Source organism: Microcoleus sp. B4-C1 (assembly GCF_036705285.1).
In the GTDB taxonomy this organism is placed as follows: Bacteria; Cyanobacteriota; Cyanobacteriia; order Cyanobacteriales; family Microcoleaceae; genus Microcoleus.
In genome coordinates, this window is the sequence record NZ_JAUBUC010000027.1 from 1 (window position 1) to 57,671 (window position 57,671).

The following is a 57,671-nucleotide window of genomic DNA, read 5'->3' on the forward strand; positions in this document are numbered from 1 at the left end:
TCTATCCTTGCTCTTCGCTGTGCTTATCTCAACGGTCAACTTTCAATTTGATGTATTTGCCAAACTGAGATGCACCCAAATTCAACCATCTTTGTTTCTGAACATCTGTTAATTTTAGTTTTCGTCTGCTTAATACCTCCTGATACTCTGCTAAAATTTCTTCTGAAACTACCCATTCATAATCAGGTTGATTGATAACCCAGCTAATAACAGAAGCTGGTTTTCTTCCAGCGATCGCCGCAGATACTAAAATATTAGTATCTATAACAACTCTCATTCTCCACTCCGATAAGCTGCAATTTCTTCGGCAATTTCTTCATCAGTTAAAGGACGATCGGCGTGTAAAGCCTGGGTTTCTTCACATAAGTTGTTAAAATCTTCAGCTAAAGCTTGTCTGTACGGATCGGGCTGATAACTCTTCTTAAGTTCCCGGCTCATTTTAATTTTTTCTGCGAGTAACTCTTGTGCAGGTTTTCCTGAAAGAATCGTTACTACTTGCCGAGGTAGATTAAGATGCTGTTTTTCTGACAAAGCTTTTAAAGCATCAGTAATTACCTGATCGGGGGTTGTATATTTCCCTGTCTCTAACTGTTGTTGCAGTAACTTTTCTTGTTCTGAGTTCAGAATTATTTGGATCATAAAGTTACCTCTCTAAATAATCTCCAGCCGTTTGATATCTGTAGGGCTCAAGCATTTGGGCGACAATTTATGTTGAAAACCTGTAATTTTATCCCCAAATGCTTCACCCTCCAACCTTGATTGCGCGATCGCACTCCGACAGGATATTTTATTTTTTGGAGATTTCTAATGAGTCCCCATCAATTTTGAATGGGCAATACTGGATTTGAACCAGTGACCCCTTCCGTGTGAAGGAAGTGCGCTACCACTGTGCTAATTGCCCGCAGATAATTACCATACCATACCAAGTCCTAATTTGCAACTAAATTTTTCCTAAAAATTCAGCCGCTGGTTTCCGAGTTAAACTCGACACAATGCCAAGAATACAGGCATTTGTCGAGTCTGGCATCAGTTAACCTGCCACCAACCCGCCGACGGGCCGACAAACCGCACTACAATCCACCAAACAACCAAAAGACTAATCCCCATCCAGCTTCCGCGACTTGTCCACTTCACAAAATCTTCGCTTTGGGTTTTCGTGATTGGCAGCCAGGGAAGGATGCGCTCTTCTTTACCGTATTCGTCGCCGATCGACTCTTTGCGACGCTTAGCTTCACCCATAATCTTTGTCTACTAAATTAGATTTCAACTGGATACCTAACCAAATTATACGCCAACAGGTCATCTCAAGCCTGCGTCAGCCAAGTCGTATCCAAATAATCAATCCTCGCAAAAGGACTCAAAGCCGCTAAAACCTGCTGTCCATAACTGCGGTGAATCACCCTGCTGTCGAAAATCGCCACAACCCCTTGACGTTCTCGCACAGGCGCGATCGCCCGTTGCAACTCATTCAGCGCCGCCGGCAGCAAATACAACCGAAACCAATCCTTGCGCCGTTCCTTATAATAAGCCACACGCGCCGTCACCAAAGGATTCTCCAAAGAAGGTAGCGGCAAAGTTGCCATCGCCAGCAAGTGAGGCGCGCTCAATTCCCCCTGATGTTCCCGCCAAAACTCCCACCCTGTCACCAAAATCGCATTCTCGCCCACATCAGTCTTTTCTACCTGCACCCTAGAACCGAACTCAGAAGCCAAAATTGCCGCCAGCCGAGCCTTCAGCGGTACATCACCAACAATCAGCACAGTTAAACCCGCCACCGACGCGCTCATCAACAGCAAAGTCCGAATTTCTTCCATTAAAACACCCTGAAATTCCGGCGTATTTGGCAGCGGCAGCCAGTTGGGAATGTACAGTTGAATTAATTCGCTTTGTCGATCGGGCGAAAACTTCACGCTGGTCAATTCTGGCAGTCCCAGCATTTGCCGGAAGATCGGAGCCTTCGGTTCCACATCCACCGCCCCCCCAATCAACACCACAGGCTGACAATCCCAAATTTTGCTCAAAACCTCAGCCACCTGAATCGGCGCGCAGAACAGAGAAAATGACCCAGCCTCCCGATTAATTTCCGCCCACCGCAGTTTTCCGTTTGTTTCCCACCGCTGCCAAAAATTGCTCCAAGCAGCCGGAATTAGGGGGTTTGGCTCGATTTTTTCAAACAGCCCCTGCAAAATATTTTGCTCTGCCGTTTCCAGCAAATAGCACTCCTCTGGTTTCGCCGGATGTTTAAAGAAAGCCCGCGTTAGCATTACCCGCCCTTCGAGGATGGCATCGGCTTCCAAAGGCTGAGATTGCATTAAATCATTCCAATCAGCCGGTTGCAAACCCGCCGTCAATTGCTGGCGCGTCCAAACTTCCAAGTCATCCACACCGTCGATAATTGTCGGAATATTGCTCGGAAGTGGCGAATTCGCCGCCAAGCGAGCCGCCAGCCAAGACTGCGGATCTGCTAGCATCAATCCTTGTCCAGTGGCATTATCGGAATAAATCTCGATCGACTTATCAGTTTGCAGCCACTCTTGCAAACGCGGAATTTCCACTGCTCTCAAATGCTCGATCACCCGTGTAGGCGCGACTAATATCACAGGCTCTGGCCACATCAAAATCGGCATCAAATAGCTGACTCGATACCGCTGTCGGTAAGCTCCAGCGGGAAGCCCTGTTTGGATCAGAGCGCTGCGCCCCAAGCGCAAAGCCCGCGCCACGAGCCGCGCCATTGTTAAATGGTGGGGCCAGTGCGGCTCGGAGTTCGATCGCAGGAAGCGGAGCAATGAGTTGTGGACTTCTACCTCAATCAATCGGTTTTAAAATTGACATTTCTCACTCAAGATAATCAAAACTGGCCAGAAAATCAACTACTTTTTGACCGAGAGGCAAACAGAATTTACTCGGCTGATGACTTGCACCTCCCTTCCCAAAATTCCCGTGAGAATTCACCATCAAACTCTCCTGTCCCGAACTAATTAAAATAGTTTGGGTAGGTGACTCAAAAAACTTTGTTGGCTGACTCACATGTGATATATTAGAGACCAAATTCATCAACTCATTTAATTTATTTGTAGCTGTACTCAATGCTTTACGCAACTGCAATATTCGTTTCTCATCCAAATTTTGACTTTCAATGTTTTTGCCGATAACCATAATATTTCTCTGAGTTTGTAGAGCATCCTTAAAAGGAAGAATCGCTAAAAAAGCTGCTGGCAATAAATGCTCATCGCTCTCAAATCTAAAAGTTAGAGTTGTGCGACGGTAGCCGACTTCAATATTAGGAGGAAAAATCATTGCCCGGTAATGCCGAGCTATTTCGCTGTAAGCTGTTGCTAAAGTGCTGTTTGCTGAGTAGTCTAAAAGTGCGTCAACCACAATTTGCACTAACCCAGGCGTGTGATTTAAAAATTTTATCGATTCTGACGGCGAATTAAATTGTTGAATCAGAGTGCGATCGCCTGCGGGGCTGAGGTCAACCCACTGGCAAGTAATATCATCTACGATGATGCCACACCGAGGAACCAAATACAGTTTTGCTCCTGTTAAAGTTGCTCCCCTCAAATCAGCGCCCACCCAATCTGCATTAATCAAATTTGTTTCTGTCAAATCAGCGTGAACGAAACTAGCACTTCCTAAATTAGTATTTCTTAAATCTGCTCCGTTAAGGTTAGCTCCGCTCAATTTAGCAAAGCTCAGATCGGCGCCGCTGAGGTTAGCTCCCGTCAAATCAGCCCATTTAAGGTTAGCTCCGCTCAAATTGGCACTGCTGAGATTCACCTGTTGCAAAGAAGCTTGTCTCATATCGGCATTGCTCAAATTGACGCCGCTAAGTTCTGCTTTCGTCAAATCTGCGCCATGCAAGTTAGCTTCTTGAAAGTTAGCTGAAGCAGCCGAAGCACCTCTGAGATTTGCACCGGAAAGATTAGCACCGCACAGGTTAGCTTCCGTCAGTTTTACCTCTCTTAAATCTGCTTCAGTCATGTTAGCACCGCTGAAGTTAGTTTTGCTGAGTTCGCAGCGGACTAATTCGCTTCTAATCAGGGATGCTCGGATTAATTGAGCTGCACTTAAATCGGCTCTGACTAAGTTTGCTACGTTGAGAGTCGCCCCGTTTAAGATTGCCCGCGACAGGTTGGTACTGCTGAGTCTAGCCACATTCAGGTTAGCTTCGCTCAAGTTAGCGTCGCTCAAATTAGCGCCGCTGAGGTTGGTGACAAATAAGCTAGCCCGCCTTAAAATTGATTGGCTGAGGTTGATGCGGCTGAGATTAGCTTCATTCAGGTTCATTCCTGTGAAATCTCTGTCACCTTCTGTGTATCTTTTGACGATTGCAAATCGTTTGAGCAGTTCTTCAGCTTCCATTTTTTTTACCTGAATGAAATGGCAATCGGCTCACTTTTTTATGGCATAAGCTGTGGAGCATTTAAACCAGTAACGAGGCTAGTAGGGTGCGTCAGCTAGAACCCTTACGCTGAAACGGAAAACCTTAGATGCTGACGCACCTTACGCAAGTCCTTTAAATGCCGAACAGCATAAATAGAAATAATATCAAATTCATTTATAGTATTTACTCACCGAGCTGATAAAAGCTTTTGACAAACTCAATGACAGTATTTAGCGGCGGGGTGGTAAATCTTTGGGCTTTAATTGCAGGACTGATAGAGGTTTTGTTGACTCCAGGCAAATTGGTCAAGTTTCTGCCAAAGTCTGGGTGATAGTGAATCATCAAACTTTCGGCGCTGGAGTTAGCCAGTACAGTTTGGGTAGGCGATTGGAAAAAACTTGACATCGGTTCGCGATCGAGGCGAATCGGCTGAATTTTCATTTCCCCTATTTTTCTCATTGTTTGGGTCAGGGCAACGTTTAATTGCACTACCATATTTGAGACTCTGACACCCAAGTTATTACCACTTTGGGGTTGAATCATCTTGATCAGAGTCATCAAATTTTTCTGAGTAAATGCTGCATCACTAAAGGGAGTAATCGCCACGAAAGCTGTGGGAAATAGTTGCTCGTCCTGTTCTATTCTAAATGATATGATTGTGCGTCGAGAATTAACTTCGATACTGGGAGGATGGTTCAAAGCAGGGTATTGACGGGCAATTTGGCGGTAGGTAGCTGCAAGGACAAAGTTAGCATCCGGGTCGAGGGGTCGATCGACAATAATTTGAACTGTCGGCGGTGTAGCATTGAAAAACCTTTGAGATTCTTCTGGGGTAAAGCGCTGAATGTGGCTGCGATCGCCGTTAGGACTGAGGTCAACCCAATCGCAGGTAATGTCATCTGCTTTCACATCAAACCTCGACACCGCGTAAATTTTTGCCCCCGTCAGGGCCGCCCCCGTCAAATCGGCGCCCACCCAATCAGCGTGAATCAAATTCGCTTGAGTCAAATCCGCGTGTACCAGAGTAGCGTTCAAGAGATTGACATTGCTCAAATTTGCCCCGTACAAGTTGGCCCCGCTCAATCTCGCTTCATCGAGGTCAGCACCGGTCAGGTTCGCCCCGCTGAGGTCAGCCCACCGGAGATTAGCGCCTCGCAAGTCAGCGCCGCTGAGGTTGGCCTGAGACAGATTAGCTTGTCTGAGTTCGGCATTGCAGAGGTTGACTCCTCGCAAGTCTGCCCTGCTGAGGTCGGCTCTGTGCAAGTTGGCCCGTTCCAAGTTGGCCGCTGTTAGAAAAGCGCCTCTAAGGTGAGCCCCGCTGAGGTCGGCTTGCTCTAGATTGGCTTCTCTGAGGGTTGCTTCTCTCAAATCTGCTTCGCTGAGATTTGCGCCGCTCAAGTTTGCACTGCTGAGGTTGGCTCGAATCAGTTCGGATCTGATCAGTGTAGCTTCGACGAGTTGGGCTTCGCTGAGGTCGGCTCGAATCAAGTTTGCCACGTTGAGGATAGCGCCGCTGAGGTTGGCTTTGTGGAGATTGGCACCGCTGAGTCTGGCAACATTGAGTTTGGCTTTTCTCATGTTGGCGTTTGACAAATTGGTGCCACTCATGTTGGTGAGGCTTAAGATTGCCTCACTGAAATTAGCCCCGCTGAGATCGATCCTGCTGAGATTTGCCTCGCAAAGGAGGATGGCAGTAAAGTCTCTTTCTCCTGCTGCATATTTTGTGATGAGTTCTTCGGCATCCATGCTTTTGAATTTCCCTGATGTGTTAGCTAGAACAAAGCTTTGTTGTGCCAACCTTTAAACTAGAATAAGCATTTTCTGTAACTTGATGCAATATGCTTAAACATCTATATTGTGGAAGCCTTTTATAAAATCCAAAATGCTACTGATATTAGTTTGAGCCAATTTTGCGATCTCGGCTAACTTGCCAGAGGTTGAGTTACTTGGGTCGTATTTTTTAATCAGGCGCTTGCCGAAGGCTGGGTGGTGATATACGCTGAGTCTTTGGTCGCGGGAATTAATTAAGATCATTTGTGTGGGAATTTGAAAGAAATTGATGCTTTCGCCGATTTTTGGAAAAGAACTGGAAATTTTTATTTGGTCTACTTTGCTGATAGCTTGGTTGAGAGCTTTGCTACATAACTGAACGTGTTTAGATTCTTTGACGTTAAGTTTGCCTGCATCGTGGGATTGAATCATTTTCATCAAAGCTATTAGGTTTTTTTGAGTTATGGCAGCGTCGTTAAAAGGAATGATGGCAACGTAAGCGGTGGCAAATAATTTATCGTCGCTGTCCATTTTAAAGGCGAGTACGGTGCGTCTGGAGCTGACTTCGATCGTGGGAGGCTGACTTAAACTCGGGTATTGTTGGGCAATTTGGTAATAAGTTGCAGCTAGTGCAAAATGAGCGCCTTGGTCTAAGGGCGAGTCAATTACAATCCGAACTGTGGGCAAGGTTTCGTGAAAAAATTCGTGGGTTCCTCCTGAGTTCAACCAGTAAATTTGGCTGTGGTCGCCGTTGGGGCTCAGATCGACCCACTTGCAGGTCATGCCTTCGGTTTTGATGCCCAGTCGCGAAACTGCGTGGAGTTTGGCTCCGGTTAAGGTGGCTCCGGTTAAGTCGGCTCCAATCCAGTCGGCGCGGATCAGATAGGCATTTGTCAGGTCGGCGTGCACTAAGCTGGCATTCAGCAAGTTGGCGTGGCAGAGGTCGGCTCGGCTGAGGTCGGCGCCGCTCAATTTGGCTTCGCTGAGGTCGGCCCAGCGGAGATTGCAACCGCTGAGTATTGCCCAGCGCAAATTGACGCCGCTGAGGTCGGCGCCGCTGAGTACGGCTTGAGTTAGGTTGGCTTGTCTCAGTTCTGTGCCTCGCAAGTCGGCGCCGCTGAGGTCGGCTCGGCTGAGGTCGGCTCCTTGCAGGTTGGCTTGTTCGAGGTTGGCTTCTGTCAAGCACGCGCCGCTGAGGTGAGCGCCTCGAAGGTTGGCTTGAGCGAGGTTGGCTCCTCGAAGGGTGGCTTCGGTGAGGGTGGCGCCGCTGAGGTTTGCGCCGCTGAGGTTTGCGCCGCTGAGTTCGGCTCGAATGAGCTCGGCTCTGATCAGTTTGGCTCCTATGAGTATGGCTTTTTTGAGGTCAACTCGCACTAGGTAAGCGACGTTGAGGTCGGCGTCGGTGAGGTCGGCGCCGCCTAGATGGGCGCCACTGAGTCTGGCAATGTTGAGTTTTGCACCTGTGAGGTTGGTTTTGCTGAGGTTGGCTCCGCTCAGGTTTGCTACACTCAGATTCGCACCCTTGAGGTTGGCTCCGCTCAAGTTGACGCCGCTGAGGTTGGCCTCAGTCAGGTTGATTCCGGCAAAGTTTCTTTCTCCGGCGGCATATTTCTTCAGGAGTTCCTCGACTGTCATGGGGGCGGCACCGTATCAAATATCCCCATTTTATTGCTATGAATATCGGTATTGTCGGACTGGGTTTAATTGGTGGCTCGATCGGGCTGGATTTACGATCGCGCGGGTTTAATGTTTTGGGGGTTTCGAGTCGGCAGCAGACTTGCGATCGGGCGCAAGCTCGCGGTGTTGTCAATGAAGCCAGCATAAACCTGTCTCTGATGGCAGCAGCCGATGTGGTTTTTATTTGCACGCCACTGGGGTCGATCGAGCCGATCGTCCGAGACTTAGTTCCGTATCTTTCCCCTGATACCATTGTAACCGATGTCGGTTCCGTAAAAACACCCATAGTGCAGGCTGTGTCTTCTCTGTGGCCGAATTTTGTAGGGGGACACCCGATGGCGGGGACTGCTGAAAGCGGGATTGAGGCGGCGATACCGGATTTGTTTGTGGGCCGGCCTTATGTGGTGACGCCGACTGCCCAAACGCCGGCGCTTGCAGTGGATAAGGTTGAGGAAATTGCCCGGTTGCTGGGTGCTAAAGTTTACCGATGTGAACCGGAAGAGCACGATCGAGCTGTGGCTTGGATTTCTCATTTGCCACTCATGGCGAGCGCGACGCTGGTTGCTGCCTGCGATCTTGAGGCCGATCGGGATATTGTTAATTTAGCCCAACATTTGGCGAGTTCCGGTTTTCGGGATACGAGCCGGGTGGGGGGTGGCAATCCCGATCTGGGAGTGATGGTGGCAAAGTACAATCGAGAGGAATTATTGCGATCGCTCTCTATTTACCGCGACAGTCTCGACGAGTTCATCAGCGATATCGAAGCGGAAAATTGGCAAAGTCTCGAACACAAGCTGAAGCTGACTCAACAAGCGAGACAGAATTACAACTTGTGATCCAAAATTTACAACCCAATTCAACCAGTAATTCACGTTCAGATTGAGGCGCAAATAGTTGGTGTAGTCGCTAAAATGAAGCGAGTGTTAACGTTTAAAGCCTAGGAACCGGGCTTTTGAGAATTAACAATTAAACACAGGTAAGGTGCGCGCCGAACTCCCTACTAATTTCTAATTCTCAGCCCTATTTTCCATGCCCCATGTCTTATGAATGATTCTCAAGCATCACCAAATCCATCAAAACCTGTGCATCCCCTAAAGCGGCTGCTGAAGTACGGGCGTCGCTACCGCCTAAAAGCTTGGCTGGCAAGTATCTGTTCGCTGCTGAATAAATTCTTTGATTTAGCGCCGCCAGCATTAATCGGTATTGCCGTTGACGTGGTGGTGAAACAGCAAGATTCTATCCTCGCTGAGTGGGGCATAAAAGATGTCTTTTGGCAACTGGCAATTATTACTTTTGTGAGTTTGATTGTTTGGACGTTGGAATCTGTTTTTGAATATGCCTATGATTATTTGTGGCGCAATTTGGCTCAGGATATTGAACACGATTTGCGTCTGGAAGCTTACAGCCATTTGCAGGAATTAGAATTAGCTTATTTTGAAGAACGTAGCACGGGCGGTTTGATTTCTATTCTCAACGATGATATCAATCAACTCGAACGTTTTTTGGACGACGGCGCTAATGAGGTAATTCAGGTAATTACAACGGTTGTTGTGATTGGTGCGGCTTTTTTTGCTGCTTCTCCTACTGTTGCTGGGCTGTCAATGCTGCCCATACCTTTTATTATTTGGGGTTCGATCGCCTTTCAAAATCGCCTCGCTCCTTTCTATGCTGATGTGCGGGAAAAGGTGAGTTTTCTGAACGGGCAACTATCTAATAATTTGATGGGAATTACGACTATTAAAAGTTTTACTTCCGAAGATTATGAAATTCAGCGCATCGAAACACAAAGCCAAGCTTACCGCCAAAGCAACCGACGGGCGATCGTACTTTCGGCAGCTTTTATTCCGCTGATTCGGGTTGTGATTTTCTTGGGGTTTATTGCAACACTATTTCTGGGCGGTTTGGAGGTGGTGGCGGGCCGATTGTCTGTGGGAGCTTACAGCGTTTTGGTATTTTTGACCCAGCGGTTGTTGTGGCCGCTGACTCGCCTGGGAAATACTCTGGATCAATACCAGCGCGCTATGGCTTCGACTAATCGGGTGATGAATTTGTTGGATACTCCGATCGCAATTCGCACGGGTGATATTCGGCGACCGGTTAGTTCGATTAAGGGTGAGTTGGAATTTAAAAATGTTACGTTTTCTTATAATCAAAGAAAACCGATTTTGCAGTATTTTTCTTTGAATCTGCCGGCGGGGAAAACTACTGCGATTGTTGGGGCTACTGGTTCCGGCAAAAGTACGCTGGTGAAACTCATATTGAGGCTGTACGAGGTACAGCATGGTAATATTTATCTCGACGGTATAGAATTAAATAGCCTGAATTTAAAAGATTTGCGGAGAGCGATCGGATTGGTGAGTCAAGATGTGTTTTTGTTTCACGGTACGGTGGCAGAAAATATTGCTTACGGCAGTTTTGAGGCAACCAATCGAGAGATAGTAAATGCTGCTAAAATTGCCGAAGCGCACGAGTTTATCGCGCAATTGCCGGACGGTTACAACACTATTGTAGGGGAACGCGGTCAAAAATTGTCGGGGGGGCAACGGCAGCGAATTGCAATTGCGAGGGCTGTTTTGAAGAATCCGCCGATTTTGATCCTTGACGAAGCTACTTCAGCGGTGGATAACGAGACTGAGGCGGCAATTCAGCGATCGCTCGAACGAATTACCAAGAATCGCACTACAATTGCGATCGCCCACCGTCTTTCTACTGTCCGCAATGCCGATTGCATTTTTGTGATGGATGAGGGGATAGTGATAGAATCGGGGCAGCACGAACAACTTGTCGAACAGGACGGAGTTTATGCGTCGCTCTGGCGCGTGCAATCTGGTATTGTAAAACTTCGTTGAGTTTATAAGCAATTATAAACAATAATGGTATCATATCGCTATGAGTGTTGAACAAGAAATACGCACAGCCCAAAGAACGGAAGTCTCAAATGCAGCTAACAGAGAGGCACATCATTAAATCAACGGAACATCGTTTCGTCCAGATTGACGAATTAGCTTTCAAGTCCAAAAACCTCTACAATGCCACCAATTACGTCATTCGTCAGAGTTTTATTTATGGGTGGGGCTATGTCAATTACAACGAAATGAACCGATTGATGAAGTCTCACGAAGCATATAAGGCTTTGCCTGCTAAAGTAAGTCAGCAAATCTTAATGGTGCTAGACAAGAATTGGAAATCGTTTTTTGAAGCCGTTAAAGCTTACAAAGCTGACTCTTCAAGATTCACGGGTCGCCCAAAATTGCCAAAGTACAAAGATAAGACTAAAGGGCGAAACCTTCTCGTTTACACGATTCAAGCAATTAGTAGCAAACAGTTAAAGAAAGGAATTATCAAACTTTCCGGCACTGAGCTTTCAATTAAAACCCAACTCAATCCCACCCAGATTTGTCAAGTTAGACTGGTTCCGCAATGTGATTCCTATGTAATTGAGGTGATTTATGATGAGCCGGAGCCCACCGTCAACAACGCTAATTCTATAGCTAGTATTGATTTAGGACTGGACAATTTAGTAGCGTTAACTTCAAATCAGCCGGGATTTATCCCTTTGTTGATTAACGGGCGACCATTAAAATCGATTAACCAGTTCTACAACAAACGCAAATCCCGATTACAATCCCAATTGAAAGGGAATCGCAAAACTTCACCCCGGATTCAGCGATTAACTCGCTGTCGTAATCAGAAAGTTGATAATTACTTGCATCATGCTAGTCGTGTGATTGTTGACCATTTGGTAGTGAACCAAATGGGAACGCTGGTAATCGGCAAAAATGCACAGTGGAAAACCGATATCAATCTAGGTAAACAAACCAACCAAAATTTTGTCAGTATTCCTCACTCTCGATTAATTGAGATGTTAGAATACAAAGCTCGGCTGGTAGGAATCACAGTAATTGTACAGGAAGAATCCTACACATCCCGATCCAGTTTTTTAGGTTTAGACCCAATTCCTGTTTATGGAAAAACCGAAAAAGAGCCTGTGTTCACTGGTAAACGGATCAAGCGAGGTTTGTACAAAACATCGACGGGTCAGTTAATTAATTCCGATGTGAATGCTTCGTACAACATTCTCAGAAAAGCAATCCCAAATGCGTTTAGCAATGGGATAGGGAGCTGCGTAGTTGGGCCAATGCGGGTCGATCCGCTCAAAGTAAAAGTGAAAGGGGAGGGGCTTAGCGCCTCCCATGTCATGCAATAAATGACTATACTTTTACCAGCTATAAGATAGAAACGCAGCGGTTTTGGGTAATTGGGAATTGGTAATTGGGAATTGGTAATATCATGTCTGGTAGCATCATAAGTATATGGGCGGGGCGGGTTTATGAGATAATTAGTTTGACGGGTAGATTGTTGGTAAAACCCGCCCCTACGGGATCGAAAATTATCCGATCGCGAATCAACCAGGCATGATATAGTTAGTAATTTGAATGCTAACTAATGACAACTGCCAACTGACTGCTGACTGCTGACTGCAAAATATTAGTTTCTACAAACAAGAAGAGAAAATGTTTCTATTTGATAGCCCTCAGTCCAAACCCAACGAAAATAGCTGGAGCCGCAAGTTAGATAAATTTGTGAAAGCTAATCAAAATGAATTGGCTGCTTTGGCTTGGGGGCTATTTCTGGAAAGGGGAGAGGAAAGCGAGGAGATTTTGGCAATTGATATTGCAGAAACTGCGCGTTTTGTGTATTGTAAGAAAGAGGCGGTTGAGGAGTTGAACCGTCAAGTGAGAAGTCATATTCAGGAAGTTGTAGGTGTGTTGAACGCTCACAAGCCTGAGAAGGAAGTGGCGATTTTGGCGATCGGCGAAGGTCAAATCAAGTTAATTCTTTTTGAACCTAAGCCTGAACCTCCTGTTTGTTTTGAGGAAGCTGCAACCGATGTTGATACATTGTTGGCTAAGCTGGAACAGCAGATGGTTGAATGTATGAAATAGCAGTTATATCAAATCCGGTGGCATGAGAATTGATATTACCTACAGTCAGGAGACGACGCTGTGCGGTTTCCCGAAAATAAATCGGGCGATGGTTATATCTCTTATCGAGGAAGATTGATTATGTTGGCGTAGGGAAACGGCAATGTTGTGTCGTCAGTTGCCCTATTGTCGATGGTTATATTCGATCGCACTTAGGAATGAGAATTAAATAACTTCCACAATAACAATTAAAATTGTAAGTTATTTAATTCGCGATCCTTAGAGGGCAATTTTATCCCCCAGTCTGTTTCAATCCCTGGGTGATCTCAACATTGTATCAGCAACAGGCTTTCCGGCCTGTTCCACAAAGAGTAAACCCGGACTTACTATAAATATCAGAATAACCAGCAATCAAAATAACCAGCGGGCGGCGAATCGTCATGCAAAATTTGAGCTTTGTCTAAAGTAGGTACAGCCTCCGCCAATTCTCTACCTACTTTTACCTCAAGCGCCCTGTCTGTTAATGGAAAGGAAAATTGATGGCTATCTTGCAAATATTTTGCCTTAGCAACAATCTCATCTTTCTCCAAAATCTGGCTGTTGCTACCAATCAAAATGCTATTACTTTCCTGGCAAACACACACGCACACCTGAGAAAACACACTTTGAAAAGTCTTGATTTTTTCCGCATAAAACTGATCTCTTTGCAGCATATTTGCTACCACAACTCCCTCGCTTGACAAGTGTTTTTCGCAGATTTGATAAAATTCTTTGGTGGATAGGCGGTGGGGAAAGTAGCCGTTGCCAAAAGCTACGTCTATCATGATGATATCGTATTGAGTATCGGATTTTTGCTGCTCTAAATACTCTCTGCCGTCTTGAATTGTTACAGTTAGCCGATCGTCCAATTTTACCCCAAAGCACTTTGTAGCTGCTTCGATCGCGATCGGGTCTACATCCGCACATTCTATAATAGTTTCCGGCAAATAGTGGTGCAAAACTAAGGGAATTCTGCCGCCGCCAAATCCAGCCATATAGATTCTTTGAGGTTGGCTTTGCCACACTAAACCCAACATCATCGCCTGAGTATATTCAGACACTAGATGTAAAGGATTGTTGAAATCGAAAATAGATTGCAGTAAATCTGTTTGCCGATTTACTTTTTCTACTAAAGATAGCTTAATGTGCGATCGATCTTTTGTGACTGCAACATAGTGAACACCCGACTCTTTGCAAAAAATGATTCCATCCGGCTGTTGTTGCAGCCAAGTAAGCCGCTGCTGAATGGCGGCTAAATTCATAGGTTGCCAATTTTGGGGGCGATCCATCATCTGATTTTAAATTTTATTAGGACTAAGGTAAGCTTGTCAAAATTAGTAAGGTGCGTCAGTTCAAAACTCTCAATTATCACTTGATAACGCAAGTCTGACGCACCCTACAAGTCTTACAGCACATTCCACGTTTATGAATTACAGCCGCTTCTTGCTATCTCCTTACTTCATAAACCTGGAATACGCTGTATTTTTTAATTTCGCGCAGGCGGACGAAACTTGGTGTAGACGCGATTTAAATCGCCGAGTCTTCCAAGATATAACAATAGAAATTAAGTTTATTCAAGCCGCTTGTACGCCACCAATTCCAAACCTGAAATCGAAAGTTCCATTTTTTCCCAATCTTGCTTGTCACCTTCCAACTTTTCAAAGGCTGCTGAGGTAAGCAAAATCTCTCCGCGTTCCGCCAAATCCTCTCCCAGCTTGGATGCCAGATTAAATTCCGATCCGTACATATCCTCTCCTTCCAGCATCAAAACATCCCCACAGCCAATACCAATGCAGAGGTAAATGTCCATCTCCGGCGGCAGTGTCGTGTTGACAGCCGCCGTTTGTTTCAAAGAGTCGATCGCAGCTTCCACCGCTGATTTGACATCGGAAAAAACTGCAAAAATATTGTCTGCTTCCTCCTTAACTACAGTGCCACCGTATTCGGAAATTATCGGTTTGACAATTCCGTGCATCCGGTGAATCATTGCCAAAAAATGAATGATTCCGTAGCGGACTGTCGTGCGCGAAAATCCCGACATATCCATTACTAAAATTGCGTAATTTTTGCGGAAAGTTGAATTTATTTTTTCATCAATTTCCGTCATTCTTTCGGGATGTTCGTTTCTTTCTTGCAGCAGCTTTTCTAAGTTAGCGCGGTTATTTGTTTTCATTTTTGTTTAATTAAATTCCCAATCGCGACACTGTTCTGGAGGGCGACCAGCAGGATGAATCGCACAATTGATGCCATCCTTACCGTAATAATAATCGCAGACTTTGCAAGGTTTAGTTTGCTCTAATTTTTTCATCAAAGTTGCCCGGATTGTCTGGACTCGGTTGCGATACTTGTTTGCATTCGAGTGACTCGGTTCAATTGCCAAAGCTTGCTCGAAAGCTGCTAAGCTGGAATCGTACAATTTAATAATTTGGGAACTGTATTTTGTCCAAGCATCGGCATGGCTTTGATAGAGTTCGACTGTACTTAAGTTTAAAATTCCGTATTCTGTCCAAGCGTCGGCTGAAGCTCGATCGAACTTAATATTGGCATTGAGCAAAACTTTTTTGATCGTTGCCAAAAGTTCCCTAGGCTGCCAAGGTTTGCTAACATAAGCCTCGGCGCGATCGCCCTGGAACCTCGCAAATAAAGCTAACTGCTGTCCCTTCCCTGTTAAAAATACCACCGGTATGTTCCTCGTTTCGGGATTAGCTTTAATTAAACGACAAACCCCGTAGCCGTCCAGACGGGGCATTATGACATCTAATAATACTAAATCGGGGCAATTTTTCTCAATTTTATCCAGCGCTTCCACACCGTCAGATGCCTGAATTACATTCAATCCGCTGCATCTCAACTGATGTGAAATGCACTCGCGCTGGCTGCGGGAATCTTCCACCACTAAAACTGTACTCATCACTCCCCACTTGGTTTTTGAGGTAAACTTGTTCGCTGCTTCGAGTTGTCCTTGCTGAAATCAGTTTACCCGCATTGGATGAATTTGCTATCACTGGCTATCTAAATTTACTCAAATTGCAACAAATCTTAAAATCGGGAGCCAAGGTGATACTTATCAGAAAATGCTAGTTGCTAATACGCGGATAATTGTTGAAAGTTTGGGCGGCAAATATTCGGCTTTTAAGCCTTAATAACGGCAAATCGTACTGATGTCGGACGAAAACCTTGTTGAATTGCAACAGATAATCGGCTATTGTATACGTTAAAGTTCTTAAGGACGACAAATGAATCGATTGCTCCTCACTTTACTTGTAAGTCCGACGCTGTTTGGATCTGTGATGTCTTTGAGCGCGATCGCCAATCCCGCTCTAATTGGCGAAATACCAGCCCAATCGGCTGATTCGCCTCAATGCGTGCGATCGCCCCACACTCAGCGCCTGAGTTGCGTGCGGCTTTCTGGCAAGTCTGCTGCTGCTAATTCTAAAGTAAGAATCAGTTGGCAGCGCCCGGGTGAAGAACGGGTGGCGATGCTGGATTTTTCGGAAGCAGAAAGCGATGAGGCGGTGGCGCTGTTTGGCTGCGACTGTCAGATGTGTATCAACTCGCTGCGACAGTTGCGCGGTTTGCCACCTCTGGATCTAGCTTCTTGATGGCGATCCGACAGCATTGGGAGTCAGGCTCAAAAACCAGGTTTCCGATCGCTGCGGGCTTTGGAATGCCTTTAGCTTTCTCACTTTTAGAGAAACCAAAGCCAGCAAATTTATCGATCGCCCCAAAAAACATCCTAACAGCAAAGCAGCCAAAATATAAGGTGCAGCAACCTGCAAATCCGACCAACCGCGACCGTTCAAACTACCGATTAACCAATTCAAAGCAGCTTGCAAGCGGCTGTCTTCAGCTAACAGCAACAGTGTAGTTTGTATTGCCCCAAAAAGAGAACTCACAGCCACACCAGCTAAAACCAAACGTTCCACAGAAATTCCCGTTTTAGTTTTTCCTAAAAAGTATACCAGCATCGAAGTTAAAATAGCACCTATCCAAGCCGCCAAAGGCACCCAACTTTGAAATATTCCCAAAGTCAGCATGGTAATCGCAACCAACCCTGCACCCGCCGAAATTCCTAATACAAAAGGATCTGCTAAACCGTTGCGGAGTAACCCTTGCAGCAAAGCCCCCGACATTCCTAAAGCCGCACCAACCGTCAGCGCTGCCGCAACTCTGGGCAAACGCAATTCCCATAAAATAGTTTGATGGACAGCATCACCTCGGTGCAGAAATGCTTGCCACAATTGATCGGCACTCATGGGTACCGCACCAAAAGAAAGCGAAAGGGCGAGGGTTAATAGCAAACCCAATCCTAAGAATACAACTGCCTAAAAACTCGATATTTTAGCCAGATTTTTTTCACAATATATTATACCGCTTTGCTTTTAGATAAATAACATTTTTACATAGTTATTTCTGCGCGATCGCCCAAACTCCTAAGAAACAATCCGGCTAGTTACTAAATACCATCTATTCTCCTGTTTGTGGATAGATCGCGCTCGTTAACTACAGTAACCTCTTCAGATTAACGCTCGATCGGAGATATTGCACCGATCTGTAATTGTAGAGCTTGCGCGCCAACCGCATTTTCACGTATAATGAGAATGATTATCAAATAAAATGCGCGCGATCGGCTCGATCGCCCGTATCTTAGCAGAGGCGATCGCACCGGGCTGTCAGCGATGAGGTGCGATCGGCTTTGCAAATTAACAGCAAGGTCTCTACAATTAACCAACGAATAACAATGACTAATCTCACCGTACAAACCCCAGATTTAATTGCCGATCTTCCCAAAAGAGGGATGCCAGTAACTATAATTACCGGATTTCTCGGCAGTGGAAAAACCACTTTGCTCAATCAAATACTCAAAAATCGCCAAGACTTAAAAGTTGCGGTTTTAGTTAACGAATTTGGCGATATAAACATCGATTCGCAGCTTCTACTTTCTACAGACGATGACATGGTAGAACTTAGCAACGGTTGCATATGTTGCACTATTAACGAAGGCTTAGTCGATGCAGTTTACCGAGTTTTAGAAAGAGAAGAACGCATCGACTGCATGGTGATTGAAACCACCGGAGTGGCCGACCCGCTGCCGATTATCCTGACATTTGTCGGCACCGAATTGCGGGATTTAACTAATCTAGATTCTGTACTTACCGTAGTCGATAGCGAAACCTTCACTCCCGATCATTTTGACAGCGAAGCAGCTTTTAAACAAGTGGCATTTGCAGATATTGTGCTGCTAAACAAAACCGATCTCGCTCCTCCAGAAAAAGTAGAAGAGTTAGAATCTTACATTCGCACAGTTAAGGAAGGAGCGAGAATTTTACACTCTCGATATGGTGAAGTTCCTCTACCCTTAATTTTGGGTGTGGGTTTAACGCAAGCAGATATTTTCAACAGTCTTGAAATTGAGGAAAAACACGAACACCATCACGAACACCATCACGAACACCACCATCACGGACATCAATCTCATCACTTAGATAACGACGGATTTATTTCACTATCATTTGAGAGCGATCGACCTTTTGATGTCCGCAAATTTCAAGAATTTCTCACGGAAAAAATGCCCTTCGATGTATTTCGGGCAAAAGGAATTCTCTGGTTTAACGACAGTCCGATGAGACACATATTTCAACTCAGCGGCCCCAGATACGAACTAGATGCTTCGGAATGGTTTACCGCACCTAAGAATCAACTCGTAGTCATCGGCCGCAACTTAGATATCGCTCAAATTCGAGAACACCTGAACAGTTGTTTAGTTTAAGATCGTGTCTTAAAAACCCATGAGGACACGGCATTGCCGTGTCCCTACTATCTCATGCGTAAGTCCTAATCTCAAATCTAAAATCTCAAATCGATCGCCCTTCCTGCTACAATCGAAGGTATAATATTAACGAAGTAAACCGCTACGAGTGAATCATGTCTGCAAACACCGCGCTACCTGCTGCTTTAGCTAAAATCGTTCAGCGCTTTCAGCGACATTCCGATCCGAAACAACGCTACGAACAACTGCTGTGGTATGCCAAGCGACTCCCAGCATTTCCCGAAAGCGATAAACTGCCGGAAAACAAAGTTTCTGGCTGCGTGTCGCAAGTTTATATTACCGCAAATTTGGCAGACGGAAAAGTTCTGTATCAAGGCGATTCAGACGCTCAGTTAGTCAAAGGATTAGTTGGCTTGCTGGTGGAAGGTTTGAGCGGATTAACGCCTGCTGAAATTGTCACCATTACCCCAGATTTTATTCAAGACACGGGATTGAATGTGAGTCTGACACCTTCCCGCGCTAACGGATTTTACAACATTTTTCAAATGATGAAAAATAAGGCACTTGCTTGTGAATTAAGCAAGCAAGCCGAAGCAAATTAAAAGAATAAACAGCCATGACTCAAACTACAAATTTAACAAAATCAAATTCTGGCAACTATTCCGCCGCAGTTCAAGAATATCTCTGGAATTGGAAAGAAACGCAAATCAAAGTTATTTACGAAACCAGAGGGCAGGGAAATCCTGTATTGTTGCTGCCGGCTTTCAGTACGGTTTCGACGCGAGAAGAAATGCGTCCTTTAGCAGAATTGTTAGCTTCTAACTTTCAAGTTATGAGTTTAGATTGGCCGGGCTTTGGCGAATCTGATCGCCCGCGAACCGACTATCAACCGCAATTATATCATCAATTTCTCAAGGATTTTGTTGAGTCAATTTTTAATAGTCCTGTGGCTGTAGTTGCGGCAGGTCACGCTGCGGGTTATGTGATGCAATTAGCGCAATCACAGCCCAATGTTTGGTCAAAGATTGTCTTAGCAGCGCCGACTTGGCGCGGGCCTTTGCCGACGATGAGCAAACAGCAAAGCGGGTGGCATGGAATCGTGAGAGAATTAGTACGATCGCCCTTACTGGGACAATTCCTATACAAACTCAACACTGCGCCGTCATTCCTGAGTTTTATGTACCGCCGCCACGTCTACGCCGATGCAGCTAAAGTCACGCCGGATTTCATCCAAAGCAAATGGCAAGTGACGCAAAAACCCGGTGCTCGATACGGTTCCGCTGCCTTTGTGACTGGTGGTTTAGATCCGGCTAAAGTGCGATCGGAATTTACAGATAAATTTCAACACTTAGCAGTGCCGGTGATGATTGTAATTGCTGAAAATGCGCCGCCCAAATCCAAGGCTGAAATGGAAGCATTAACGGAATTACCGGGTGTTGAATCGCGAGTTATTCCCGGTTCTTTGGGTATGCACGAAGAGAATGCTGAAGCTTTGGCAAATGTGGTTAAATCTTTTATTTGAGAGGATTAAGAGGGGATGAACCGCAGAGGGCGCAGAGAACGCAGAGGGGAGGAATGCAAGCTGTTTTTTTAACGTTTGTTTGGATGGTTTGCTATTGGTTTTGTCTGCCAGTTTATGCTGTCGCAGATCCGCCGATAATCAATTTGCCACAGAGTACGATCGAAAGTGCGATCGACTTTCACATTCATTCTTCTCCTGATGTGATTCCCCGCAGGTTGGATGATTTTGAAGTAGCGAAATTAGCTGCTAGGGCGAAGATGAAAGCTGTGGTATTGAAAAATCATTATGCCAGCACAGCAGCGCGGGCAGTTCTGGTTAATAAAATAGTACCAGAAATCCAAGTTTTCGGAGGAATTGTTCTCAATCATTCGGTAGGCGGCATTAATCCCGACGCTGTTGACGCAATGCACCGCATCGGTGGCAAATACGGTAAAGTAGTGTGGCTGCCAACGGTTGATGCTGAGCATCACTTGCAGGTTTTTCACAAGCCGGGAATGGGGATTAAAGTTGCGGAAAATGGCAAGGTTTTACCGGAAACAGCAGCGGTGTTGAAGATTGTAGCTAAAGAGAATTTGGTATTGGAAACTGGTCATATTTCCTCAGAAGAAGTGATGGCAGTTGTAGCTGAAGCCAACCTGCTCAATATTAAAAACATCCTGATTACCCACGCAATGGCGGATGTACCCGGTTTGTCCCTAAAAAATCTGCAAACAGCCGCCGCAGCCGGAGCTTTCTTAGAACTCGCATTTGTGAACGATTTGATGGGAGAAAATGCCGCTGATGAGGGTCACAAAAACTGGCATCAAGTTTCTATTAGTAAAATGGCAGCAGCGATTAAACTAATCGGAGCCGAGCATTTTGTTATGAGTACAGATTTGGGAAGAAAACCCGATCCTTTACCTGCTGAAGGCTACAAGTTATTTGTGAAAAAATTGATTGCTGAAGGCATTTCTCAGCCTGAAATTAATTTAATGATGAAGGAAAACCCCGCTCGATTGTTAGGAATTTAGGAGTAAATATGATGTCCGATTGCTGAGGGCTTCTGTCCTATCTTTGATTTATACTCAAGTAGGCTCTACTTCCGGTTCTGGAGATTCTGGCTCGTCCGCTGGGGAGTTGGTTTGCAATTCTGATAGCTGCGAATTTAGCTGCAAACGTTCTTGATAGACGGTTTCTAAATGATTTTCTAATGCCCCTACTTGAGATTGCAGTTGATTTTGAGCCTGATTAGCTGTAGCGATTTGACTTTGAAATTCCGAGAGTTGAGAGTAAAGATACGATCGCTCTCTGTTAGCTGTCTCTAACTGGGATTGCAGTTGCGATCGCTCTGCTTCGACTAATTGCAGTTGATCTTGCAAACCAGATAGTTGAGACTGAAGTTGCTCGCGCTCTTGAATCGAGCGATCGAACTTAATTTGAGTTTCCGACAACTGGTACTGTACCTGCAATCTGCTTTGGCTAGCCGTTTCCAACTGACTCTCAAATTCCGACAGCAGAGCATGAAATTGAGAACGTTCTGCATCAACCGCCTCTAACTCTGCTTGCATTTCCAGCAATTGAGCGTTAAGTTGCGATCGCTCCTGATCCGCAACTTCTAACTGCTCTTGAAGTTCTGCCACTTCTGCTAACTGGGACTCAGCTTGTTGAGCATTTTCTAGCTGAAACTGCAAATCAGCAATCAGAGTATCAATTTGCGATCGATCCTGGGCAATTCCTGCCAAAAATTCTTCCATTTCCGACACTTGATTATTTAACACTTCTTGCTCGCGAGTCACAGTTTCCAACCGACTTTGCAACTGAGACAATTCAGCATTTAGCTGATTTTCATTCTGCACCTTTTGCCGCAATTCCGAAGTTCGGGCATCCAACTGAGCAGCCAAATTCGATATCGCCTCCTGCGAACCCTGCATCCGTACCAAATTGCGTGAATTTCGCTTATTCAAAACTAGCCAGCAGACTAATGCCCCGCCTCCAAATCCTATGAATAAAAGTAATGCTTCCATTTGTGGTATCTAACTGATATAAATTGAGGGATTTTGATTATGACCAAAAAAGGGACATCCACAAATCGCGATCTTACTCAAAGCTATCACAACTTGCCAGCCTGTGTTGACTTTGCTCAACAATTTATATTTCTTTACAAATCCCTTTTGTTTACAGGTAAGGTGCAGCCCACCCTGCAAGTCCGATTAATGCAGCAAATCCACAATATGAGGAATAATTTCGATATGCTGAGTCAACAAATAATCCAACCTATCCGCCAATAAACTAAAAATTAAATCGTTATAACTCATCCCGTATTCCGCCAAACCTAAAGCTACCAAACTCGTCACATTTTCCCCTGGATGTTTCAGATCCGGTTTGGGATTTGCTTCCAAAACATAAAGCGTTCCATCAGCATCACTGCGGACATCAATCCGCACCAAACTGTTCAAACTAAACTCCCAATAAATTTTTCGAGCTAACTCAATTAACTCTCGTTTGAGTTCAGGTTCCTCACCGCCCATCAACCGTCCTCGATCTGCCGTAATCGCTTTTTTGTCCATAGAAGTAAAGATAAGTTCGTCAGGCTCAAGCACGCGCTCCACCGTCGAAAAAGCAAAAGGTTTTGTATCTTTACCAAAACCGCCTTTAGCATATTTAACATAGCCACAAACCGCCACACAAAATTCTCGTCCCGGCAAATACTTTTCAATTAAAGCAGTATTGTGAGTAGCTCGGTGAACTTCCGAAACCGCCTCAGACAAACCCTCAATTTTGTCTACAAAATGAACGTGCAGCGAAGCGCGACCGGATACTGGTTTAACAACAAAAGGCCCTTGATAGTCACCAAAAGCAATGGCAAAACGCTGATGCAAATTAGGCTGCAAAATCCCTTGAGAAGGATGCCACGTCATAAAAGGAGCGGTTTTAATTCCGACTGATTGCAGTTCCCGTTTAAAAGCGTGTTTGTTATCTAAAGTTGAACTATTTAAAGGATTGTGACCGACATAAGGCATTCCCAACATTTCCAACAATGCGGGAGTGTGACAAACAGGATTGTATCCCTGGACTCCGCCAGTATTCAGCCACACTAAATGGATATTTTTTTGTTTTAGTTGTTCCGGTAAGTTCATGTCGTCAGGCAGGACAAAGACTTGCTGAAAGCCAATTTCTGCTAATGCTGTAGCAATCTCGCGAGCGACGACTTCGTAACTCTTCCAAGCGCGGGGATTGTGAGTTTTGTAAATCACTGATCCGGGGCGATCGCAGTCCCCGCCGAACACCACAGCAATCCGCAATTTAGCAAACAGCACCTCCAAATATTGAGGCAGCAAACTAAAGTCATAATGCCAGCGATTCAGGCTAATTGATGTTGCAACCATTTAAGTTTATTTCCTGTGTGTTTTATTTTTTATCTGCCGAACTGCTAGATTTTGCCAAATATATTCCCGCCAAAACTACGGAGAATGCAAACCAATTAAACAAGCTCAAACTTTCCGCAAACAGCACCCCGGCAATAATCGCAGTAATCACGGGTTCTAGCAGCAGAAAAAGAGCGACAAATCCCGACGACAAACGACCGAGACTGTGGATGAGCAGTCCCTGGCCGAAAGCTTGACAAATCACCGCCAAACCAATTACAGCCAGCCATCCCTGCCAAGAATAAGGGAAAACTCGATCGCCCGCCAGCAGAACCAGTGGCAAAACCAAGAGACTACCAATAAAACAGCGCCACATCAATATAGTTGTCGCCGGAAACTTCGTTCGCAAATGTTCTGAAAGTAGCAGATTTCCTCCATAAAACATCGCCGATAAAAGAGCAGCAATGTCGCCGACTAGATTGTCTCCCGCCGTTTGCAAATCGTCCATTCCGATCGCAATTGCGCCAGACAAAGCCACCGCCAGTCCCAACAAAAACCTGTTGTCAAAGCGCCGCCCCAACAGCAGCCATCCCCCCAAAGTAGTAAATAAAGGAGTTAAGTTTCGCAGTACAGTAGAATTAGCGACATTAGTCTGAGTCAGTGACCAGGCCCAGAAACCCAAAGAAGCAGAAGAAACCACGCCTACGGCTGTTAACAGCATCACATCCTGCAGAGTGTAGCTCGATCGCTCTTCAACTTTGGCCCCAGATATTCGGCGGCGTGCAGCATCAGCACCATTCCATACTCCAAATACCACAGTTGCTATCCACAAACGGTTAAAAACAGTAGCATTCGGGCTGATTTCCCGTTCGCTAAACCTAATAAAAATCGCCGCCAGCGACACCGCTAGCAGCGCCGCAGACAGCGAAACGATCGCCCAAATTTTGCCTTGACTGTCAGCTAATTCACCGTTTTTTAAACTGTCTGGCTTTCCCGAAACTAGAGTTTTGTCTTCAGTTGTTAAGGCAGAGTTTAACTCGGTTTTTTCCAAAATATTGCGCTGAAGTTCAATATTTGGTTCTGGCAATTCCAGTTTTTTTGACATTATTAAAAGTTCCAATGAAGGCAAAAAACAGAAAGCAGAAGGTATAATTATAAATTATACAAATCCTCAAAACTCATGCAACAGTATCGCTCCGGGTGCGTCGCCACCCTTAAATATTAAATAATATCCACAATCTTTGAGCGACGCACCGGTGCATACAGTCTTTCAGTAAACAAACCCACACTCATCATTGTTGCTTTCTGGAGGCGAGAATTGATAGTTAACAGCAGCTTAGGTTGAAGGTTTAACAGAAAGCCTTGTCAAAGCCTCCTTTAGCGCCGGCGGCAATTGCCGGATAATCTTGTTCTTGTCGCGATCGACACCCACCAAAGTTACCTGTGCTGTCACATATAACTCCTGAGTCTCAGCCGATCGAATTTGGTAATCCCAAAGCAGCCGCACACCCTCGCTAGCAGCCATCCGCGTTCTGACAGCCACAGATTGACCCATTTGTACAGCCCGGTGGTAGCGCAGCGAAAGTTCCACCACAGGCAATTCCAAACCCTGCGCCACCCAGTCTGCATACTCGATGCCAAGAGAGCGCAAACTTTCCACCCTAGCTTCCTCCATCCAAGCCAGATAAGTCCCGTGCCAAACCACACCGCTGTAGTCAGTATGGTGAGGGTACACTCGCACCAAATATTCAAACCAGCCCTCAGAGTCCATCCCGCGGCGATTTTGAATAGCACCAGCCGGTGCGAGTTCTGGTTGAGTTCGATCGTTCTTTAACACGTTACAAATCGTTCCAAAACGCTACATTTCTACAAATCATAAGACAAACTTCAGGCCTATGCTTAACATTAATGAACTAGAGTACCAACGGCCTAGTTTAACGTCGCACAAGAAAACTCAACTGTTTTAACCGCCAAAACCATGATAGAAAAAATTTTAGTAGCCGTCGCCGGTCGCGGCTTGTGCGAAGAGATGTTTAATATGTTGATGGACATCCCTTCCTTGCAACAAACCTCTGTCACCGTCTTGCACGTCGTGCCCCCGCAAGTAACCTCCGATGGCATGGCCGAGAAATTGGAAGAAGGAGGCAAGATTTTAGCACAAGCAGTCCAGTCTTTGAAAATAGATCCCAGCAAAGTCAACCCCCGGCTCAAACAGGGAGATCCGAAAACCACAGTTTGCCAAGTCGCAGAAGAAGAACAATCCGACTTAGTAATTATGGGTTCCCGCGGACTCGGACGGCTGCAATCGATTTTGGAAAACTCAGTCAGCCAGTACGTTTTCCAGCTAACATCCAGACCGATGTTGTTAGTAAAAGACGACATCTACGTCAAAAAAATTAAGCGCGTCATGGTGGCGGTAGACAAATCAGAAGCTGCCAAACAGTCATTAGAGCTGGCGCTATCTTTGGTCAAAGAAGTCAGTGGCGGAGAGATAATTTTAGTACACGTCACCAAAGATTTGACGGGAAAATCCAGCACAGATTTAACAACAAGTGCTGAAAAAGACGCTGTATTGGCCCCAGCAGTAGCACTAACCAAACAAATGGGAGTTAGCTACCGCTGCGTGAGTGCTACAGGCAAGCCAGGGGAAGAAATTTGTCGGATTGCAGACGAAATGAATGCCGACTTGTTGGTAATCGGTTCCCCGGATCGGCGACCCAGCGTTGCCAAAAACTTTGTGGATATCGATCGACTCCTAGGAAATTCGCTATCAGACTACGTGCGAGTTTATGCCAACTGTCCCGTCTTGCTAGCCCGCACAGTCGGCTAGAATCTCATCGTTAACACTTAGGATCGCGAATTAAATAATTTACACTCTTGAAAGTGCGGAGTAGGGGTTGGGCTTATAGCCCGCCCTTTCTGGACGGGCGGGACGCCCATCTCACAAAAACCATCACGCATTGTAAGTTATTTAATTCTCATTCCTTAGCAGCTAACACTCAACAGTTAATAAAAAAAGCGCCTCAGCAAAAAGCTGTTGGCGCTTTTTTTTTGCAAGCAGCTTGCGCCTGACAGAAATAACAGCAGTTGCTAATCTTTTCTACCTTGACGGCTAGCTGTTTGAATGTACAGAATGATTAGAAAAACACTGGGAACCAATACAAACAGAATGGTTGCCACAAACCCTAAATCGTTAACTTCCATGAAGACGCTCGCCTCTATCGGAAAATAGAAAAACACACACAACTAGGATATCACTCAAAGGCAAAAGGCAAACTCGAAGACAGAAGAAGAGCTGACGGACAAGCGTCGAAACCCGCTTTCTGCCTGGATGCCTCCCTACCCAATCTCTTATTTGTCCTAGAAACCAAGTTTCTTTTCCTAGGCGAGCAAAAGGCGTGATTATACAGTGAAATAGGAAAAAAAACACAATTTTTGCATTCTGCATTTTTCTTTCTGTTAATCAACCTTCTGCCTTCTGAGAGTCACGGTTTAGTCTTGACGCTCACCGGGCCATTGACCATAGCTTGACAAGCCAACCGATAGTTTTCGGGCTTTTTCTTGAGCTTGCGGTTCTCAAAGTCAGTGCGGGGCGACAGATTTTCACTGCCCTCGACAATTTCCACAATGCAGGTGCCGCATTGACCGTAGCCCCCGCAATTCATCATCTTTCCCGAAAATGTGTACAAATCGATGCGGTTTTCTAGAGCTTTGAGCCTCAAATTGGCTCCGTCTGCTGCGATGACTTCCTGATTTTCCTTCACAAACTTGATATTGGCCATTGCCGATTCCTTAACGCAGTTGACATGGAACTCTATTACAAAATATTAACTAATGTGTCGGACGTTTAATACCCCGATGTCTAATTGTTCTGGTAATTAAAGCTCGCCCCAACTCAATCTCAAGGAGCATCCGAGAGGTTATTAGTCGGAAGATTGCTCACAGCCCGCTGGAGAGACGAAAGCCCCAGGTTGTAGGTGACAATTGCCGACAATCGGTTTCTCTCAGCCCTAGTCAAATCAGTTTCCGCCTGAATCACATCCGTCTGAGTACCTACACCAGCTTGAAACCGCAGTCTCGCCAGACGCAGAGCTTCCCTTGACTGCAAAACCCCCGCCTCAGAAGTTTCGATATTCTCAAAACTCGACTCTAAGCCAAAATAAGCTTGTTCTACTTCCCGGCGCACCTGATTGCGGAGTTGGTCAAATCGACTTTCGGCGATCGCAATATCAGCATCCCGCTGTTTCACCCTCGCGTTCGCGGCGCCCCCATCGAAGATACTCCAAGTCAGATTCGCCCGGATCGAATAACCATCGGCCCAGCCGCGAGAAGTATACGGATCGGGGTTATCAGGGTCTAGTCCCAGCACGTTGTAACCACCCCCAACACTCAGTTGAGGCAAACGCCCCGCCTGAATCGATCGCCTCTGCTGCTTGCTGATATCCCTCTGCACCAACTGCTGTTCCAACTCGGGGCGATTCTTAAAAGCCTGCACAATACTCTCTTCCAAAGACAGCCTCCAAGAGCCCGCTTGCTCTACCGGATCTGCCGCCGTCAAGTTCGCCGACTGGCTGACATTCAAAATCTCAGCCAGACGCCGCTGGGCAACTCGCTGATCGCGACGGGCAACTGACAGTTGTTGCACTTCGTTAGCCAAATTTGCTTGAGCCTGCAACACAGCAAACCGGGTTCCCACCCCTGCCCGTTCCAGGGCTTCGGCATCCCGCAAACTTTGCTGGGCATTTCTCACCGAAGCTTGGCGGATGGCAACTTGTCCGTCCGCGTTTTGCAAGGTGTAGTAAGCCTCAGCAGTGTCGAAGCGGAGTTCCTCGGCTTGGCGTTCCACATCCAGTTCCCGAAGGCGCAACTGTTCCTCGGCCGCGCGGATGTTAGCCCGCCGTCTTCCGAACAAATCGATGTCATAGCTCAACTGCAAAGTGCTGTTGAGACTGTTGCTGCCGAAATTTGTGCCGGCTTGCTCGGCGGGTTGCCCGGTTCGGTTAGCCAGAGCGTTGAGGCGGCGTTGCCCAGCCCGGATTCCGAGTTCTCCGCCGGCAGTCACAGAGCGGCTGGCGTCCATTTGAAAATTCAGGTCTGGATAAAGAGCAGCTTGCTGTTCGCGCAAAGCTGCTCTGCTTTGTTCCACTTGCTGTCCGGCGATTTGCAAAACTTGGCTGTTGCGGCGCGCGAGGTCGATCGCCTGCTGCAAGGTAATTGACTCAGTTTGCTCGATCCTGACATCCTCCGGGTTTGTCGGAAACTGCAGGGGATTCGGGTTGGGTTCCAGGGAAGCCGGAGGCTTGGTGTCTAAAATACCCCTCGGAGGGACAGGGGGGAAACTTTCGTTCGGAGTGCCCCGGAGGATGGGTACCGGGGAACTGGGCACAGGAACATTGTTGGGAGGGTTCGGGGAAGGCTGCTGAGTCTGTGTCGGTTCCAAGCCTCTAAGAGGCGTTGCACCGGCCTGAGACAGAGTTGATGGGGAAGCCGGAGCAGCCTGTTGAGGCTTTGATGCTTGCTCGGTTCCAGTTTGAGGGTTAAGGGCGATCGACTGTTCGGCCTGTGACGCTGATTCTGCAGCTGTGTTCGAGGTCGATCGAACCTTCTGCCCTAATTCGAGCTGATTGAAGCGGGCCAAACTGTCCTGAGATTGAGTCGGAGACTGTGCTGAAGCACTCTGTGGGGCGTTGCCCAAAGTAATTGCAGCGCCCACTCCGACTACGATGATTTGACGAAAAACACGCATAATTTTTTAATTACTCTGCAATCCTAGAGACAATTTTAGAGCAAGATTGAGGTCTCAAATTTCTAGTCTGTAGCCTGAACTCGCCAGTTACAAGTCAGAATTACCCTACTCATCTTAACTTTTGAATGTTCGATTCAAAATTTACAATTCAACCTCAGCAGTTGCCAGACCGATCGCCGCCGAGATTAGTTCCTCTACTCCGCTCACCGGCAAAATCCGGGTTTTCAGCGAGCTGGCGAGCTCTTCTACGGTCATGTCGTCTAGAAAACGCGGTTCCCCCTGTTTTAGCATCACCGACGGCAGCAGGATGCCATCTCCCAAGTCTCGCCCCTGCAAAGCTTCGAGCAAATCTTGCCCGGTGAGCAAACCCGTAACGGTGATACTTTGTCCCCAGTAGTTGCTGCACAGTGCGGCCATGTTGACGGACAAGCCGGGAATTTGGTTTAGTTGTTGTACGATCGGCTCAAAAGCTTTTTCTACAGCATTCCCCACCACCCAAACTAACTTGCGCGCAGGCTCGACTGGCATCGGTTGCAGCTTTTCAAAAGCCGTTTCAAACTGCTGGATAAACTGGCGAATCGAACCCACACCATTACCAATTTGCGGATAATCTTCGTAATCAGCAGCCGACGGCAAATCTAAACCAGCGATTAAAAACCACTCGTCAGCCAGCCAAATACAGCGCGATTTTGCATTCTGCTTTTTCGCTTTTCCGCCGCCTTTTCCTGTACTCAAAAGCCCTTGAATTTTCTGCACTTGCTCGATTACTTCTCGCGCTTTTTGGGCAGTTACTGCGATTAGTTCATCTTCGGCAGGGCGAAAGCGAGTTAAACCCACCGGCACTACAGCCACCGATGCTACAGCGGGAATACTTCCAGTATGAAACTTTGCCAAATCTAACAAGGTGCGTTCTAAATGTTCGCCATCATTAATACCAGGACAAACAACTACTTGAGCGTGAATTTGCAAGCGGCGTTCTTGAAACCATTTGATTTGTTCGAGAATCTGACCGGCGCGGAGATTTTTCAACAGTCTAATTCGCACTTCCGGTTCCGTAGCGTGCACGGAAACATAAAGAGGAGAAAGCCGCATTTGTTCAATTCTGTCCCACTCTTTTTGAGTCAGATTTGTGAGAGTGAGATAGCTACCGTAAAGGAAACTAAGGCGGTAGTCATCATCTTTGAGATACAAAGTTTCCCGCTTTCCCGGAGGCTGTTGGTCAATAAAGCAAAAAGGGCAGCGATTATTGCACTGAATTAGTCCATCGAAGAGGGCGCTTTCAAACTCCAATCCCAAATCTTCATCATACTCTTTTTCTATTTCTAATTTGTGGGTTTTGCCTTTAGTGTCTAATACTTCTAATTCGAGAAATTCATCCGCGCACAGGAATTGATAGTCAATCAAGTCGCGGGGTTTTTGACCGTTGACGGCGACGATTGAGTCTCCGGGTTCAAATCCCATTTCGGCGCAGATGCTGTCGGGGATAACTTTGGTGATTAGGGCGGGCCGGATTGATAAGTCGCTCATAAGTTCGCGATGATTTTTTTAGATTGAATAAATTATTCTTTTTGACATTTTTTGTATATTAGATGTAAATCTAATTCTCATAAGAGCGGCTATTTTTCAACTTTTTTTCGCAGCATCTAGCGCAGTGATTTGTCAAAATTTATATTTTTTTAGCGTCTTTTTTTGATTGTCTTTTGATTGTCACTGTACCACTGTCTACAGATCGATCGCCACAATTTGACCTTTGTTACTTGGATCAACTTGCGATCGCACAGTACGATCGCATATCTCATCGCTCAGTCGTGCCAACTCTTGCTTACTATAACGGGGTTTCAGAGTAGTCATCGCAGTTGCTTGTGGAACTAGACCTAATTATACACTTTTAACTTGCAATAAGGATGGTGATCGGGAGTTGGGAGCGATCGCACCTACTCTAATTCTGTCCTTGTTTGCTGCTAGCTTATAGGACAGGAGCGATTTGAGTCACTCCTACCCAGTTTATTCCACCTATTAAATATTTTGCACTGCCCCCCCTGCGATCGCCGTTAAAATGGCCACGCCAAAAGCTAGCCGATACAACACAAATATCCACGTCTTTTGAGTTTGCAGGAACTTCATTAGCCACGCGATCGACAAATAAGAAAACACAAATGATGAAATCGTTCCCACTATCAAAGCTGCAACTCCCGCATCGCTGATTCCTTGTCCCAAATCACCCCTTAATTCCACTAATCCAGCCAGAGTAATTGCCGGAATTCCCAATAAAAAAGAAAACCGCGCGGCGGCGGGTCTTTCCAATCCCATGAACAATCCTGCTGTTAGAGTGGAACCCGATCGCGAACACCCCGGAATCAAGGCGATTGCTTGAGCTAATCCCATCAAAATACCGTCTAAGACAGTTAACTTTTCATAAGTGCGATTGCGCTTGCCAATTTTTTCTGCTATTGCTAACAGTAGCGACATGACGATCGAAGCAATGGCGATACTGGCCAAACTTCTAAGTGGCGAGTTGTCAAAATCTGGAACCAATGCCTTGATTAGCAGCCCAAAAAAGACTATAGGTATTGTTCCCAAAACCAGTGCTACCGCCATTTGAAACTCATGGGATTTGTAGTTGCGCTGCACCAGGGCTTCGACTGCACCAACAGCTATATTTGTCAAGTCTTTCCAGAAATACCAAAGCACTGCAACAATGCTGCCCAACTGAATAACAGCAGTATAAGCAACTCCGGGATCGCCCCATCCCAGGGCGATCGGCACTACCTTCAAATGAGCGCTGCTGCTGATAGGCAAAAACTCTGTTAATCCTTGTACAATTCCTAAAACAAGGGCCTGCGCCAGATTGATTTGAGCCGGCCCGGAAACATCAGCAGCCGGCGTTTGGGCGAGGAGTGCGTCAAGCAAAGTTATCATTAGTTGTAAATTCCCAGTTTTCAGTTTCTAGTTATCACTTGGATTTAACATCTTGCATTATTTTCAGAAGCTACAAGCCCATGCCACCACAAATAAATTTTATTGTGGCGCGGACACTTCCAGCCCGCCCCTAAAAAGCCGATCGCAAATAGTGATCTTGGGCCTGTAGAATCGCCTTGTCGATCGCCACTATCAGCAATTTACGATCGTCGAGCCGAAACTACTTTAACCTACTCAACAACATTTGCCTACATTTTGCTGATAAACTTAGGAAAGTTTTTGCATCTGATTTCGGTTTCCTTACAGCAACTGCCCACAACCTATGATATTTCCTGAGAAAAAAAAATCACTTGTTACTGCTGCTTCTGGCATCCGCTGGCTGAGGCGAATCTTGTCAGCCAGTCTTGTAACAGTGGCGATCGCACTTAGCTTCATACTGCTAAGTGGCACGGCCCCAGCCTTGGCAACTCTTACGGACGATCGCTTTGACGGTACAATATTTGCCCTCTACGCCGGCAACGGTTCCCTAGTTCCTCCTAAAGTCAAGATTGCAGATTCTTTTAAACGCCATAAACCCGTATTGTTAGTGTTTTACACAGACGACAGCAGCGACTCCAAGCAATATGCGATCGTCGTCTCTCAACTCCAGGAATTTTACGGCCGCGAAGCCGATTTTATGCCCATAAGCATTGACTCTTTGCCTCCGCAACCGTCACCGGAACTCACAGAACCTAGCCATTATTACGAAGGTTTCGTACCACAAACTCTCATCCTCGACCAATCGGGAAAAGTAGTTTTTAATGAGAAAGGACAAATACCATTTGAACAAGTAGATGATGCTTTTCGGAAAGTATTTGATTTGCTGCCCCGTGAAAAATCCCTCCCGCTCAAACGCCGCGTTGTGAACGAACTTAACATCGAATTATCGAAGTAACAGCCAATGCCTAATTGCTCGTGGTTATAGCGATTTTAAAGGATTCGTTAACGAAAGTTTATCGGTCTGATCTTGGGTAAAGTGCGCTGCGGCGCACCTTACATTTATCGTGATACTAATTGGATTGAAAAAGTCACAGGCAGAAGATAGAAGGTAGAATTAAAAATTAAGCTACGGGTAAAGACACGGCATTGCCGTGTCCCTACCAGTATCAAGGCAAAATAGATGTGAACAGTTTAAACTTTAAACAATGAGTAGAACCTTAATTCCTGTGATTCTGGCCGGCGGTAAAGGCGAACGTTTCTGGCCACTGAGTCGCAAGCAGCGGCCCAAGCAGTTTTTGAGTCTCGACGGTAGCGGCAAGAGTTTGCTGCAAGCGACTGCGGAAAGACTTTTGGAATTAGGTAACGGTTGGGACGATTTGTGGGTGGTAACGTCGGAAATGTTGGCGGAGGGGGTTCGCGAACAGTTGCCGCTGTTACCGCCGGAGAATTTACTGGCGGAACCAGAGGGCCGAGATACTGCGCCGGCTGTGGCCTGGACTGCTATAGAAACTGCGAAGCGTTACGGTGAGGATGCGGTTGTTGGTTTTTTCCCGGCGGATCACTGGATTGGGGAACCACAGGAGTTTATCAAGACTTTGGAGGCGGCGGCCGAGTTGGCGAGAAATCAGGATGCGATCGCCACTTTGGGAGTAAAACCGAGTTATGCTTCCACCGGCTACGGCTACATCGAACAAGGCGAGGAAATTGGCAGTTTTGGGGGTTTTCCGGCTTATCGAGTGGCGAGATTTACCGAAAAGCCCGATCGCACAACTGCGGAAGAATTTGTAGCCAGCGGCAAGTTTAGTTGGAACGGCGGAATTTTTGTATTTCGAGTCGGAACTGTCTTGACAGAATTGCGAAATCATGTACCAGAAATGATGGCAGCTTTGGAAGCAAAAGGCGCGCAGGCTTACTCGGAATTACCCAAAATTAGCATCGATTACGCGCTGATGGAGAAGACGCAAAAAGCCTGTGTTCTGCCCGTAGGCTTTAGTTGGGACGATTTGGGAGATTGGAATGCGATCGGTCGTTTGCTGCAAGGAGACAAACCGAATGTGGAGTTAGCAAAACACGTCGGAATTGATACGAAAGGTGGCATTTTTTATGCAGCCGATGACAAAGAGGTGATTGTCACCATTGGTTTAGAAGATGTCGTAGTTGTCAGAGATGGTAATGTGACTTTGATTGTGAAAAAGGACAGGACGCAGGAGATAAAACAGGTAATTAAGGTGTTGGGAGAAGATGATAAATTGAAAGATTTGCTGTGAGGGTGAAATGAGGCAGCACGACACGGATTCTGAAGGCGAATACACCAACTATTCATCACTGTTTATCCAGGCATTCGTTTTTGAATCTGTGTTGGGCCTTACTATTTACTTTATTTACATAATTTCTTCTAAATTCAACACAAAACCAGGCAGTACATCTTCCCCTGATAGAGTGGCAGGATTTTCGATAATTTCAACATCTTGACCGGGGCGATAAATTTCTACCCGCCGATTTTGCCTGTCAATTAACCAACCCAATTTAGCACCGTTCTCTATATATTCTTGCATTTTCTCTTGAAGTTTCTTCAAGGAATCAGTCCGAGAACGCAACTCAACAACAAAATCAGGACACAAAGGAGCAAAACTGTCTTTTTGTTCGGGTGTTAAAGCATCCCAGCGTTCTTTTTTGACCCAAGAGGCATCAGGAGAGCGATCGGCACCATTGGGGAGCCTAAAGCCTCCAGAAGAGTCGAAGGCAACTCCTAGATTATTTTGGCGGCTCCAGGCTCGAAGTTGATACGATAGATCCATATTGCGCTTGCTAGTTTCACTGCCTGTCGGTGGCATAATAATTAATTCCCCGGATTCTGTACGTTCAAATTGATAATCGCGGTTGTTCTGACAAAGCTGAAAAAATTGCTCGTCAGTTAAGTTGATGGATAATTCGATCGAGGTCTGAGGAAATTGGATTGCAATCATGTCTCTTATACGGTATTAAACACATTGAGAATCTGGTTTGTAATAACTTACTCATTCAATTATTTGACACATCTTTTCCAGTCAATAAATTTAATTATAAAAATATCAGGTCTGCTTTAACTGTATATTACTATGAGGAGCAATGCCACGGCCAAAGACCGATCGCCCCCACCCCCCAAAACTCTCACGCGCATTCCCACCACCCCCAATTTATTCCCCAAGACACTGGTCAGCTTGGTCAACAGCGCTATCCTAGTAGTTATATAGCCCTTAAACCCGATCGACCCGGAGGCCCCTTGTTTAGCCTAGTTCAAAACAATTCTCGCAAAGGAGAAATTCTAGAGGTCGTCTTCCGCAACGGTTGGGACTACATGAAAAGCCTCCTAACCGGCCGCAAAACCGACGCACCCAGTCTCCCAACTCCAGCAGTTCTCCGCAATATCCTCGTCCAATTAGGCCCAGTTTTTGTCAAATTAGGACAATTGCTGAGCACCCGTCCCGACCTTTTACCGGCCAGCTATATCGAAACTCTCTCCACGCTACAAGCGGAAGTGCCGCCCGTACCGTGGTCGCAAGTAGAAGCAATCGTCCGCCAGGAACTCACAGAATCTCTCGAAAATACCTTCGCCAAATTTAACACTCAAGCCATCGCCGCAGGTTCGATCGCCCAAACCCACAAAGCTACTTTAAAAGACGGCCGCGAAGTCGCCCTCAAAGTTCAGCGCCCCGGTATTGATATTGTCATCGAACAAGACATCGCCGTGCTCCGAGGTTTGGCAGAACTTGTCATGCTCACAGACTTCGGTCAACAATACGATATTGTCGCCCTAGCTGAAGAATTTGCGATCGCCCTGCGTGCAGAACTAGACTTCATTCAAGAAGCCAGCTACACAGACGAACTGCGCCGCAATTTATCTAAAAGTAAATGGTTTGACCCCACACAAGTTGTCTTACCAGAAATTAACTGGGAGTTAACTACAAAAAAACTCTTAGTAATGGAGTGGCTGAACGGAGTCCCGATTTTGTTAGGCGATTTGCAAGGAATTCGCCACAAAGGAGATATAAATGCCGAACGCGAAGAAATTACAACGCTACTTTGCCGCGTTTTCTTCCAGCAGTTGTATATCGACGGATTCTTTCACGCCGACCCGCATCCCGGCAATTTATTTTATCTAACAGACAGCCGGATAGCTTTGCTGGACTGCGGCATGGTCGGCAGATTAGACCCGCGAACTCAGCAGAATTTGACAGAAATGTTGCTGGCAATTGTCGATTTAGACGCTCAGCGCTGCGCTCAATTAACTTTAGAAATGGCCGAATTTGCTCAGCCGACAAGTTTAGTTAATCTAGAGAACGATTTGGCTCGAATGCTGCGTAAGTATTACAATGTGAGCTTGTCGCAAATGAACTTGTCGGAAATTTTTTATGAGGTGCTGGAAATCACCCGCAAAAATAAAATTCGACTGCCCAGCAATCTCGGTTTGTATGCAAAAACTCTAGCGAATTTGGAAGGACTGGCGCGCTCTTTTAATCCCCGATTTAATATTGTAGAGCAGGTCAAACCGCTGATGACCGATATGTTTCGGCGTCAGTTATTAGGAGATGATCCTATCCAAGCTTTGTTGAGAACTGCCCTGGATCTGAAAAGCTTATCATTGCAATCTCCGCGACAGGTGGAAGTGCTTTTAGACCGAGTTACTTCGGAAACTTTGAAGTGGAACTTGACCCTAAAAGAACTCGATCCGCTACGCCGCACTCTGGGGGATTCTGCGAACCGACTTTCTTTTAGTATTGTCGTGGGTTCGCTGATTGTGGGGGCGGCAATTATTTCTTCTAACGCACAAAGTTCTCAGCTATCTTTTCTGAGCACGGGTTTGTTTGGGGCGGCAAGTTTTTTGGGTTTTTGGTTGATTATTAGCATTCTCAGGTCAGGGCGTTTGCGAAGTTGATTGAAAAGGGGAAATAGGGAAAATAATGAGATATAGCAATCCTTTCGGGAAACGCGCAACTGGCTTTTTTGTGAAGGAACGGCGAAGACTCTCTTGACGCGAATGCTGAGAAGAGAAGAGAAAGATTTCACAATTGATGCTAGGAGTGCTATAGCATCCTCAACTATTAAGCAACATCTCTGACTTAAGATAGGCGATCGCCCGCAGCCGCTGAGTCTAAGCTAGAAATTATAGTTAGCTCGAGTTTTGAGGGAGTAAAGTCTCTCAAAACTTGATAACTAAGGACTTCAGTCCTTATTACAAACCTATTTTGCGATCGAAATAGAGCTAGGTGTTATTTTAAATGAGCAATATTAACCAAGTATTGGAAAAAGACAAATTGCCGGAGTTGGGATTAGTCTGTATTACAACATCCAATGAAGTTCGCTTTCGCACAGTCACGCGGAAGCGACTTTTACAGCTTTCGGAAACTGAACAAGAAACGGTATTGCGCGAGCTTTATACAGACAACTTGAAGCGGCTTGACAAAGCGATCGACTTCTGTTCTGCTAATCAGATTAAGCTCTACCGGATGACTTCTGCACTGTTCCCTTTTGCAGATACAGATTTGGGGGAAGCAGTGCTACACTCCATGACTGAGGAATTGCGGAATACGGGCGATCGCGCTCTTTCTTTGGGCATCCGGTTGGTACTCCACCCGGATCAATTTGTCGTCCTCAGTTCCGACAAGGTTTCTGTGGTTGAAAACAGCATTAAAATTCTCGCGACTCATGCTTTAATTTTAGATATGTTGGGACAGCCCCGATCGCCCCAGGCACTGATGAACATTCACGGCGGCAAGAGCGATCGCAGTTCGCAACTCAAGTCAGTCATCCGCGATTTACCCGAATCCATTCGATCGCGCTTAACCTTTGAAAATGACGAATACGCTTACAGTTCCTCGGAAATTTTAGAAGTTTGTCTCGATACCGGCGTACCAATGGTTTTTGACGCCCACCACCACGTCATTCACGAACATTTAGAAACTTACGACGATCCCAGCGTTGCCGAAATGCTCGCAGCCGCCCGCACAACTTGGTCTGTTCCTGAATGGCAATTAGTACACATATCGAATGGAAAAGAATTTTTTGCCGATCCGCGCCACAGCGATTTAATTACAGAAATGCCTAATTGCTATTATCAAGCTCCTTGGATTGAAGTAGAAGCTAAATTTAAAGAATTAGCTATTGAAAAGTTGCGCGCCGAATGGTTGTCTGCGAATGTTCCACAATTTAGCACTGTCTCGTAGGGGGGGGTTTTACCAGCAATAATTGCCTAAAACCAATCATCTCGAAAATTCACCCCCACCCAAAGGTAAATCGCAAGAACAGGCAAGATGCCTGTTCCACAAAGAATGAATTTTCTTGTGGGTGTCCCGCCCGCTTTAGTCCAACAATCCAACAGGGGTTAAAAACCCCTGTCTCATAGCTAAAGTCCTCTAAAAGAGGACTAAAATAGATAGATATTGAGCTCGTATTTCCAGTCGGTTTTAACCGACTTTAGCTTTGAGGCAGGGGTTTCAACCCCTGCCGGACTGCCGGATTAGCCGACGAATGCCGGACTGCCGGAATAAGAAAAAACCGCGTTAATACCAACTATAAAATTATGTGTGGACGATACACTTTAACTACTTCAGGTCAAATCATCGCCGAATTCTTCAAACTGTCGGGAGTTCCAGACATCAAACCGCGATACAATATCGCCCCAACTCAATCAGTGGCCACACTAACAGTTGAACCAGAAAAAATGCAGCGACAGTTTCAATTTATGCGCTGGGGTCTGATTCCAAGTTGGGCAAAAGACATGAAAATAGGCAGTCGCATGATTAACGCGCGATCGGAAACTGTAGCCGAAAAACCTGCTTTTCGCAGCGCCATCAAGCACAGGCGATGTTTGATAGTCGCTGACGGTTTCTACGAATGGCAACAGCAGGGAAAGAACAAACAGCCTTACTATTTTCAAAAGGCAGACGGCGAACCTTTTGCTTTTGCCGGTTTGTGGGAAAATTGGGAATCTCCTGAAAAAGAAAACATTGTATCTTGCAGTATAATTACTACCGATGCTAACGAAACAGTGGAGCCGATGCACGATCGAATGCCGGTGATACTCCCCGACAGCGATTGGGAACAGTGGCTCGATCCTTCTGTTAAAAATGCTCAGGAAGTTTTGCCCCTGTTAAAGCCCTATGCTTCGGAAGCCATGAAAGCAAAGGCCGTAAGTGCGATCGTCAACAGTCCCAGTAGAGACAGTCCCGAATGTATTAGCGATCGACAATAAATCATTGCAGCCGACAAAACCGAGATAGTTTGAGTTATGATGTAAAATGATGTTTGAGTTGTAGCTTGGGTTTTCTAAAGATCAGTTTAACTCAGTTGTTATTTGCTCAAACATTTTTTAAATCTTAACATCAGTTAGAAGACAAAAAATATGATCGGATATGTTACACTCGGTACCAACGATATTGAAACGGCAGCCAAGTTTTATGATGCTTTGCTGGCTGAAATTGGCGCTCGACGATTCATGGAATTCGACGGATTTATCGCATGGAGCGTTTCTCCAGAGGAACCAGCACTTGCTATTATAAAACCCTATGATGGTAACACAGCAACTGTTGGCAATGGAGTCATGATAGCTCTTCAGGTTGACAGTCCAGAAAAAGTTAACTTAGTTTATAACAAAGCGATCGAACTTGGGGCTAAGGATGAAGGGCCAGCAGGACCAAGAGGCGCGTTACCGGGGTTTTATGCGGGATATTTTCGCGATCTTGATGGGAATAAGCTGAACGTGTTTTGTTTGACATCCACCCCGCCGTAGAACGGCGAGGATTCCCAAACCTCACGATTTAGGTTTCTGCTTCTGTCCCTTACGGGGTTTCGCACCTGCCTTAACAGATTTACTCTGTTCGGGTCTTACAGTCGCTCCACAGACTGCCACGGCAAGCCCTGCCGCCAAAATATTCTTTGCCGCGTTGATGTCTCGGTCATGGTGTGTCCCGCAATTAGGACAATCCCATTCCCGGATATTCAACGGCATCTTGTCAACGATGTGTCCGCAATTGCCACACCGTTTTGAACTCGGAAACCATCGGTCAATCTTAATTAAAGTACGACCGTACCACTTACACTTGTATTCAAGTTGCCTGACCAATTCGCCCCAACTTGCATCACTTATCGCCATGGCAAGGTTGGGATTTTTAATCATGTTCTTCACAGCCAAATTCTCGACGGCGATGGTTTGGTTTTCGCGCACCAACCGCGTTGTTAACTTGTGAAGGTTATCTTTTCTTGCATCAGCAATTTCTTGATGTACTTTCGCTACTTTGAGTCGTGCTTTGTGACGGTTGTTTGATTCTTTCTGTTTCCGGCTTAAAGCTTTCTGCGCTCTTCTAAGTTTGCGATATTTTGCCTTGAATCCTTTGGGATTGGCAATCTTTTCACCAGTGCTAAGAGCGAGTAAACTTGTAATGCCCAAGTCAATACCAACTTGACTGCCTGACGGAGGTAATGCTTCAATTTCAACATTCACCAACAGGGAAACTGACCACCTACCAGATGGTGAAAGCTTCACCGTAATGGTTGATGGTCGGCAACCGACAGGTAGCATCCGGCTCCAACGAATTGGCAACGGGTCGGCACACTTTGCTAAGTAAACTTGTCCATCCTTAAACTTGAAAGCAGATTTGGTAAACTCTGCGCTACCACCATTGCGTTTTTTCTTGAAGTTGGGATATTTCGCCCGCCCATCAAAAAAATTGGTGTAAGCCGTTTGTAAATGTCGCAAGCATTGCTGTAACGGTACGCAGCTAACTTCCGACAGAAAATCTAACTCTTCTGTTTTCTTCCATTCGGTTAGCATTGAAGAGGTTTCAGCATACCCTACCCGTTTTTGGTCTTTGTACCATGCCTCGGTTCTTACGGCTAAGGCACGGTTGTATACTAAACGAGCGCAACCCATTGTCCGTCGCAACAAACTCTCTTGTTCCGGAGTTGGGTAGAATCGATAGCTGAAGGCTTTGAGCGTCATGCTCACAGTCTAACACTTCGATTGTGATATTGTGCTAGACTCAATGTAAAATCTTTGTAAAGCCGTCAAACGAAGGACGGGGTTTCAAACCCAAATTTCTGATGACAGGGCCAAACACTTAAGATTTTTATCTTTCGTGAGGCGAGCCGAAAAAAAGCTATTTCCGATTGTTAGTTATTAGTTATCAATCCATAAATAAGAGTAGATAACTAATAACTAATAGTTAATGACTAATAACTAGATTAACTGTCGTATATCCGCGCTTCAGCAGCCTCTGGATTTTCCTCGCAATACTGGTCAAAAGCCGTTTTTTCCAGCTTCATCGATCGCTGGTGAGAAGCCTCAGCCTGCATTTCTTCTACAATATCCCAGGCTACCGCGCACTCTCTAGAGGTAGCGCCTTTTTCGGCACAGATACTTCTGGCATCCGCGATCGCCTGTTCGATTTCTTCGTCAAATAAAACACTCTTCGGCTTCTCAAGAAAATCGCTTTTTGTCAATATATCCGTGACCGAAATAATGCCCACTAGCTCGTCCTTAATCACCGGCGCCCGGCGGATGCGGGTATTCGCGAACAACCTAGCCACATATTCCACGCCCAAGTCGGGATTGACCGTAATGCAAGGTTTGGTCATAATCTCGAAGACGCGGACTTTTTTCGGGTCTACTCCGTAGGCTGCTACTTTATAGACAATATCCGTTTCTGTCACAATGCCATAGGCATCTTGTTCGTGGCGACGTTCCACAATCAACGCGCGCAAACACAAATCGTTCATCATCGCCACCGCTTCAGCTACCGTTGCTGAACCGCGAATGGTAACAACATCTGTGGTCATAATATCTTGGGCTTTCATCATCATTGTTTTTTGCTTACGGCTCATAAAGTCTACTGCGTCGCGATTTGGGGCTGTCCATTTGATTTGCGATCGTCATTAGGACTTACCCTCACAAACCCGGTTTCTACCAAAATTTTGGGTTTAGTAACGATAAATTCCGGGTTAGCAACCGGGTTTCTGAGAAATCGTGCATCGCAAACTAATCATAAAACCTTTAACGGCACTCGGAATGACAACTTGCCTGAAACAGCCCGTCGCAGCCCCGGAACCTCTGGAGTCCGCGATTTAGCGTTCAGACGGCAGGGCTGTTTCATTCTCTTGTAGGGGCCGTGCTACCCCTACTCCCCGTGCCGGCCCTCTTGGTCGGATCTTTGAGCTTATTGGGATCAGATTTTCCAGCCCCAGTCTCAAAGAAGCAAAAGTTAACACAAACTAAGCAACTGCTTGCGCTCGCACAGATCCCCGCCTCTGATAAACTTGATGGCTGGGAGTGCAAAAGAGCACAAGGCACGCATCAGCAGTTGGGAGGATCTAGTTCGTGGACAATGTAATCGGTTTAGAGATTATCGAAGTAGTTGAGCAGGCAGCCATCGCCTCCGCTCGCTTAATGGGCAAAGGCGAGAAAGATGAAGCCGACAGAGTGGCTGTAGAAGCCATGCGGGAGCGCATGAACAAAATTCACATGCGCGGCCGCATCGTGATCGGCGAAGGCGAGCGCGATGACGCACCCATGCTTTACATCGGTGAACAAGTAGGTATTTGTACCCGCGAAGATGCCAAAGATGTCTGCAACATAGATGAATTGATCGAAATTGACATCGCTGTTGACCCCTGCGAAGGTACTAACCTGGTTGCTTACGGTCAAAACGGTTCGATGGCAGTTTTGGCAATCTCTGAAAAAGGTGGTTTGTTTGCGGCACCGGATTTCTACATGAACAAATTGGCTGCTCCTGCGGCTGCTAAGAATCATGTAGATATTCGCAAAACGCCCACTCAAAACCTCAAAATTATCTCTGATTGTCTCAGCCGCAGTATTGAAGATTTGGTGGTGGTGGTCATGGATCGCCCCCGACACAAAGATTTAATTAATGAAATTCGGCAAGCGGGTGCAAGAGTTCGGCTGATCAGCGACGGCGACGTTTCGGCAGCGATTTCTTGCGCGTTTTCTGGTTCCAACATCCACGCACTTATGGGTATTGGCGCAGCACCCGAAGGCGTGATTTCCGCAGCGGCAATGCGCTGCTTGGGCGGTCACTTCCAAGGGCAGTTAATTTACGATCCCGCTGTTGTAAAAACTGGTTTGATCGGTGAAAGCAAAGAGAGCAATATCGCCCGCCTGAAAGAGATGGGCATCACAGACCCAGACAAGATTTACAATGCTGAAGAGCTGGCATCTGGAGAAACAGTTCTGTTTGCAGCTTGCGGGATTACTCCCGGAACGCTGATGAATGGAGTTCGCTTCTTTGGCGGCGGCGCTCGCACTGAAAGTTTGGTAATTTCTTCTCAGTCGAAAACGGCTCGATTTGTGGATACAATCCATATGTTTGACCAGCCGAAATCTCTGCAATTGAATTAGTGATTAGTTAGTGGTTAACAGTTAAATGTTAACAATTAACAGTTAACGGTGAACAGTCACCAGTGATTAGCAATTAGCGATAAACTAAGAACTAATAACAGGTGACTGTTAACAACTAAGAAAGAAATAGTGACAAATCACAGATATGAATATTGCAGTCGTAGGTCTCAGCCACAAAACAGCGCCGGTAGAAGTTCGCGAAAAACTGAGCATTCCAGAACAGAAAGTTGAAGCCGCGATCGCCCAATTGCGCGGCTACCCGCACATTCAAGAGGTTGCCATCCTCAGCACTTGCAACCGCTTAGAAATTTATATTGTTACCAGCGAGTCGGAGCCTGGTGTGCGAGAGGTTATTCAGTTCCTTTCCGAATGCAGTAAAGTTCCTTTGCAGTCTTTGCGCCCTCACCTGTTTATTTTGCTGCACGAAGATGCGGTGATGCACTTGATGCGAGTGGCTTCTGGCCTCGACAGTTTGGTGCTCGGAGAAGGACAAATTTTGGCTCAGGTAAAACAAACTCACAAACTCGCCCAGCAGTACAAAGGTGTAGGCAGAATTTTAGAGCGCTTGTTTAAGCAAGCTCTCACAGCAGGGAAGCGAGTTCGCACGGAAACTAGCATCGGTACTGGTGCAGTTTCGATTAGTTCGGCGGCGGCAGAATTGGCTCAAATGAAGGGTCAGCATTTAGCAAGCAGCAAAATTGCCATTATCGGTGCTGGCAAAATGTCGCGGCTTTTGGTGCAGCATTTGCTCTCCAAAGGAGCTAGCCATATTTCGATCGTTAACCGCTCTGTGCGGGGCGCCCTGGAGTTGGCCGGTCAGTTTAAAGATGCTCAACTGCACCTGTATCAGCTATCGGAAATGATGCAGGTAATTGCCAGTTCTGACTTGGTTTTTACCAGTACGGCAGCTACCGATCCACTGTTAAATAAAGCTAAATTGGAAGCGGTTTTAGATCCGAATCGCCCTTTGATGTTGGTGGATATTTCTGTACCGCGCAACATTGACTCGGATGCAAACGAACTCACTAATGTGCGATCGTTTAATGTGGACGACTTGAAAGCAGTGGTAGCTCAAAATCACGAAACCCGTCGCAAAATGGCAATGGAAGCTCAGGGCTTGCTGGAACAGGAAGTAGAGGCTTTTGATCTCTGGTGGCGCAGTCTGGAAACCGTTCCTACTATTAGCTGTTTGCGGGATAAGATAGAATTGATTCGGGAACAAGAGTTAGAAAAAGCTTTATCGCGTCTTGGTTCGGAATTTTCGGAGAAACATCAAGATGTGATTGAATCTTTAACAAGGGGGATTGTGAATAAGATTTTGCACGATCCGATGGTACAGTTACGCGCTCAGCAGGATATTGAGGCGCGGCGGCAAGCGATGCAAACTTTGCAAACACTGTTTAATTTGGATGTGGATGTCAATCAGCAGTACAGCTAGTTTGTCATTGGTCATTAGTCATTAGTCATTAGTCAGTTGACCCGAAAGCAGGAGTCATATTATGCCCGGTCAATTACCATGAATAAAAATGCCTCCAACCCTGGCGGCAAAAGCATCATTCGGGAGGGTAAATTGCTCGAACATGATATAAGTTATCATTCAACCAATAACTAATGACTAATAAGTAATGACTAATAGGCGAATTTATCAATTAATTTTAGGGATTGTAGGGCTGTGGCTGGTTCTTGAATTTGCCTCCCGCATGGCGGCAGAAATTCTCTGGTTTCAGGAAGTTGGATATCTTCAGGTTTTTCTGTTAAAGCTGAAAACTCAAGGGTTGCTGGGGGCGATCGCAATTGCTGTTTTTTCTGTCTTTTTGCTCGGCAATTTGGCTTTAGCCCGCCGCCTGCAACATCCCGCAGAGGAAATGAAATCGCCGGTTGTGGGGGAGCTATTCGCTTCACTGAGGGCGAACAACGCGGGGAAGAATACCGAGAAGAATTACGAATTACCTGTTGCTAAATCCCAAATAACCTTTTCCTGGCTGCTGTTGGCGGTATTCGGATTGAGTTCGATCGCAACTTTTATAGTAATTCACTGCGGGCTGTTGGCTGCAAACAGCCTCACCTATTTGGGTATAGCTGGCAATTTACCTGCACCGCCGGTGCAGTTAGGAATTGAGTCCATCCAGCAAATAGCCGTGCAGTTATTTTCTCGCTGGTGGCAGTTGGGCTTGCTGCTGGGGACAATGTTAGCTGTGGTAATTAAGCCTGATTTTTGGCTGCGGGCGATCGCCCTTTTTCTCAGTTTGGCGATCGGGCTGATTGTCGCCAGTCGCTGGACAAATGTTTTGCAATATTTTCACCCTATTAATTTTAACACGACCGACCCTCTTTTTCATCAAAATATTAGCTTTTATGTATTTATTTTGCCAATCTTAGATTTGCTAGGATTCGGGCTGACAGTTGTATTTTTGTACAGTTTAGTATCTAGTGCTTTAACATATTTGCTGTCGGGAAATAGCCTGAGTCAAGGGATATTTTTGGGGTTTTCTCGATCCCAGCAGCGGCACTTGTACGGGTTGGGTGCAGCTTCCATGCTAGCCGTTGCATTCCGCTACTGGTTGGGGCGCTACTCATTGCTGTATTCGCGGGGAGACGTTACTTACGGGGCGAATTATGCTGACGTGACGGTGCGGTTGCCCTGGTATGGATTTTTGAGTATTTTGGCGGGGGCGATCGCACTTTTGATGCTGTGGCAGGTTTACCAATTCAAAATTAAAAATGAACTCATAAAAAAAATTCTTTTAGCATGGGTAAGTTTAACTTTGGTGGGAGGTTTGCTGCTGCCACAAATTGTGCAGCAACTCATAGTTCAACCCAACGAACTAGCACGAGAACAGCCGTACATTCAGCGCAGTATTGCCTTTACTAAAGAAGCTTTTGACCTCAACACAATCGAAATAAAGACCTTCGATCCCGCCGGAAAACTTACTTATGCCGACTTAGAAAAAAATCAACTTACTATTAGCAACATCCGCCTGTGGGACAAGCGACCGCTGCTGCAAACCACCAGACAGTTACAGCAAATTAGACCATATTATACATTTCCTGATGCCGATATCGATCGCTACACAATCAAAAAGGAAAAAGCACAAAAAGGAGATTCGGAAAGTCAACAAGTGTTTCTGGCAGCGCGGGAATTAGATTACACAGCAGTTGCCCCGGATGCTCAAACTTGGGTGAACGAACACCTAGTTTACACTCACGGTTACGGCTTTACTCTTTCTCCCGTAAACAGAGTCGGTGTCGGCGGTTTACCGGATTATTTTGTCAAAGATATTGGAGTGGCAGCCCAGAAAGGAGAGACTGCTTTGGAAGTCACTAGCGATCGAATTCGGGCCAGTATTCCGATCGGCTACCCGCGAATTTACTACGGCGAAATCACCGATACAGACGTGATGACGCCCACAAAAGTCAAAGAATTCGACTATCCCAGCGGCGAAGAAAATGTTTACAATACTTACAGCGGTAGGGGCGGAATTGCGATCGGTTCTATATGGAGGCGCTGGCTGTTTGCTAATTATCTCAAAAATTGGCAAATGGCGCTTACCCGCAATTTTACCCCAGAAACTAAATTGCTGTACCGCCGAAATATTAATAAAAGAGTCCGGGCGATCGCTCCTTTTTTGCGCTACGATTCTGACCCGTATTTAGTTGTAGCAAACGCTAATCTTAGCAATGATGATATAGAAAAAGCCAGGGAGGAAAATAGCAACAAAATTAAACCTGCACCCGCCGCTAATGATAAATCTCCCAACTATCTTTACTGGATTATCGATGCCTATACAGCAAGTCCTCGCTATCCGTATTCTGATCCGGGAAATCATGAGTTTAACTACATCCGTAACTCTGTAAAAGTAGTAATTGATGCCTACAACGGATCTGTTGACTTCTATGTTGCCTATCCCTCCGATCCGATTATTAACAGTTGGATGGCTATCTTTCCCGGACTCTTCAAACCCCTTGACAAAATGCCTCCGGCTCTCCGCAAACATATCAGATATCCAGTAGATTTGCTGAGCATTCAATCAGAACGCTTGCTAACTTATCATATGGAAGACCCGCAAGTATTTTACAATCGGGAGGATTTGTGGCGAGTTCCCAATGAAATTTATGGCAGCGAACAGCAGCCCGTAGCACCGTATTATTTGATTACGAAACTGCCAACGGAAACAACAGAAGAATTTATTTTGCTCCTCCCATTTACACCAGTAAGTCGCAACAATTTAATTGCATGGATTGCAGGGCGATCTGATGGTGGCAATTACGGAAAATTGCTGTTGTATCTGTTTCCCAAACAGCGATTAGTTTATGGCCCCGAACAAATAGAAGCTTTAATTAACCAAGATCCTGTTATTTCCGAACAAATATCTCTCTGGAATCGCCAGGGTTCAAAAGCAATTCAAGGAAACTTATTAGTAATTCCTATTGAACAATCTTTACTGTATGTGGAACCTCTTTACTTAGAAGCAGAGCGCAATAGTTTGCCAACTTTAGTCAGAGTTATTGCTGTTTACGAAAACCGCATCGTCATGGCAGAAAATCTTGAATTGGCACTCAAGGCACTTTTTCAGCAACAATCTACCAATAAACCGGCCATTATTCGACCTTTAGAAGGAACAGCGCCAGCTTTAAACAATGAATGATATCAATTTCAGTTGAACTCGTCATGATTGTTGACTGTTGACTGTTGACTGTTGACTGTTGACTAGGGGTCGGAAAACTGAATGGTTGAGTGTTAAGTGTTGACTCTATTTTATTATTCCGAGGCCAGCGAAAACGATATAAATTAGTGCGACTTCTGTTCGCTAGGATCGCGAATTAAATAACTTACAATTTTAATTGTTATTGTGGAAGTTATTTAATTCTCATTCCCTAGCAGCCTTGATATCCTGCCACCAAACATTGACATAGGGCCACATCAATCTTTCGTCTCCTCCAGAATCTAGTTTCACTGTCACCTCATAACGGTCAATATGCGTGAGCTCGCCAGTTTTACCATTCAAATAAAATTGTTTGGGATTGTCGGTGATAATTTCTACCCTTTGATTCAACAGCGGCAGCATCTGGGTAGAAGAACCCTGAAACGGATTTTTGCCTTTGATCGCATAGCCACCAATCAAAGATAAGTACATTAAAGCTAGGAAAAATACCGTCAATAAGCCCACAATTACCAGTGTTTTTTGTTGTGAAAAACTGGTATAAACGCTCCCATATCCTACGCACATAGTTCCCAAAAACAACAAATTTGGCAGGTACAGCCCATCTTCCAAAAACACGCTACCAAAAAACATCAGGACTACCTGAAAACCAAATAATGCCGCCACCCAACTCCAGCCAGTTAGCAACGATGCAGATAGTAGCCAATTCATTGCTAGAGTAAGGGCGATCGCCATTGCTATTGCCCCAAGCGGTGCTGCATAATCGTATTGTCTGAAGGGAAGAAGAACAAAAAATACTAAAGCATACGCAAAACCCGCAAAAGCCAGTGCTAATCCACTAATTATTTGGTTCCCGTTCAGCATGGCGAGGAATTTTTAGAACACTAAAGTGGAGCGTTCATCTTGTGTTGTGATAGTAGCCGTTGAAAATTCCCAGCGGACTAAGGCCAGAAATTCTAACCGTAGGGTGCGCCACGAGCAGCTTACCGCTATATTTAGGGGAGAGAACCGATTTGTTAACCAAGCGTGCTATCCCAGTTTCCCAAGGTGCAAATCAGCCACATCAGAAGGTAGAATTTTCAGCAAACTAGATTATTTAGGGTCGATCGACTTAACAAATTGTTGCACAGGCTGCGGTAGAGCCGGCACAAAAGTCTTTCTAAAACCCCTAACATCGAACACTCGCCACAAAATACCCACCGCTACCGTCAAGAAAAATAACGCTCCCAAAAAATTGAACACAGTAGATAGAAAACCGCTGTCCCTTTTTTTTGGAGGTGTAATATGTTTCATGCGATATACAGCCGGCTCGTAATCTATCGACTCCTCGCGATTGCGCCGCGGCGTTTTGGGGCGCGAACTCGCACTGCGCTTCTGGGTCAAACCCGTTTTATTAGTTTTAGTAAAACTGCTGACCGACTTCAATTCAGAAGCGCCGCGGGTTCCCGTTAACTTGCTAGCAGAAGCCCCCGTTTGGCCAACAGCAGCATCCTGAATTCGGCTGTTAGGGCGCTGAGTCGATTTGCGTTCGGCGAGGGTACGCATCAAAGTTTGCAATTGCTGAGTCGCCGCCGGCGGGCGTTCCCCTTTCCTCGCCCAATTTAACAGCATCGCCCCGGTAATCCCGCAGAGATTCGTAGCGCCTACAGAAGCCAGCCGCTTCAGCAGAGGCTGGCTGTTGGACACAAAAATCACCAATGCCTCCGGGTGTTCGGTCGCCAAACCGTAAACGCACTGAGCCGTCGCCACTACCAGCATTGCTGGCTTGCTTTGATTTTTGATCGAAGGTTCGAGAGCGCGGTGTGTTTCCTGAGCGTCAGTTGCAATCCAGCCGCTGTCGGCAAAAAATCGCATAAACTCTCTAGCTACTTGCTCTTGAGCTTTTTCCACCGCTTGCCCTGTCAGACGATCTATTTCGTCGTACACTACTTCCGGGATATAGCAAGTTCCCACCTTGGCATATTCTTGCCACACTTGGGTTCTGCCAGTCATTAAAACATCTGCATCAAAAGTTACCAATACAGGAGGAAGTTGATTAGCCATGACTTTATCCTAGAGGCTCAGATAAGTTATTTAAACTTAATCGATCAAGTTTAAACAAATTTTGGGTTATAAAAAAATCAACTTTTGGTAGTAGATAAATTGCCCAGGGCGGGGGTTTTAATTAAAAATTAGTAGTTAGGAACCCGATCGCCCTTCAGTTCCCAGTTCGATCGCTCAATTCCTATATTCCACTAATTTACCGCAACCCAAGAGCCTATTACCAAAAATGCCCGACCAATGCTAGTTCCCAATTCCCAGACGGCCAGCCAAAGCCGGAGTCAAAGGCAACAGCGCAGCAATCATCAAGAACAAAGCTAGCAAACCCAAAGCCGCGCGAGCGTCGTCAGGCTCAGTCAGCTCGTTGAGGCTCGGCCGCTCTAAATTCCGCTGTAAAATCAGAATCACGATCGCCCAATACAGAGCCAAAGGATTAACTAAAGAAACGATCGCCAGCACCACAAAAGTCGCCAAAGTAGTGCGACTGGCTATTTTCCGACCGTAGATGGCTTGCACGATTCTACCCCCGTCCAACTGTCCCGCCGGCATCAAATTAATCGCCGTTATTACCAAGCCCAACCAACCGATAACTACCAGCGGGTGAACGTCAACAATCTGCTGCTGCAACGTCGAACCCAAAACCACTTTTGCCAAAGTTCCCACCAAAACCGAGCCCTTGAAAAATTCTGCGGGAATTTGAAACAAACTGCCGGGGTGAGACAGCAGCAAACCCGTTACCAGCATTAGCACAGAAACTATTCCCCCAGCCGCTGACCCGGCAAAAGCGATGTCAAACAAAACTTTACGGTTGGGCAGCAGCGACTCAAAACGGTCGATCGCTCCAAAACAACCTATCTGCAAAGTTGGTATAAAAAACGGCCAACTCAAGCGAACCTTGTACCGATTTGCCAGCACTCGGCGAGCAATTTCCCCAGATCCTAAAACCGCCCAAATTCCGGCTGCAATTGGCAGAACTTCTAGATATCTAGCCGGCGAGTTAAAGAAATCGAAACCTAGCAGCAAACCGCCTGTCTCTAAGCTAGTAGCAATTGTTGCCAGCAGCAGGACGACTGCTAGGATTTTTTGAGACACGGTTGTGGGCTGCGGGTCGTTGGTGCTGGGCAAGATAATAACTACGGGCTTGTCGTCCTGATTTTCTACTAAAAATAGGCGGTAGCGATCGTTTAATTTTTCTTCCAAACTTGCCGTCAAACGTGAGTGTACTTGTTCTGGGTCTCCTCGGAGATTGCCTTTGAGAATTACCCCATCTTGATAGGGAATCGTTTCTGTGGCAAAGAAAGTATCAATTCCAAAGATACCTTTAATTGCCTTGAGGTCTTCCACCGGAACGGGAATTATTTCTGATTCATTATTCGCAGGCGACGAGGTGACGATCTTAATGGTTTCTGGACCTGGTGGTCGCTGCGACTCAGGGGCTGAGAAAGCATCGCTTTGGGACTTTACCTCAGTAGCATCCGGCCGCGGCAGCACTGTATCAGATGCAGCCTTACGCAATTGCCGGCCCAGATAAATGTACAATCCCGTCGATGCCACTAGCAGCAACAATACCGCCACTAGATTGAGGTAAATTCCGGCGGCGAACAAACCAAAGAACAGCAGCCAGGGACTCATCAGCGCAACAGACTGCAACCAAGCCAAAATTCCCAGTTTGCCAAAAGGTCTGGCGCGATAAAATCCCCAACCCAGAATTCCCAGAGCAACCAATACGAGCGCAATTGTTGCCGTATTTTCCGATGCAACTATAGGCATTCCGGTTGCTTGCGCCAATAGGGGCTTTAATCGGTCGATCGCGCTGCGGTCGAGTAATAGCATTAAATTTTGGGGAACATGAAATAGAGTTGTTGGGAACATATCCAAACCTGTCGGAAACTAGCCTGATTACTAAGGATAACCTCTGAGGGCTACTCGGCCCACAACCTGCTGCTGGTGCTGTTTGAACATCGCAAGATATAGGCTATTGACACAATAGACTTTTTATGATATCACATCGGCTATAGCAAACCTATACCCAGAAGGGTAGCAGTGTCGATCGGTCAGAAGCAGGAAGATTCGCCCAGTGTGGCAGGTGGGGCTTTTTTAAGGATTTGTTTCGGATGCCAGACGCCGAAAATAAAAACTCCGCTCCGACCGTCGCAGAATTTCCAGAGCCGGCCGATTTGCTCAATCAGTTGAAGAGCAGACGCAAAAAGTCCGGCGCAAACTTGGCAGATATGGCGGCAGTTTTGGACATACTCAGCTACTTAGAAGAGTAGGACTGAGCTAAAGATGAGCGGAAAACTAGACTCTCGGTAGCTTAGTCAACCTGAAACCATTGCTACGCAAAAGGATTATGTAACGGGTACGGCAGGACTTGAACCTGCGACTCGCTGCTTAGAAGGCAGCTACTCTATCCAACTGAGTTACGCACCCAACTCAAAAATCGCTAACAAGATTATTGTATCGGTGCAGTGTGCGATCGAGCAAGTAAATTATTTGATGACTTACGCAGAAACCGCTTTTATCTAGAAAAATATAGCTTGCAGCGCGATGGTTCGGGAAAAAAACCAAGATGATGAGAGTGCCTTTGCCTTCAAGACTGTATCTGACAAAAGCTGGAGGGACTCACCTGCAAACCGCATAATTGTCAATTTACAATCAAAACTAGGTAGGACGTAAACTCGGGTAAAGTATTTAGAGGTCGAGTTGAAACCCCAATATTTGGTCGATCGGATATCTCTCCCCAAATTAAGACGGAACTCAGACAGCCAAAGAGTCACAGGTGCTTTTTCCCAGATGTCTATGGGTTATGTTAACCTCGCCTAGTGGCAAAGCCTAAAACGCTGACCGCATTACCGAAAAACCAGAACTCGTCCCCTGATTGGAGGTATTGTAAAACTTCATTAAGTTTCTCGTCAAAGATAGTCAGGAGTAGTATATGTTGACTGAGCAGAAGGATTTGGACTGCCCAAGCAACCGCTTTCACCGCGGCCTTTATTTACGAGCCACACCTATCACTCATGCAGCTAGCCGATTGGCAAACACATCCACAGAGGTTTGTACAAAACCGCAGATGGTTTGTTAATTAATGCGCTCCGTGAATGGGTATGACACGATCGTGGCAAAAGCACTCCCAAAAGCATTGAGCAATGGGATAGGGAGCTGCGTAGCTCAGCCGAGGCGGGTCAATCCGCTCAAAGTAAAAGTGAAGGGGGAGGGACCGAAGGCCTCCCATGTCATGTAATAGATGACTATACTTTTACCAGCTATGAGCTGAGTCAGAATGACTAATTTGCTGATATTGAGTTATGTTGGCTAACATTCTGCTCGACTTGATATTTGATAAAAATGTGGTAGAACTAGGATTGAAAGACTCAGGTGAAAATCCCTGATGGTACGGAGCCTCTATATAAGCTTCCTCTACGCCATCAAAGCAAAACAGTCAATCGCCTGCTCGGCACGAGCGCGAAAATCAAGCGTTGCCAGTACAGCAGTCGTAAATTGTGCGCGGGGGATTTTCCTTCGTGCATTGATTTATACGCCAAGGTTGAGAGACAATCTCAGCTTAGATAATTGTTAGCATTTGTTAGCAAAAAAGTATCGGAACGCTTGAGGAGTTGGACTTGCATAGCCAAAAAGTTTACTAAAATTAGTCATACTTAACTTGAATGGTTAACATTCTGGGCGGTATGATTACCTCAGTGCCGAAAACAAAGGCTTAATTATCTGGGAGAGTAAAACACCGTGAAAGTCAAAACTGACCAGCCTGTTACAAGGTCGAACGCGAGTCCGCGTTTCGTTAAATTGGTTGAAAATATTGGATGACTCATGGCTAAAAGCTTCAACTAAAATTAACTCAATTAGGGCGGGCTACACCCGAATTAACGCCTGTGGACAAGAAGGAGCCGACTCCCTTGGGTGAAACAGGAAGCAGACCCTTTAGGAGCAATCCTGATTGAATGGTGAGACTTAAATAAGTTTAGCCAAGTTTTGTGTAGCAGAACCATCTCTGGGTGATCGGGAGCAATCCTGCTAATTTAAGTGGACTCGCTGAATCAAGAATCCCTTCGCCTTTAGGCATCGGGAGTGTCAAAAGCACAGCACCTCGGCCATGACAGGAGTCAAATCGCAGTGTCATGTTTATTCTGAAACGGCAGGATGTTGAAATAACCAATTTTCAACACCCAAAACGGGATCAACAAATTCCCATTCTCAATTATCAGGGGCAGACTTTTCGCCTAATCAGCGCCTTCAACGGCAAGCAAGCAGAAGACGCCAGAGCCTTGTGGCGGGACTTAACCGACAACCGAGGCAAAGCCTGTGTTCTGCTAGAAGAGCCGGATAGATATAGCGTCTGGGGAAAAGTCCGTTTAGATCAGCTTGCCGGTGAAGAACCGGCAGGGAATGAAGCAGCCAAAGCACCACTGTTCGCGCAGGCTTGTCTGCTGCTCCTCCAAGCTGTTTACTTCGATGTAGAAGACCTCTTAGGCGCAAGGCAAGCCACATCGTTTCAGAAAGATATCGCCAAGGTATTTCAGCAGGGAAACTTCCCCCAGGCAGACTCCCCTGATGCGATAAAAAACTGGCTAACCGTTAGTCCCTTGCAAAATCACAAGGTGCCTCCTTGGCAAGAGCAGCATCTCAAGACCTTATTGCAAGAACTCCACCGCTTGGGCAAATCATATTTTGGCAATACGGACTTCGCTGAGGGAGTTAGCGATGTGCTGCAAGATATGCCAGCACCGGATCGGACTCAGTTTCTAGATTGGCTGAAACAATCAGCCCTCAACAAGTTGTGGATCGCAGGATAGAAAATCTGTGACAATTGCTCAGACAATTGGGTCGAGATAATGGATCTTAGATAATTGCACTGTAGGGGGTACGCGATATACAGGTTGGATGGCCAACTTGTATTGACCAACCAAATTGTTGATTCGGTTTGGATGCCACCTATGGTCTGGCAATTTAACTAAGTTTCGATCGCATTCCCCACCTAGAATCATTGATATGAGTAGGGGAATGGGAAAGCAAAAAAACAGATACCTCAACCTTTGAGGGTATAATTTCAGAGATAGATTTGGTACTGTAAAAACCTTAAGGGTGGAGACATCTACCGTATGTCTATCATTATATTTCCGGGTACACGATCGACTAACAACTAATTTATTGAATTAGTAAATAGATATTATTCTTGCTTAGTCTTTCTATAGTGTACGAGGGCAAAAGCCCCGACGACACACTGAGGACGCCAGTTATCCCGGAAGCGTCTGATCGAGGTTTTTTAAGGTTTTTGGCGAAAGAATCCTCATCTCCAATCAAAGATTGAGATGGGGTGCGTTCAACCGCTAGTTAGGTCTCGTGGAATCCCTATGAGTAGCACTTCAGAAAAGTCATCTACATCTTCATCTTTACTGTCAGCTCAGACCCTAGTGATTGTGGGCATTGTCTGGGCTGTCATGGCGCTGCTGTTCTTTTTGCTGTTCAGCGTCCCCCTCTCAGCAGAAGAGGGTTTACCTCTGTGGTACTCGATCGGCACTTATATTTTTGAATGCGGGGCATACCTGGGAGCTGCATTAGTTTGTTTTAGAAACTGGCAAAGCCCGCACATGGTCAGCGGGCGCAACGTCTGGCTGGGCATTGGTCTGGGGATGCTGTTCTATTTTATCGGCGGTGTGCTATTTGGAATTTGGGAACTGTATTTCGAGGCCGACCCGGACGTGTCCCCCGCAGATGCCTTTTATCTGGGCAGCTATGTGGTACTGATTGGGGGCATGGTGATCGCTGTGACTTCCAAACGGCTGAATCTAGAAATTTGGCAGTGGGCTTTGTTAGCGGGAATTGCAGCCTTCGGGATTGCTGTAGCTATCTGGGTTGCTGCACCTGAGTCTTGGAGGCTACAGCTAGGAATGTCTCCAGCAGCTACCCAGGAAGTAGTGACAGGCTCTGCGCCAGCGCCAGGAGCAAAAGGGGCTGGTTTAGAAAATTCGTCCAACTCAATGGTAAAAGGAACAGCCGCGACTGCTGCTAAATCCGCACCCGAAGAAGAAGAAGAAGAAGAAGAAGAAGAAGCAGCAGAACAAAGTAAAACTCCCGCATGGGTAATAGCACTTGACAAGCAACTGTCGCCTTACGCCTATGCAATCAATTTGTTTTACATCGTTGGAGACGTTTTTCTGCTGATTATTGCTACTGCATTGCTGCTGGCGTTTTGGGGAGGACGTTTTTCTCAATCTTGGAGAATGATTGCGGCTGCAACTTTTTCGCTTTACATCGCAGATATGTACTTTAAATGGCGGGATACTCAGGCTGAGGGTAGTTATCAAAGCGGAAGTTTGCTGGAAGTCTTTTTTGTTTTCAGCGCCATCCTGTTCGGAATTGGAGCTATCTTGGAACATGACATCTCAACCCGTTCTCGCCAGAGCAGGCGCAGTCGTCGCGCAGCCTAGCGATTTGAGATTGGGGTTGCTTTGGCAAGCGATGGGGACGCGAAAGCTTTTTTGCCATTGTCAGCATCTCTGAGCTTGAAATCGAAAAGGAAAAATCACAGTTCGCTGACTGCTCGCCTGCGTCTTTTCACGTCTTTTTGCTGGAAAACTTGGCATGACGCCTACAAAACTCTCCGATTCAGACAAACGCGAACTCATCAGGCTGTACCGACAGTCCAACGAGAATACTATCACTCTGGCAAAGCGCTACGGAGTGAGCAGTTCGACTGTGAGGCGCATCATTCAGGGGGCTTTGTCGGAGCCGGAATACGAATTTCTAGTGCAGCAAAAACAAAAGCGTTTGTCCGATCATCGCACAAGTGTTTCTGAACCGACAGAGGCGACTACTGAGTCATCGGCAGATGGCGAAATCGATCCTGTAGCTGTTCCCCTGTCGGAGTCAGCCCCCCTCCAGCAGTCAGCCTCAAATTCGAGACCGACGATCAGAAAGCGTTCTGAATCAGTCCCTGAACCAGTTGCAGAATTGGATGTTTCTGATGTGCCAGATGTCCCAGCAGCCAATTTTGCCGATCGCAGCCACCACCCTGTTGTGACTGGTGAACTAAAGGCAATGCTGCCAGCAGAAGGGCTGCTGGCAGGTGAAGATTTTAGCGATTTCGAGGAAGATGACGAGGATGAGGATGAGGATGAGGATGAAGACGATTTAGATGACGACTTCGACGAAGATTTAGAGGATGAAGACTCTCTATTTGAAGGCAGCCTGCTGGGTTCAATATCGTCAGGGGAGTCGATCCTCTTCGAGGGCTTCGCTAACGAGCTTAGGGGTACAGGGCTGATTGAAGTTTTGCCTTTAAGCGAAGCATCTCTGCCCAAAATTTGTTATTTGGTGGTCGATCGGGCGGCAGAGTTAATCACCAGGCCTCTAAAAGCTTTTGGCGAACTGGGTCAAATTCCGGCGGCGGAAATTCGCGAGAAAACCCTGGCAGTGTTTGACAATCACCGAGTGGCCCGCCGATTTGCTACTCGCAATCAAAGGGTTTTCAAGATTCCTGACAGCAGT

General features: G+C 46.1%; 50 protein-coding genes and 2 tRNA genes (1 of these 52 running past the window's edge). 23 read left to right on the forward strand and 29 right to left on the reverse strand.

Annotated elements, in window-relative coordinates; all coding sequences use genetic code 11:
• Nucleotides 1-28 precede the first annotated feature (28 nt).
• The 8 genes from QUB26_RS13200 to QUB26_RS13235 form a co-directional block, all read right to left on the reverse strand.
• Nucleotides 29-277 carry a putative toxin-antitoxin system toxin component, PIN family gene (locus QUB26_RS13200; RefSeq protein ID WP_333318365.1) on the reverse strand — a complete coding sequence of 83 codons (249 nt, stop codon included), beginning with the start codon at nt 275-277 and terminating at the stop codon, nt 29-31.
• Nucleotides 274-639 carry a hypothetical protein gene (locus QUB26_RS13205; RefSeq protein ID WP_333238569.1) on the reverse strand — a complete coding sequence of 122 codons (366 nt, stop codon included), beginning with the start codon at nt 637-639 and terminating at the stop codon, nt 274-276. The genes QUB26_RS13200 and QUB26_RS13205 overlap by 4 nt, the downstream gene beginning before the upstream one ends.
• 190 nt (nt 640-829) lie before the next feature.
• A tRNA-Val gene (locus tag QUB26_RS13210) sits at nt 830-901 on the reverse strand.
• A 125-nt stretch (nt 902-1,026) separates the two neighbouring features.
• Nucleotides 1,027-1,239: a DUF2839 domain-containing protein gene (locus QUB26_RS13215; RefSeq protein ID WP_333055789.1), complete on the reverse strand. Its 213-nt coding sequence runs from the start codon at nt 1,237-1,239 to the stop codon at nt 1,027-1,029.
• Nucleotides 1,240-1,304: 65 nt separating this feature from the next.
• Nucleotides 1,305-2,813 (reverse strand): helicase C-terminal domain-containing protein, encoded by a 1,509-nt coding sequence (locus QUB26_RS13220; RefSeq protein ID WP_333318367.1) that lies wholly within the window; start codon nt 2,811-2,813, stop codon nt 1,305-1,307.
• A gap of 22 nt (nt 2,814-2,835) precedes the next feature.
• Nucleotides 2,836-4,365, reverse strand: coding sequence for a pentapeptide repeat-containing protein (locus tag QUB26_RS13225; RefSeq protein ID WP_333318369.1), 1,530 nt, complete (start codon nt 4,363-4,365; stop codon nt 2,836-2,838).
• Between the two features lie 205 nt (nt 4,366-4,570).
• A complete protein-coding gene (locus QUB26_RS13230) occupies nt 4,571-6,133 on the reverse strand; it encodes a pentapeptide repeat-containing protein (RefSeq protein ID WP_333238575.1) in 1,563 nt (520 codons plus the stop codon).
• Nucleotides 6,134-6,229: 96 nt separating this feature from the next.
• Complete coding sequence (locus tag QUB26_RS13235) at nt 6,230-7,792, reverse strand: pentapeptide repeat-containing protein (protein WP_333055793.1); 1,563 nt, start codon at nt 7,790-7,792, stop codon at nt 6,230-6,232.
• A gap of 38 nt (nt 7,793-7,830) precedes the next feature.
• Between QUB26_RS13235 and QUB26_RS13240 the strand changes: the two genes are divergently transcribed.
• From QUB26_RS13240 to ccmS, 4 genes are all read left to right on the forward strand, one after another.
• Nucleotides 7,831-8,670 (forward strand): prephenate/arogenate dehydrogenase, encoded by an 840-nt coding sequence (locus tag QUB26_RS13240; protein ID WP_333318371.1) that lies wholly within the window; start codon nt 7,831-7,833, stop codon nt 8,668-8,670.
• A 207-nt stretch (nt 8,671-8,877) separates the two neighbouring features.
• Entirely contained in the window at nt 8,878-10,683 is a 1,806-nt protein-coding gene (locus QUB26_RS13245; RefSeq protein ID WP_333238578.1) for an ABC transporter ATP-binding protein, read from the forward strand.
• Nucleotides 10,684-10,772: 89 nt separating this feature from the next.
• Complete coding sequence (locus QUB26_RS13250) at nt 10,773-12,041, forward strand: transposase (RefSeq protein WP_333318373.1); 1,269 nt, start codon at nt 10,773-10,775, stop codon at nt 12,039-12,041.
• Nucleotides 12,042-12,348: 307 nt separating this feature from the next.
• Entirely contained in the window at nt 12,349-12,780 is a 432-nt protein-coding gene (ccmS, locus tag QUB26_RS13255) for a beta-carboxysome assembly chaperone CcmS (protein ID WP_333238582.1), read from the forward strand.
• A 374-nt stretch (nt 12,781-13,154) separates the two neighbouring features.
• Here the strand turns inward: ccmS and QUB26_RS13260 are convergent, their stop codons facing one another.
• The 3 genes from QUB26_RS13260 to QUB26_RS13270 form a co-directional block, all read right to left on the reverse strand.
• Nucleotides 13,155-14,090, reverse strand: coding sequence for a fused MFS/spermidine synthase (locus tag QUB26_RS13260; protein WP_333253292.1), 936 nt, complete (start codon nt 14,088-14,090; stop codon nt 13,155-13,157).
• 278 nt (nt 14,091-14,368) lie between these two features.
• Nucleotides 14,369-14,971, reverse strand: a complete 603-nt coding sequence (locus QUB26_RS13265) for an adenylate/guanylate cyclase domain-containing protein (protein ID WP_333238587.1) — start codon at nt 14,969-14,971, stop codon at nt 14,369-14,371.
• Nucleotides 14,972-14,977: 6 nt separating this feature from the next.
• Nucleotides 14,978-15,709 (reverse strand): response regulator, encoded by a 732-nt coding sequence (locus QUB26_RS13270; RefSeq protein ID WP_333238589.1) that lies wholly within the window; start codon nt 15,707-15,709, stop codon nt 14,978-14,980.
• A 325-nt stretch (nt 15,710-16,034) separates the two neighbouring features.
• On the opposite strand from QUB26_RS13270, the gene QUB26_RS13275 reads away from it, so the two are divergent.
• Complete coding sequence (locus tag QUB26_RS13275) at nt 16,035-16,400, forward strand: hypothetical protein (protein ID WP_333238592.1); 366 nt, start codon at nt 16,035-16,037, stop codon at nt 16,398-16,400.
• On the opposite strand, the gene QUB26_RS13280 is transcribed toward QUB26_RS13275, so the two are convergent.
• Nucleotides 16,389-17,054, reverse strand: coding sequence for an iron ABC transporter permease (locus tag QUB26_RS13280; protein ID WP_333238594.1), 666 nt, complete (start codon nt 17,052-17,054; stop codon nt 16,389-16,391). The two genes, QUB26_RS13275 and QUB26_RS13280, sit on opposite strands and share 12 nt — an antisense overlap.
• 485 nt (nt 17,055-17,539) lie before the next feature.
• Here QUB26_RS13280 and QUB26_RS13285 point away from each other — a divergent pair, with 485 nt between their 5' ends.
• The 4 genes from QUB26_RS13285 (at nt 17,540) to QUB26_RS13300 (ending at nt 21,100) form a co-directional block, all read left to right on the forward strand.
• Nucleotides 17,540-18,568 carry a GTP-binding protein gene (locus QUB26_RS13285; protein ID WP_333238596.1) on the forward strand — a complete coding sequence of 343 codons (1,029 nt, stop codon included), beginning with the start codon at nt 17,540-17,542 and terminating at the stop codon, nt 18,566-18,568.
• A gap of 155 nt (nt 18,569-18,723) precedes the next feature.
• Nucleotides 18,724-19,170 (forward strand): SufE family protein, encoded by a 447-nt coding sequence (locus QUB26_RS13290; protein WP_172189131.1) that lies wholly within the window; start codon nt 18,724-18,726, stop codon nt 19,168-19,170.
• 14 nt (nt 19,171-19,184) lie between these two features.
• Complete coding sequence (locus QUB26_RS13295; protein WP_333238598.1) at nt 19,185-20,090, forward strand: alpha/beta hydrolase; 906 nt, start codon at nt 19,185-19,187, stop codon at nt 20,088-20,090.
• A gap of 53 nt (nt 20,091-20,143) precedes the next feature.
• Entirely contained in the window at nt 20,144-21,100 is a 957-nt protein-coding gene (locus tag QUB26_RS13300) for a DUF6282 family protein (protein WP_333238600.1), read from the forward strand.
• Nucleotides 21,101-21,154: 54 nt separating this feature from the next.
• On the opposite strand, the gene QUB26_RS13305 is transcribed toward QUB26_RS13300, so the two are convergent.
• The 4 genes from QUB26_RS13305 to QUB26_RS13320 form a co-directional block, all read right to left on the reverse strand.
• On the reverse strand, nt 21,155-22,093 hold the full coding sequence (locus tag QUB26_RS13305) for a hypothetical protein (RefSeq protein ID WP_333238602.1): 939 nt from the start codon (nt 22,091-22,093) through the stop codon (nt 21,155-21,157).
• Nucleotides 22,094-22,279: 186 nt separating this feature from the next.
• A complete protein-coding gene (locus tag QUB26_RS13310) occupies nt 22,280-23,455 on the reverse strand; it encodes an ATP-grasp domain-containing protein (protein ID WP_333238603.1) in 1,176 nt (391 codons plus the stop codon).
• 22 nt (nt 23,456-23,477) lie between these two features.
• Entirely contained in the window at nt 23,478-24,539 is a 1,062-nt protein-coding gene (locus tag QUB26_RS13315; RefSeq protein ID WP_333318376.1) for a DMT family transporter, read from the reverse strand.
• 231 nt (nt 24,540-24,770) lie between these two features.
• Nucleotides 24,771-25,271, reverse strand: coding sequence for a thioesterase family protein (locus QUB26_RS13320; RefSeq protein WP_333238607.1), 501 nt, complete (start codon nt 25,269-25,271; stop codon nt 24,771-24,773).
• A gap of 141 nt (nt 25,272-25,412) precedes the next feature.
• Here QUB26_RS13320 and QUB26_RS13325 point away from each other — a divergent pair, with 141 nt between their 5' ends.
• Complete coding sequence (locus QUB26_RS13325) at nt 25,413-26,264, forward strand: universal stress protein (protein ID WP_333238609.1); 852 nt, start codon at nt 25,413-25,415, stop codon at nt 26,262-26,264.
• A gap of 260 nt (nt 26,265-26,524) precedes the next feature.
• Here QUB26_RS13325 and psbM read toward each other — a convergent pair whose 3' ends face one another.
• The 6 genes from psbM to QUB26_RS13355 form a co-directional block, all read right to left on the reverse strand.
• Entirely contained in the window at nt 26,525-26,638 is a 114-nt protein-coding gene (psbM, locus tag QUB26_RS13330) for a photosystem II reaction center protein PsbM (protein WP_015177760.1), read from the reverse strand.
• Between the two features lie 281 nt (nt 26,639-26,919).
• The gene (locus QUB26_RS13335; RefSeq protein ID WP_333055813.1) at nt 26,920-27,216 is read right to left on the reverse strand and encodes a 2Fe-2S iron-sulfur cluster-binding protein; all 297 of its coding nucleotides are present in this window, start codon (nt 27,214-27,216) and stop codon (nt 26,920-26,922) included.
• Nucleotides 27,217-27,335: 119 nt separating this feature from the next.
• Entirely contained in the window at nt 27,336-29,180 is a 1,845-nt protein-coding gene (locus QUB26_RS13340) for a TolC family protein (RefSeq protein WP_333238612.1), read from the reverse strand.
• A 141-nt stretch (nt 29,181-29,321) separates the two neighbouring features.
• Complete coding sequence (locus tag QUB26_RS13345; protein ID WP_333318378.1) at nt 29,322-30,707, reverse strand: TIGR03279 family radical SAM protein; 1,386 nt, start codon at nt 30,705-30,707, stop codon at nt 29,322-29,324.
• Nucleotides 30,708-30,902: 195 nt separating this feature from the next.
• Nucleotides 30,903-31,031 (reverse strand): hypothetical protein, encoded by a 129-nt coding sequence (locus QUB26_RS13350; RefSeq protein WP_333318380.1) that lies wholly within the window; start codon nt 31,029-31,031, stop codon nt 30,903-30,905.
• 165 nt (nt 31,032-31,196) lie between these two features.
• On the reverse strand, nt 31,197-32,099 hold the full coding sequence (locus tag QUB26_RS13355) for an undecaprenyl-diphosphate phosphatase (RefSeq protein ID WP_333318383.1): 903 nt from the start codon (nt 32,097-32,099) through the stop codon (nt 31,197-31,199).
• A 322-nt stretch (nt 32,100-32,421) separates the two neighbouring features.
• Between QUB26_RS13355 and QUB26_RS13360 the strand changes: the two genes are divergently transcribed.
• Entirely contained in the window at nt 32,422-33,033 is a 612-nt protein-coding gene (locus QUB26_RS13360) for a thylakoid membrane photosystem I accumulation factor (protein ID WP_333238621.1), read from the forward strand.
• A 250-nt stretch (nt 33,034-33,283) separates the two neighbouring features.
• Nucleotides 33,284-34,345: a mannose-1-phosphate guanylyltransferase gene (locus tag QUB26_RS13365; protein ID WP_333238623.1), complete on the forward strand. Its 1,062-nt coding sequence runs from the start codon at nt 33,284-33,286 to the stop codon at nt 34,343-34,345.
• A 114-nt stretch (nt 34,346-34,459) separates the two neighbouring features.
• Here QUB26_RS13365 and QUB26_RS13370 read toward each other — a convergent pair whose 3' ends face one another.
• Complete coding sequence (locus tag QUB26_RS13370) at nt 34,460-35,044, reverse strand: Uma2 family endonuclease (protein WP_333238625.1); 585 nt, start codon at nt 35,042-35,044, stop codon at nt 34,460-34,462.
• A gap of 296 nt (nt 35,045-35,340) precedes the next feature.
• Between QUB26_RS13370 and QUB26_RS13375 the strand changes: the two genes are divergently transcribed.
• The 4 genes from QUB26_RS13375 to QUB26_RS13390 all read left to right on the forward strand — a co-directional run bounded on the left by QUB26_RS13375 (nt 35,341) and on the right by QUB26_RS13390 (nt 39,846).
• Nucleotides 35,341-36,993 (forward strand): AarF/ABC1/UbiB kinase family protein, encoded by a 1,653-nt coding sequence (locus QUB26_RS13375; protein ID WP_333318406.1) that lies wholly within the window; start codon nt 35,341-35,343, stop codon nt 36,991-36,993.
• 343 nt (nt 36,994-37,336) lie between these two features.
• Nucleotides 37,337-38,281, forward strand: coding sequence for a UV DNA damage repair endonuclease UvsE (uvsE, locus tag QUB26_RS13380; RefSeq protein ID WP_333318386.1), 945 nt, complete (start codon nt 37,337-37,339; stop codon nt 38,279-38,281).
• A gap of 356 nt (nt 38,282-38,637) precedes the next feature.
• Entirely contained in the window at nt 38,638-39,309 is a 672-nt protein-coding gene (locus QUB26_RS13385; protein WP_333318388.1) for an SOS response-associated peptidase, read from the forward strand.
• A 150-nt stretch (nt 39,310-39,459) separates the two neighbouring features.
• Nucleotides 39,460-39,846 carry a VOC family protein gene (locus QUB26_RS13390; protein WP_333055830.1) on the forward strand — a complete coding sequence of 129 codons (387 nt, stop codon included), beginning with the start codon at nt 39,460-39,462 and terminating at the stop codon, nt 39,844-39,846.
• Nucleotides 39,847-39,867: 21 nt separating this feature from the next.
• On the opposite strand, the gene QUB26_RS13395 is transcribed toward QUB26_RS13390, so the two are convergent.
• On the reverse strand, nt 39,868-41,055 hold the full coding sequence (locus QUB26_RS13395; protein ID WP_333238632.1) for an RNA-guided endonuclease TnpB family protein: 1,188 nt from the start codon (nt 41,053-41,055) through the stop codon (nt 39,868-39,870).
• 242 nt (nt 41,056-41,297) lie between these two features.
• Nucleotides 41,298-41,915, reverse strand: coding sequence for a CP12 domain-containing protein (locus QUB26_RS13400; protein ID WP_333055870.1), 618 nt, complete (start codon nt 41,913-41,915; stop codon nt 41,298-41,300).
• A 514-nt stretch (nt 41,916-42,429) separates the two neighbouring features.
• Between QUB26_RS13400 and glpX the strand changes: the two genes are divergently transcribed.
• From glpX to QUB26_RS13415, 3 genes are all read left to right on the forward strand, one after another.
• Nucleotides 42,430-43,467, forward strand: coding sequence for a class II fructose-bisphosphatase (glpX, locus tag QUB26_RS13405; protein ID WP_333055832.1), 1,038 nt, complete (start codon nt 42,430-42,432; stop codon nt 43,465-43,467).
• Nucleotides 43,468-43,612: 145 nt separating this feature from the next.
• A complete protein-coding gene (locus tag QUB26_RS13410) occupies nt 43,613-44,905 on the forward strand; it encodes a glutamyl-tRNA reductase (protein ID WP_333238634.1) in 1,293 nt (430 codons plus the stop codon).
• Between the two features lie 187 nt (nt 44,906-45,092).
• Nucleotides 45,093-48,113: a UPF0182 family protein gene (locus tag QUB26_RS13415; RefSeq protein ID WP_333318390.1), complete on the forward strand. Its 3,021-nt coding sequence runs from the start codon at nt 45,093-45,095 to the stop codon at nt 48,111-48,113.
• Between the two features lie 222 nt (nt 48,114-48,335).
• On the opposite strand, the gene QUB26_RS13420 is transcribed toward QUB26_RS13415, so the two are convergent.
• From QUB26_RS13420 to QUB26_RS13430, 3 genes are all read right to left on the reverse strand, one after another.
• Nucleotides 48,336-48,992, reverse strand: coding sequence for a hypothetical protein (locus QUB26_RS13420; protein WP_333238638.1), 657 nt, complete (start codon nt 48,990-48,992; stop codon nt 48,336-48,338).
• A 228-nt stretch (nt 48,993-49,220) separates the two neighbouring features.
• Nucleotides 49,221-50,171 (reverse strand): hypothetical protein, encoded by a 951-nt coding sequence (locus QUB26_RS13425; RefSeq protein ID WP_333318392.1) that lies wholly within the window; start codon nt 50,169-50,171, stop codon nt 49,221-49,223.
• Nucleotides 50,172-50,411: 240 nt separating this feature from the next.
• Nucleotides 50,412-51,938, reverse strand: a complete 1,527-nt coding sequence (locus QUB26_RS13430) for a site-2 protease family protein (protein WP_445299607.1) — start codon at nt 51,936-51,938, stop codon at nt 50,412-50,414.
• Nucleotides 51,939-52,282: 344 nt separating this feature from the next.
• Here QUB26_RS13430 and QUB26_RS13435 point away from each other — a divergent pair, with 344 nt between their 5' ends.
• Entirely contained in the window at nt 52,283-52,441 is a 159-nt protein-coding gene (locus QUB26_RS13435) for a hypothetical protein (protein ID WP_333238644.1), read from the forward strand.
• A gap of 83 nt (nt 52,442-52,524) precedes the next feature.
• On the opposite strand, the gene QUB26_RS13440 is transcribed toward QUB26_RS13435, so the two are convergent.
• A tRNA-Arg gene (locus QUB26_RS13440) sits at nt 52,525-52,598 on the reverse strand.
• Between the two features lie 1,703 nt (nt 52,599-54,301).
• Here QUB26_RS13440 and QUB26_RS13445 point away from each other — a divergent pair.
• The 3 genes from QUB26_RS13445 to QUB26_RS13455 all read left to right on the forward strand — a co-directional run.
• A complete protein-coding gene (locus QUB26_RS13445) occupies nt 54,302-54,976 on the forward strand; it encodes an Npun_F0813 family protein (RefSeq protein ID WP_333055855.1) in 675 nt (224 codons plus the stop codon).
• Between the two features lie 558 nt (nt 54,977-55,534).
• Nucleotides 55,535-56,611, forward strand: a complete 1,077-nt coding sequence (locus QUB26_RS13450) for a hypothetical protein (RefSeq protein ID WP_333318397.1) — start codon at nt 55,535-55,537, stop codon at nt 56,609-56,611.
• 154 nt (nt 56,612-56,765) lie between these two features.
• A protein-coding gene (locus QUB26_RS13455; RefSeq protein WP_333318400.1) for a hypothetical protein crosses the window boundary here: on the forward strand, nt 56,766-57,671 show its 5' portion. It continues 81 nt past the right edge of the window; only the first 906 of its 987 coding nucleotides appear in the window; its start codon is at nt 56,766-56,768; its stop codon lies beyond the right edge, outside the window.

Coding starts and splice junctions, on each gene's coding strand:
- QUB26_RS13200 (WP_333318365.1), bottom strand. CDS start 277: ATGAGAGTTGTTATAGATACTAATATTTTAGTATCTGCGGCGATCGCT.
- QUB26_RS13205 (WP_333238569.1), bottom strand. CDS start 639: ATGATCCAAATAATTCTGAACTCAGAACAAGAAAAGTTACTGCAACAA.
- QUB26_RS13215 (WP_333055789.1), bottom strand. CDS start 1,239: ATGGGTGAAGCTAAGCGTCGCAAAGAGTCGATCGGCGACGAATACGGT.
- QUB26_RS13225 (WP_333318369.1), bottom strand. CDS start 4,365: ATGGAAGCTGAAGAACTGCTCAAACGATTTGCAATCGTCAAAAGATAC.
- QUB26_RS13230 (WP_333238575.1), bottom strand. CDS start 6,133: ATGGATGCCGAAGAACTCATCACAAAATATGCAGCAGGAGAAAGAGAC.
- QUB26_RS13235 (WP_333055793.1), bottom strand. CDS start 7,792: ATGACAGTCGAGGAACTCCTGAAGAAATATGCCGCCGGAGAAAGAAAC.
- QUB26_RS13240 (WP_333318371.1), top strand. CDS start 7,831: ATGAATATCGGTATTGTCGGACTGGGTTTAATTGGTGGCTCGATCGGG.
- QUB26_RS13245 (WP_333238578.1), top strand. CDS start 8,878: ATGAATGATTCTCAAGCATCACCAAATCCATCAAAACCTGTGCATCCC.
- QUB26_RS13250 (WP_333318373.1), top strand. CDS start 10,773: ATGCAGCTAACAGAGAGGCACATCATTAAATCAACGGAACATCGTTTC.
- ccmS (WP_333238582.1), top strand. CDS start 12,349: ATGTTTCTATTTGATAGCCCTCAGTCCAAACCCAACGAAAATAGCTGG.
- QUB26_RS13260 (WP_333253292.1), bottom strand. CDS start 14,090: ATGATGGATCGCCCCCAAAATTGGCAACCTATGAATTTAGCCGCCATT.
- QUB26_RS13265 (WP_333238587.1), bottom strand. CDS start 14,971: ATGAAAACAAATAACCGCGCTAACTTAGAAAAGCTGCTGCAAGAAAGA.
- QUB26_RS13270 (WP_333238589.1), bottom strand. CDS start 15,709: ATGAGTACAGTTTTAGTGGTGGAAGATTCCCGCAGCCAGCGCGAGTGC.
- QUB26_RS13275 (WP_333238592.1), top strand. CDS start 16,035: ATGAATCGATTGCTCCTCACTTTACTTGTAAGTCCGACGCTGTTTGGA.
- QUB26_RS13280 (WP_333238594.1), bottom strand. CDS start 17,054: ATGAGTGCCGATCAATTGTGGCAAGCATTTCTGCACCGAGGTGATGCT.
- QUB26_RS13285 (WP_333238596.1), top strand. CDS start 17,540: ATGACTAATCTCACCGTACAAACCCCAGATTTAATTGCCGATCTTCCC.
- QUB26_RS13290 (WP_172189131.1), top strand. CDS start 18,724: ATGTCTGCAAACACCGCGCTACCTGCTGCTTTAGCTAAAATCGTTCAG.
- QUB26_RS13295 (WP_333238598.1), top strand. CDS start 19,185: ATGACTCAAACTACAAATTTAACAAAATCAAATTCTGGCAACTATTCC.
- QUB26_RS13300 (WP_333238600.1), top strand. CDS start 20,144: ATGCAAGCTGTTTTTTTAACGTTTGTTTGGATGGTTTGCTATTGGTTT.
- QUB26_RS13305 (WP_333238602.1), bottom strand. CDS start 22,093: ATGGAAGCATTACTTTTATTCATAGGATTTGGAGGCGGGGCATTAGTC.
- QUB26_RS13310 (WP_333238603.1), bottom strand. CDS start 23,455: ATGGTTGCAACATCAATTAGCCTGAATCGCTGGCATTATGACTTTAGT.
- QUB26_RS13315 (WP_333318376.1), bottom strand. CDS start 24,539: ATGTCAAAAAAACTGGAATTGCCAGAACCAAATATTGAACTTCAGCGC.
- QUB26_RS13325 (WP_333238609.1), top strand. CDS start 25,413: ATGATAGAAAAAATTTTAGTAGCCGTCGCCGGTCGCGGCTTGTGCGAA.
- psbM (WP_015177760.1), bottom strand. CDS start 26,638: ATGGAAGTTAACGATTTAGGGTTTGTGGCAACCATTCTGTTTGTATTG.
- QUB26_RS13335 (WP_333055813.1), bottom strand. CDS start 27,216: ATGGCCAATATCAAGTTTGTGAAGGAAAATCAGGAAGTCATCGCAGCA.
- QUB26_RS13340 (WP_333238612.1), bottom strand. CDS start 29,180: ATGCGTGTTTTTCGTCAAATCATCGTAGTCGGAGTGGGCGCTGCAATT.
- QUB26_RS13345 (WP_333318378.1), bottom strand. CDS start 30,707: ATGAGCGACTTATCAATCCGGCCCGCCCTAATCACCAAAGTTATCCCC.
- QUB26_RS13350 (WP_333318380.1), bottom strand. CDS start 31,031: ATGACTACTCTGAAACCCCGTTATAGTAAGCAAGAGTTGGCACGACTG.
- QUB26_RS13355 (WP_333318383.1), bottom strand. CDS start 32,099: ATGATAACTTTGCTTGACGCACTCCTCGCCCAAACGCCGGCTGCTGAT.
- QUB26_RS13360 (WP_333238621.1), top strand. CDS start 32,422: ATGATATTTCCTGAGAAAAAAAAATCACTTGTTACTGCTGCTTCTGGC.
- QUB26_RS13365 (WP_333238623.1), top strand. CDS start 33,284: ATGAGTAGAACCTTAATTCCTGTGATTCTGGCCGGCGGTAAAGGCGAA.
- QUB26_RS13370 (WP_333238625.1), bottom strand. CDS start 35,044: ATGATTGCAATCCAATTTCCTCAGACCTCGATCGAATTATCCATCAAC.
- uvsE (WP_333318386.1), top strand. CDS start 37,337: ATGAGCAATATTAACCAAGTATTGGAAAAAGACAAATTGCCGGAGTTG.
- QUB26_RS13385 (WP_333318388.1), top strand. CDS start 38,638: ATGTGTGGACGATACACTTTAACTACTTCAGGTCAAATCATCGCCGAA.
- QUB26_RS13390 (WP_333055830.1), top strand. CDS start 39,460: ATGATCGGATATGTTACACTCGGTACCAACGATATTGAAACGGCAGCC.
- QUB26_RS13395 (WP_333238632.1), bottom strand. CDS start 41,055: ATGACGCTCAAAGCCTTCAGCTATCGATTCTACCCAACTCCGGAACAA.
- QUB26_RS13400 (WP_333055870.1), bottom strand. CDS start 41,915: ATGATGATGAAAGCCCAAGATATTATGACCACAGATGTTGTTACCATT.
- QUB26_RS13410 (WP_333238634.1), top strand. CDS start 43,613: ATGAATATTGCAGTCGTAGGTCTCAGCCACAAAACAGCGCCGGTAGAA.
- QUB26_RS13415 (WP_333318390.1), top strand. CDS start 45,093: ATGACTAATAGGCGAATTTATCAATTAATTTTAGGGATTGTAGGGCTG.
- QUB26_RS13420 (WP_333238638.1), bottom strand. CDS start 48,992: ATGCTGAACGGGAACCAAATAATTAGTGGATTAGCACTGGCTTTTGCG.
- QUB26_RS13425 (WP_333318392.1), bottom strand. CDS start 50,171: ATGGCTAATCAACTTCCTCCTGTATTGGTAACTTTTGATGCAGATGTT.
- QUB26_RS13430 (WP_445299607.1), bottom strand. CDS start 51,938: ATGCCTATAGTTGCATCGGAAAATACGGCAACAATTGCGCTCGTATTG.
- QUB26_RS13435 (WP_333238644.1), top strand. CDS start 52,283: ATGCCAGACGCCGAAAATAAAAACTCCGCTCCGACCGTCGCAGAATTT.
- QUB26_RS13445 (WP_333055855.1), top strand. CDS start 54,302: ATGTTTATTCTGAAACGGCAGGATGTTGAAATAACCAATTTTCAACAC.
- QUB26_RS13450 (WP_333318397.1), top strand. CDS start 55,535: ATGAGTAGCACTTCAGAAAAGTCATCTACATCTTCATCTTTACTGTCA.